Below are 57671 nucleotides of genomic sequence, written 5' to 3'. Positions count from 1 at the left end.
GCCGTTGCTGCGACCCGCCCCGGGACCCGCCCCGTTGCTCCCGCTGGCCGCCGGACCCGCCTGTCCCGCTGGACCTGCCCGCGCCGCCTGCCCCGCCGGACCTGCCCGCGCCGCCGGACCCGCCCGCGCCGCTACGCCGGCCGCCCGGCGCGTCACCGCGCCCGCCCTGGAGGGCACCGCGTTCGCGACGCTGCCCGTCGGCCGCCGGCCGGTCACCGCCGGTCGGCACCTCGTCGTCCAACCGCAGCGTCAACGAGATCCGCTTGCGCGGCACGTCCACGTCGAGCACCTTGACCCGCACCACGTCACCGGACTTCACCACGTCGCGCGGGTCCTTGACGAAAGTGTGCGACATCGCCGAGACGTGCACCAGGCCGTCCTGGTGCACGCCCACGTCGACGAACGCGCCGAACGCGGCCACGTTGGTGACCACACCCTCCAGCAGCATCCCGGGGGTCAGGTCGCCGATCTTCTCCACCCCCTCGACGAAGGTGGCGGTGCGGAACTCCGGTCGCGGGTCCCGGCCGGGCTTCTCCAGCTCGGCGAGGATGTCGGTGACGGTGGGCAGGCCGAAGGTGTTGTCGACGAAGTCGGTGGCCCGCAGCCCGCGCAGGATGGCCGACTTGCCGATCAGCGAGCGCAGGTCCTGCCCGGTGCTGGCCAGGATGCGGCGCACCACCGGGTACGCCTCCGGGTGCACGCTGGACGAGTCGAGCGGGTCGGTGCCGCCGGGGATGCGCAGGAAGCCGGCGCACTGCTCGAAGGCCTTCGGGCCGAGCCGGGCCACCTTCTTCAGCTCGGCGCGGGTGCGGAACGGCCCGTTGGCGTCCCGGTGCAGCACGATGTTCTCCGCCAGACCCGCGCCGATGCCGGAGACCCGGGTCAGCAGGGGAGCGGAGGCGGTGTTGACGTCCACCCCGACGCCGTTGACGCAGTCCTCCACCACCGCGTCCAGCGAGCGGGACAGCTTCACCTCGGACAGGTCGTGCTGGTACTGGCCGACGCCGATCGAGCGCGGGTCGATCTTGACCAGTTCGGCCAGCGGGTCCTGGAGCCGCCGGGCGATGGAGACCGCGCCACGCAGCGACACGTCCAGGGTGGGCAGCTCCTGTGAGGCGTACGCGGAGGCCGAGTAGACCGACGCGCCGGCCTCGGAGACCATCACCCTGGTCAGGCCGAGCTGCGGATACCGCGTGATCAGGTCGGCGGCGAGCTTGTCGGTCTCCCGGCTGGCGGTGCCGTTGCCGATCGCGACCAGCTCCACCTGGTGCGCCCCGGCCAGCTTCGCCAGCGTCTCGATCGAGGCGTCCCACTGCCGACGCGGCTCGTGCGGATAGATCGTGTCGGTGGCGACCACCTTGCCGGTGGCGTCCACCACCGCCACCTTCACCCCGGTGCGCAGGCCCGGGTCGAGACCCATGGTGGCCCGGCTGCCGGCGGGGGCGGCGAGCAGCAGGTCGCGCAGGTTGGTGGCGAAGACCCGGACGGCCTCCTCCTCGGCCGCCTGCCACAGCCGGGTGCGCAGGTCGGCCCCGAGGTGGATCAGGATCCGGGTACGCCACGCCCAGCGCACCGTGTCGGCCAGCCACCGGTCGGCGGGCCGCCCCGCGTCGGTGACACCGAACCGGCCGGCGATGGCCGCCTCGTAGCGGGTCGGGCCGGTCGGCGGGGCGTCCGGGTCCTCCTCGGCGTCGGGGGCCATGGTGAGGTCGAGCACGCCCTCCTTCTCGCCCCGGAACATCGCCAGGATGCGGTGCGAGGGCAGCTTCGGGTACGGCTCGGCGAAGTCGAAGTAGTCGGCGAACTTCGCGCCGGCGGCCTGCTGCCCGTCGCGTACCCGGGAGACCAGCCGGCCCCGCGACCACATCTGCTCACGCAGGGTGCCGATCAGGTCGGCGTCCTCGGCGAACCGCTCGATGAGGATGGCCCGCGCCCCGTCCAACGCAGCGGCGACGTCGGCCACCCCACGCCCGGCGTCGACGAACCCGGCGGCCGTCTCCTTCGGGTCCCGGGTGGGGTCGCCGAGCAGCGTGTCGGCCAGCGGCTCCAGCCCGGCCTCCCGGGCGATCTGCGCCCGGGTCCGCCGCTTCGGCTTGTAGGGCAGGTAGATGTCCTCCAGGCGGGACTTGGAGTCGGCCGCCATGATCTGCGCTTCCAGCGCCTCGTCCAGCTTGCCCTGGCTGCGGATCGACTCCAGCACCGCGGCCCGCCGCTCGTCCAGCTCCCGCAGGTAGCGCAGCCGCTCCTCCAGGGTGCGCAGCTGGGCGTCGTCGAGCAGGCCGGTGGCCTCCTTGCGGTAGCGGGCGATGAACGGCACGGTCGCGCCGCCGTCGAGCAGCTCCACGGCCGCCCGCACCTGGCGCTCGGCGACGCCGAGCTCGTCGGCGATCCGCTGATGGACTGACTGGGTCACGATGTTGATCCGCCTTCGTTTCGGGTTCCCTGCTGCATTCTGCCGCCCACCCCCGACGCCGTGCGCCACCCCCGCCGCCCACCCCGTCGCCGGGCCGGCCGCACTGCCGTCGCAGCCCCACCGTTCCCGGCCCCCGGGCCGGCCTGCCGCGCCCCGGTGGCCCGTCGCCCTGGTGGCCCGTCGCCCTGGTGGCCCGTCGGCCCGGGAACCCGTCGCGTGCCGCCGTGCCGGTCGGCCCGCTGCGCTAGCGTGGCGATCATGGAGCAACCTGCGGATCCGCGTGCCCGTCGCCTCTTCGGCGGCAGTGCCCGAGCCCTCGGTGACCTCGCCGCGAGCCCGTTCCGGGCCGACCGGGACCGGATCGTGGCCTCGCCCTTCTTCGCCCGCCTCGGTGGGGTGACCCAGGTGATCAGCCCGGTCGGCTCCGGACTGCTGGTGCACAACCGGCTCACCCACAGTCTCAAGGTGGCGCAGGTGGCCCGGGCGATCGCCGAGCGGCTGACCGCCGATCCGACCCAGCGGGACCTGCTGGAGAAACTGGGTGGCTGCGACCCGGACGTGGTGGAGGCCGCCGCCCTCGCCCACGACCTCGGTCACCCGCCGTTCGGGCACCTGGGGGAGCGGGTGCTGGACCGGTTGGCCCGGCAGCGGCTCGGGCTGGCCGACGGATTCGAGGGCAACGCCCAGTCGTACCGGATCGTCACCAGCACCGAGATCCGGGGGGCCGCCACCACCGGTCTCGACCTGACCGCCGCCGTGCGGGCGGCGATGCTGAAATACCCGTGGACCCGGCTGGACCACCCCGACCCGCACCCCCGGCACCTGCGTCCCGCCCCCCGGGGCGCCGCCGCCCCACCGGACGACCCGGACAGCGGCTCGGCGAAGTTCGGCGCGTACGGCACGGAACTGGCCGACCTGCGGCAGGCCCGCGCCCCGTTCACCGGGCGGATCGCGCAGTGGCAGCAGACCGTCGAGGCGTCGGTGATGGACACCGCCGACGACATCGCGTACGCCATCCACGACGTGGAGGACTTCTACCGGGTGGGGGTGCTCCAGCAGGGCACCGTCGCCGCCGAGCTGATGGCCTGGCAGCGGGAGGGCGGGCACCTGCGCGCGGTCACCGACCCGGCGTTGGCCGGTGCCGCCCGCCGGCCCGGCACGGCGATCGAGGCGCTGCGCCGGCAACTGCACCGCAAGGACGCCTGGATCGCCGACGACGACGCATTCGCCGCCGCCGTCGAGCACGTCCGCGAGGAACTGGTGGACGGGCTGCTGGCGTTGCCCTTCGACGGGTCGATCGAGGCGGAACAGTACGTGGCCCGGTTCTCCGTCCGGTGGACCACCCGGCTGGTCGACGCGATCACGGTGACCGCCACCCCGGACGTGCGCTCCGGCCACGTGCAACTGGCCCCGGCGCAGTGGCACGAGGTGCAGGTGCTCAAGTTCGTCCACCACCGCTTCGTGCTGGCCCGCCCCGACCTGGCCCTGCACCAGCGGGGCCAGGCCCGCCTGCTGGACACCCTGGTCGACGCGCTCTGGCAGTGGCTGCTCGACCCCGAGGAGGAGTCCCGGCTGCCCCGCCGGCTGCCCGACCTGGTCGAGCTGGCCGAGGCGGAGCTGCACCCGCGTACCCCCGACCGGATCGGCCGGGCCCGCGGCCGGGCCATCGTCGACTTCGTCGCCCAACTCACCGACGGTCAGGCCGTGGCGATGCTGGACGTCCTGTCGGGTCGCTCCGGGGCGCTGTGGACCGACGCCTTCGTGCTCTGAGCGGCGGGCGGTGGGCGCGCGGTCAGGCGATCGTCTGCCACCAGCCGTCGACCGGCGGCGGGTCGGCCACCACCACCCGCTCGCCGGGCCGGGGCACCGCCAGCCGCACGCCGTGCGCCTTGGCCTCGGCCCAGAGCCGGTCCACCGGCTCGGACCAGTCGTGCAGGGCCAGGTTGAAGGTGGCCCAGTGCACCGGGACGAGCAGGTCGCCGCGCAGGTCGAGGTGGGCGGCGACGGCCTCCTCGGGGAACATGTGGATGCCCGGCCAGGCCCGGTCGTACGCGCCGATCTGCATCAGCGTCACGTCGAACGGCCCGTGCTCCGCGCCGATCTCGGCGTACCCGTCGAAGTAGCCCGAGTCGCCGGTGTAGAAGACCTTCCGGTGCGCCCCGGCGACCACCCACGAACTCCACAGCGTGCCGTCACGCCGCAGCCCCCGGCCGGAGAAGTGCTGGGCGGCGGTCGCGGTGATCTCCAGGCCGCCGACCCGGTGCCCCTGCGACCAGTCCAGCTCGACGATCCGGTCCTCCGGCACCCCCCACCGGTCGAGGTGCGCGCCGACGCCCAGCGGCACCAGGAACGGCGCCGACTGCCGGCGCACCAGCTCCCGGACGGTTGCCATGTCGAGGTGGTCGTAGTGGTCGTGGGAGATCAGGATCGCGTCGACGGTGGGCACCTCGTCGAGGCGTACCGGGGGCTCGTGCAGCCGCTTCGGCCCCACCGCGGCCGACGGCGAGCAGCGGTCGCTCCACACCGGGTCGATCAGCACCCGGTGCCCCTCGATCTCGACCAGGGTCGAGGCGTGGCCGTACCAGACGATGCCCAGCTCACGGTCGACGTCGGTGGTCGGGGCCGGGGCGGGCCGCACCAGCGGGACCGGGGCGGTGGGGCGGCGACGCTGCTGGCCGAAGAGCAGCTCCCGGAGCAGGTTGCGACCGGGGTCACCGCCGGGCATGGTGCGGGTGGCCACCCGGTTGTGGAAGGTCCCGTCGCGGAACTGCGCCGACCGGGCGGCCCGTTGCGCGCGTGCGCCGGTCAGCCGGCCGCCCAGCGCCGCCGGCACGTCCCGCGCCGTCCAGGCCAGGCCGGCGACCGCCGCCAGCCCCGCCACCTGCCACAGCCGACCGCCGAGCCTCCGCTCGACCGCGCGTTGCGCTGGTTGCCCCATGTGTCGTCCCCCTCGCCGGTGTCCCGCACTACACGGTAGTCACCACCGGCGGCTCCCGCCCACGCCGACCCTCGGACCGCCCCCGCTTCCCCGGGCCGGTCGGTGGGGGACGGGGCCGGGGGCGGCCCGGACGCCGGGCCGTGGGAGGTCCGGGTGGCGGGACGGACGGCAGGGCCGGTCAGCCGCCGTTGCTGGGTCGTTGCCGGGCCACCCGGTGCCGGGGCGCGTCCGCGGTGCCCCTGAGCTGCGCGGTGGCGTCCAGGAGGAACCGGCCGAGCCGGGCCCGGGCCTGCACCACCGGGTGGGTGGCGCCGAAGTTGTCCCGGTCGGCCTGGCCGTCGGCGAAGAGGACGTAGGTCAGCACGGCCGCCCCGGTGGTGTCGAAGACCACACCGGCCTCGTGCCGGGCGTCGACGAACCAGCCCGCCTTGGTGGCCACCCGGGCCCGCTCCGCCGAGGACATGGTGCGCCGGATGCCGTCGGTGAAGGCGACCGGGGCGCGCAGCAGCTTGAGTACGAGGGCGGTCGACGACGGCGACAGCAGGGTGCCGGCGACCAGGGCGCGCAGCAGCGCGTGCGTCTCCCGGGCGGTGCTGGTGCCCAGATAGAACCGGTGCGGGTCGGACAGCGGCTGCACCTGGGTGTTGGGGAAACCCTTGGCGGCCAGGGTGCGGTTGATCTCGGCGGCCGGGCAGACCAGACCGCACAGCCGCGACGCGGTGTCGTCGGAGACGGTGAGCAGGTTGGCCAGCACGTGCCCGACCGTCACCGAACTGGGGTAGGCGGTGTCCAGGACGAAGATGCCGTCACCGCCGGGCACCACGGTCGAGGCGGCCACCTCGACCCGCTGGTCGAGGGTGAGCAGCCCTCGGTCGATCTTGTCGAGCACTGCGACGGCCACCGCGATCTTGTTGACGCTGTACGCCTCGACCCGCCGGTCGGCGGACTCGGAGACCGCGACCAGCGGGGTGACCCCGTTCTCCAGGCTGAGGTGGACCTGCCAGTTGCCGCCGGTCAGCGACTTCTCCCGCTGGAAGGCCGCAGCGATCCTCGGGGCGACGAGCTCGGGGCTCGCCGCGGGGGCAGCGGACTTGCCGGGGCGGCCGGCGGCCGATGCCGGTGTGCCGACGAGTACCGCCCCGGCCGTGGCGGCCGTGCCGAGACCCAGCGCCGTCCTGCGGTTCACCCTGCTGGTCACGTCTCTCCCGTCGAGCGGTGCCCGGAGCTGTCTCCGGGGCACCACTCTAGGTGGGCGGACCGGCCCGTGGGGGGCTGCTCACCGCCGCCGACGCCGGGCCGCCCCACCCGCCGCGAGTGCCGTCCCGACCGCCAGCGCCGTCCCGGCCGCGACCGCCGCCCCGGCCGCGACCGCCGTCACCGCCCGGCCGGTCGGGGCACCGGCCCGGCGCAGCAGGTCGGACAGCTCCGGCAGCCACCCGCCGCGGACGGCCGCGCCCGCCGGGTCCGGGGAGAAGACGACGCCGTCGTGCGGGGCGACCGGCTGCCCGGTCAGCCCGCCGCGCCGCATCAACGGCCCGACGAGCGCGTCGTAGACGCCCGGCAGGAGGGTGAAGCCACCCCGCATGAGCAGGTTGACCCGGCCCACCGACACCTCCCGGCGGGGCCGGTCGGCCAAGCACGCGACGGCCCGGGCCACCCGCTGCGGGGTGGTGATCGGCAGCGGTGGCCGGCCGGCCCGCCCCAGGTAGTTCGCCGCCCGTTGGTAGACCGGGGTGTCCACGCTGCCCGGGGTGACCAGGCAGACGTGCACCCCGGGCAGGTCCCGGGCCTCCTGCTGCACCGAACGGACCAGCCCCTGAAGGCCCCACTTGCTGGTCACGTAGCCGCTCATGTAGGGGGCGGTGACGTGCCCGAGGACCGAACCGGTGAGGATCAGGGTGCCCCCGCCGGCCGCCCGGAAGCGGCGCAGCGCCACCCGGACGACGCCGGCCGCGCCGAGCAGGTCGGTGCGGACCACCTGGTCGAAGACCTCCGCCGGGATCTCCTCGAACCGGCCGTACGCCATCACCGCCGCGGTGTGCACCCACACGTCGATCCGACCGAACTCGCGTACCGCCGTGTCGGCCAGGGCGTCGAGCGCGTCGGGGTCGGTCACGTCGGTGGGCACCGTGCGTACCCGGTCCGCGCCGGCCGTGCGGCACTCCCGGCGTACCTCGGCCAGGCTGGTGGGGGAGCGGGCGGCGAGGACCAGCCGGTCCCCGCGCCCGGCGAACTCCCGGGCCGCCGCGCGGCCGATGCCGCTGGTGGCACCGGTGACCACCACCACCCGACTCACGGAGCCAACACGACCTTGACGCAGCCGTCCTCCTTCTTCTGGAACATCTCGTACGCCTTCGGCGCGTCCACCAGCGGCACCCGGTGGGTCCGCAGGTCCTCCACGCCCAGCGGGTCGTCGTCGCCGGACAGCAGCGGCAGGATCTCGTCGGTCCACCGGCGTACGTGGCACTGACCCATCCGCAGTTGGATGCCCCGGTCGAACATCTCCATCAGCGGCATCGGGTCCCCCTCGCCGCCGTACACCCCGGAGATCGAGACGGTGCCGCCGCGCCGCACCGCCTTGAGGGCGGCCTTGAGCACGGTCAACCGGTCCACACCGACCTTGTCGATCATCTTCTCGGCCAGCTTGTCCGGCAGCAGCCCGGCGGCGTGCTGGGCCAGCTTGCCGCTGGTGGAGCCGTGCGACTCCATCCCGACCGCGTCGATCACCGCGTCCGGGCCGCGCCCGTCGACCAGGTCGACCAGCGCGCCGGGCACGTCGTCGAGCTGGCTGACGTCGAGCGTCTCGATGCCGTGCCGGCGGGCCATCTCCAGCCGCTCGGGCACCAGGTCCAGCCCGATCACCCGGCCCGCGCCGAGGTGCCGGCCGATCCGGGCGCAGAACTGCCCGACCGGGCCGAGGCCGAACACGGCCAGGGTGCCACCGGGCGGGGTGTCGGCGTACCTCACCGCCTGCCAGGCGGTGGGCAGGATGTCGCTGAGGTACAGGTAGCGCTCGTCGGCCCCGGTCTGCGGGATGACGATCGGGCCGAACTGCGCCTGCGGGACCCGCAGGTACTCGGCCTGCCCACCGGGGACCGAACCGTAGAGGGAGGTGTAGCCGAACAGCGACGCGCCCTTGCCCTCGGCGGTCACCTGGGTCGTCTCGCACTGGGCGAAAAGCTGCCGCTCGCACATCCAGCAGTGCCCGCAGGCGATGTTGAACGGGACGACCACCCGGTCGCCGGGCTTGAGTCGGGTCACCCCGGAGCCGACCTCCTCGACGACGCCCATCGGCTCGTGCCCGAGGATGTCACCGGGCTTCAGGTACGGCCCGAGCACCTCGTACAGGTGCAGGTCGGAGCCGCAGATCGCGGTCGAGGTGATCCGGACGATCGCGTCCGTCGGCTCCTCGATCCGGGGGTCCGGGACCTCGTCCACCCGGACGTCGCGCTTGCCGTGCCAGGTCAGTGCCTTCATCGCTGAGTCCCCTCGCCGTGCCGTCGAGGGGTCTGCTACCCGAGCGGGGACGCTTGAACCGGCCACCGGCCAGCCAAGGTCGGCGGCCCACCGAGCCGTGATCGTCCCCTGCCCCGGCCCCTGCCCTGATCGTCCCCTGCCCCGGCCCCTGCCGTGATCGTCCCCTGCCCCGGCCCCTGCCGTGATCGTCCTGGACCACCGCCGTGATCGTGCTCGGTCCTTGCCCGTGGTCGTCCCCGGTCTCCGTCGTGATCGCGCTCGATCCTGGATGTAGTGGCCTCATGGCGTGCGGAGGCCACTACATCCAGGATCGAGCCCGCAGCCCGCAGCCCGCAGCCCGCAGCCCGCAGCCCGCAGCGCGGGGCCCGGAGCGCGGGGCACGCTGGGTGTGGGGCGTGGGGCGTGGGGCGGAGGCGTGGGGGCGGGACGGAGCGACCGCCGCACCCCTCGGTCGGGGGTGCGGCGGTCGGAGGGTCCGGAGGCGGCCGGTCGGACCGTCGGTGGGGTCAGGAACCGGGGGTGTCGCCGCGCTTGGCGGTGGCGGTGAGGTAGTCCCGGTTGAGCCGGCCGATGGTGTTCAGCGGGATGCCCTTGGGGCAGACCGCGGTGCACTCGCCGGCGTTGGTGCAGCCGCCGAAGCCGGCCTCGTCGTGCGCGTCGACCATGCCGATCACCCGGGTGTAGCGCTCCGGTTGGCCCTGCGGCAGCAGCGACAGCTGGGTGACCTTGGCGGCGGTGAAGAGCATGCCGGAGCCGTTGGGGCAGGCCGCCACACAGGCCCCGCAGCCGATGCAGGCGGCGGATTCGAAAGCCGCGTCGGCGTTGGCCTTGGCCACCGGGGCGGCGTGCGCCTCGGGGGCGCTGCCGGTCGGCGCGGTGATGTAGCCACCGGCCGCGATGATCTTGTCGAAGGCGTTCCGGTTGACCACCAGGTCCTTGATCACCGGGAACGCGCGGGCCCGCCACGGCTCGATGTCGATCGTCTCGCCGTCTTTGAACTGCCGCATGTGCAGTTGGCAGGCGGTGGTGCCGCGCTGCGGGCCGTGCGCGTCCCCGTTGATCATCAGGCCGCACATGCCGCAGATGCCCTCGCGGCAGTCGTGGTCGAACGCGACCGGCTCCTCCCCGGAGAGGATCAGCCGCTCGTTGAGCACGTCGAGCATCTCCAGGAACGACATGTCGGGGGAGACGTCGTCGACCGGGTAGGTCACCATCCGCCCCTTGTCCTGGGGGCCGGACTGACGCCAGATGCGCAGGGTCAGGTTCACTTGTAGCTCCGCTGCGTGGGGTGGACGTACTCGAACTTCAGGTCTTCCTTGTGCAGCACGGCCGGCTCACCGGTGCCGGTGAACTCCCAGGCCGCCACGTAGGCGAACCGGTCGTCGTCGCGCTGCGCCTCACCGTCGGGGGTCTGGTGCTCGGCCCGGAAGTGGCCGCCGCAGGACTCCTCGCGGTGCAGGGCGTCGATGCACATCAGCTCGGCCAGCTCGAAGAAGTCGGCCACCCGACCGGCCTTCTCCAGCGACTGGTTGAGCCCTTCGCCGTCGCCCGGCACCCGGACCCGCTGCCAGAACTGCTCCCGCAGTGCCCGGATCTCGTCGATGGCCTTGCGCAGCCCGGCCTCGGAGCGCTCCATGCCGCAGTGCTCCCACATGATCTGACCCAGCTCCCGGTGGAACGAGTCCACCGTCCGGTCGCCGTTCACGGCCAGCAGCCGGGCGATCCGGTCCTCCACCTCGCGCCGGGCCTGCACCGCCGCCGGGTGGCTGGCGTCGACCTTCTCCCGGGGCCCGGACGCCAGGTAGTGGGCGATCGTGGTGGGCAGCACGAAGTACCCGTCGGCCAGGCCCTGCATCAGTGCCGACGCGCCGAGCCGGTTCGCGCCGTGGTCGGAGAAGTTGGCTTCACCGATGACGAACAGGCCGGGGATGGTCGACTGGAGGTCGTAGTCGACCCACAGCCCGCCCATCGTGTAGTGCACGGCCGGGTAGATCCGCATCGGCACCTGGTACGGGTCCTCGCCGGTGATCCGCTCGTACATCTCGAACAGGTTGCCGTACTTGGCCTCGATGGCCTTGCGGCCGAGCCGGTCGATCGCGTCGGAGAAGTCGAGGTAGACCCCGAGCTTGGTCGGCCCGACGCCCCGGCCCTCGTCGCAGACGTTCTTGGCGGCCCGGGAAGCGATGTCCCGGGGGACCAGGTTGCCGAACGACGGGTAGATCCGCTCCAGGTAGTAGTCCCGCTCGTTCTCGGGAATGTCCCGGGGGGCGCGGTCGTCGTCCTTGTTCTGCGGCACCCAGACCCGGCCGTCGTTGCGCAGCGACTCGCTCATCAGGGTCAGCTTGGACTGGTGGTCGCCGGAGACCGGGATGCAGGTCGGGTGGATCTGGGTGTAGCAGGGGTTGGCGAAGTACGCGCCCTTGCGGTGCGCCCGCCAGGAGGCGGTGACGTTGCAGCCCTTGGCGTTGGTGGAGAGGTAGAAGACGTTGCCGTAGCCGCCGGAGGCGAGCACCACCGCGTCGGCCATCTCGGTGCTGATCTCACCGGTGACCATGTCCCGCACCACGATGCCCCGTGCCCGGCCGTCCACGACGACCAGTTCCAGCATCTCGTGGCGGGTGTGCATCTCCACGTTGCCCAGGCCGATCTGCCGCTCCAGCGCCTGGTACGCGCCGAGCAGCAACTGCTGGCCCGTCTGGCCCCGGGCGTAGAAGGTGCGCTGCACCTGCGCGCCGCCGAAGGAGCGGGTGTCCAGCAGCCCGCCGTACTCGCGGGCGAACGGGACGCCCTGGGCGACGCACTGGTCGATGATGTTGACCGACACCTCGGCGAGCCGGTGCACGTTCGACTCGCGGGAGCGGAAGTCGCCGCCCTTGACCGTGTCGTAGAAGAGCCGGTGCACCGAGTCGCCGTCGTTGCGGTAGTTCTTGGCCGCGTTGATGCCGCCCTGGGCGGCGATCGAGTGTGCCCGGCGCGGGCTGTCCTGGTAGCAGTAGCTGCGGACCCGGTAGCCCTGCTCGGCGAGGGTGGCGGCGGCGGAGCCACCGGCCAGGCCGGTGCCGACCACGATCACCGTCATCTTGCGCCGGTTCGCCGGGTTGACCAGCTTGGCCTCGAAGCGGCGGGTCTCCCAGCGCTTTTCGACCGGGCCGTCGGGAGCCAACGTGTCGGCGATCGGCTCGCCCTCGGTGAAGAGTTCCATGTCAGGACACCAATCCGGTGAGTACGGCGAACGGGACCACCAGGTAGCCGGCGCAGAGCACGACGGCGAAGACCAGCGCGGCGGTACGGGCCCGGCGCTCGCCCCGGGGGGTCTGCTGGCCGAGGCTGCGCAACGCGGAGAACACCCCGTGCCGCAGGTGGAAGCCGACGGTGACGATCGCCAGCGTGTAGAACAGCGTCACGTACCAGCGGTCCGGGGCGAAGTCGGCGACCACGTTGCCGTACGGGTTGCTGGCGTCGCCGACCGGGTTGAGGGTGCCGGTGGTCAGGTCCAGGATGTGGTAGATCACGAAGAGCAGGATGATCACGCCGCCCCAGCGCATGGTGCGCGCGGCGTAGCTGCCCTGGACCTTCTTGCGGTGGGCGTAGCGCACCGGGCGGGCGGCGCGGGCCCGGACGGCCAGCACGGTCGCCGCCCAGATGTGCCCGAGTACGGCCACCACCAGCGCGGTGCGCAGGATCCACAGGAACCAGACCCCGGGCAGCAGCGGCTTGCCGATGTCGCGCAGCCAGTGGGCGTAGTGGTCGAACGAGGTCTCGCCGGTGAACACCTTGAGGTTGCCGAGCATGTGGGCGACGAGGAACAGCACGAGCATGATGCCCGTCACCGCCATGACGGCCTTGAGACCGACGTTCGAGCGGATGGGCGACCGAGTTTTCGTGATTACCACCTGACCGACGCTAGGAGCCCTGCAATCAGTCGTCCAATGCATCGACCTCGCAGTCTCGATAGCCATAAGCTATGAAGATGCAGCTCCATCAGCTGAGGTACTTCGTCGCGGTGGCTGAAGTACGACATTTCACCCAAGCCGCCGACCTCGTCGGCATAACCCAGCCGTCGTTGAGTAAGCAAGTTCACGCTCTGGAGACCGCCCTCGGCGCCCCCCTGTTCGAGCGGGTACGCGGCAACATCGCCCTCACCGCCGCCGGTGAGGTGCTGCTGCCGTTGGCCAAGCGCATCCTCGCCGACGTCGACACCGCCACCCGGGAGGTGCAGGAACTGGTCGGCCTGCGCCGGGGCCGGGTCCGGCTCGGGGCCACCCCCAGCCTGGCCACCTCGCTCGCCCCACCGGTGCTGCGCCGGTTCCGCGACGCCCACCCCGCCGTCGACCTGCGGGTCGAGGAGGGCGGCTCGCAGGACCTGGTCCGCGACCTGCTGCGCGGCGACCTCGACCTCGCCCTGATCATCATGCCCGCGCAGGGGGCCGACCCCGGGCTGCGGGTCGACCCGATCCTGCGGGAGAGCCTGGTGATCGCCTCGGTGGAGCCGCTGCCCGCCGCCCTGGTCAGCGGCGAGTTGCGGATCACCGACCTGCGCGACCAACCGCTGGTGATGTTCCGCGAGGGCTACGACCTGCGCGACGCCACCATCCAGGCGTGCCGGGAGGCCGGCTTCGAGCCCACCTTCTCGGTCGACGGCGGCGAGATGGACGCCGTGCTCAGCTTCGTCGAGGCCGGCCTGGGCATCGCCCTGGTGCCGGGCATCGTGGTCAGCCGCCGCCCCGGCATCCGGGTCACCCGGCTCGCCCCGCCCGGGGTGCGCCGGACCATCGCGGTGGCCCGCCGCCGCGACGTGGTGCCCACCCACGCCGGGCGGGAGCTGCGCCGCATCCTGCTCGACTACGTGCACGCGGCCACCAGCACCAGCGACCTGCCGCCGGGCGTGGAACCGCTGCCCTGATCAGCGCCCCTCGGCGTCGTCCATCGCGCGGTAGATGCGCTGCTCGGAGACCGGATAGGGGGTGCCGAGGGCCTGCGCGAAGACGTTCACCCGCAACTCCTCGATCATCCAGCGGATCTGCCGCACCGGGGCCGAGGCGCGGCGGGCCGGGGGCAGCCCGGCCACCAGGTCCCGGTACTCCTTCTGCACCGTGGCGATCCGGTCCTGCTGGGACTTGTCCCGCTGCGGGTTGGCGGTCAGCCGGTCCAGCCGGCGCTCCATCGCGGTCAGGTAGCGCAGCAGGTCGGGCAGGCGCGCGTAGCCGGTCTCGGTGATGAAGTCCTTGTGCACCAGGCCGGTGAGCTGCTGGCGCAGGTCGGCGAGGGCGGCCACCACGGCCAGGTTGCGGGTCGCGCCGAGGCGCTGCTCCACCGCGTACGCGGCGGCGAGCACCTGGCGGACCCGGCCCATCACCTCCACCACCGTGTCGACCAGGTCGGCGCGGACTCGGTCACGCAGCGCGGCGAAGCCGTCGGCGTCCCAGGCCGGCCCGCCCGCGTCGGCGATCAGCTTGTCGATGGCGGCCCCGGCGGCGTCGGCGATGAGCTGCTGCACCCCACCGTGCGGGTTGCGGCTCAGCGCCAGCTTCGCCTCGTTGCTCAGCCGCCCCTGGAGGAACTGCGCCGGTGACGGCACGGTCAGCCGCAACAACCGCCGGGTGCCCGCCCAGTGCGCGGCGGCCTGCTCCGCCTCGGAGTCGAAGACCTTCACCCCGACCGTCGTACCCTCGTCGACCAGCGCCGGGTAGGCGGTCACCGCGTAGCCGGCCCGGACCTGCTCGATGGTGCGGGGCAGGGTGCCGATGGTCCACCCGGTCAGCCCGGTCCGGGCCACCTCCGGTGCGGCGGCGGCCACCACCTGGCGTACCTCCTGGCGGAGCTGGCGTTGCAGGGCCGGCAGGTCCTTGCCCTCGGCGACCGGCTTGTCGGCGTCACCGATCACCCGGAACGTCACCCGCAGGTGCGGCGGCAGCTTCGCCGGCTCCCACGCCTCCCGGGGCACGGTCACCCCGGTCATCCGGCGCAGCTGCCGGCTGAGCGCGTCCAGCAGCGGCTCCGCACCGGGGGTGATCGCGGCGAGCGCCGCGCGGGCGTGGTCCGGCACCGGGACGAAGTTGCGTCGGATCGGCTTGGGCAGCGACCGGATCAACGCGATCACCAGCTCCTCGCGCAGCCCCGGCACCTGCCAGTCGAAACTCTCCGCCGGCACCTGGTTGAGCAGCGGCAGCGGGATGTCGACGGTGACGCCGTCGGTGGCGGCCGTCGGGTCGAAGGTGTACGTCAGCGGCAGGGTCACCCCGTCGGCCTGCCACTCGTCCGGGAAGTCGGCCTCGTCGACCCCGCCACGCCCGGCGTTGACCAGCACCTCCCGGGTGAGGGTGAGCAGGTCGGGCTGCTCGTGCCGGGCCTTCTTCCACCAGGCGTCGAAGTGTCGCCCGGAGACCACGTCGGCGGGGATGCGCTGGTCGTAGAAGGCGAAGATGCTCTCGTCGTCGACCAGGATGTCCCGGCGGCGGGCCCGGTTCTCCAGCTCCTCGATCTCGGTGCGGAGCTTCTCGTTGTCCCGCCAGAACGGGTGGTGGGTCTGCCAGTCCCCCTCGACCAGGGCGTGCCTGATGAACAGCTCCCGGCTCAGCGCCGGATCGATCCGCCCAAAGTTGACCTTGCGGGAGGTGACCAGCGGGACGCCGTACAGGGTGACCTTCTCGTAGGCCATCACGGCGGCCTGCTTCTTCTCCCAGTGTGGCTCGCTGTAGCTGCGCTTGACCAGGTGCTGGGCCAGCGGCTCCACCCACTCCGGCTCGACCCGCCCGGCGACCCGGCCCCACAGCCGGGAGGTCTCCACCAGCTCGGCGGCCATCACCCAGCGCGGCGGCTTCTTGAACAGCGCCGAGCCGGGGAAGACCGCGAACTTCGCCCCCCGCGCGCCCAGGTACTCGTGCTTCTGGGCGTCCTTGAGCCCGATGTGCGACAGCAGGCCGGGCAACAGCGACTGGTGCACCTTCGGGGTGTCGATCTCCTCCGGCAGGTCGGCGGCCGGACCGCGCCGGCCCCCGTCGGGCGGGGCCTGCGTCGCGCCCCGCCGCCCCCGCCGCCCGTCACCCTGTTCCGGGGTACGCAGCACCTGGCGCAACTGGGCGACGATGTCCTGCCACTCGCGTACCCGCAGGTAGTTGAGGTACTCCGCCCGGCACATCCGGCGGAACGCGCTGGACGACAGCTCCCGCTGCTGCTCCCGCAGGTAACGCCACAGGTTGAGGAACGACACGAAGTCGGACTCGGAGTCGGCGAACCGGGCGTGCGCCTGGTCGGCCTGGGCCTGCTTCTCCGCCGGCCGCTCCCGCGGGTCCTGGATCGACAGCGCGGCGGCGATCACCAGCACCTCGGTGGCGCAGCCGTTACGCTCGCCCTCGATCACCATCCGGGCCAGCCGGGGGTCGACCGGGAGCTGGGCCAGCCGCCGGCCCAACGGGGTGAGCCGCCTGGCCGGGTCGGCCTCGGTCGGGTCCAACGCGCCCAGCTCGTGCAGCAGGTTGACCCCGTCGGTGACGTTGCGCCGGTCCGGTGGGTCGATGAACGGGAACGCGGCGAGGTCACCGAGACCGATCGCGGTCATCTGGAGGATCACCGAGGCCAGGTTGGTGCGCAGGATCTCCGGGTCGGTGAACTCCGGCCGGGAGGCGAAGTCCTGCTCGTCGTAGAGCCGGATGCAGATACCGTCGGAGGTCCGGCCGCAGCGGCCCTTGCGCTGGTTGGCCGACGCCTGGGAAACCGGCTCGATGGGCAGCCGTTGCACCTTCAACCGGCTGGAGTAGCGGGAGATCCGGGCCGAACCCGGGTCCACCACGTACTTGATGCCGGGCACGGTCAGCGAGGTCTCCGCGACGTTCGTGGCGAGCACCACCCGGCGACCGGGGTGGGCGGCGAAGACCCGATGCTGCTCGGCCGCCGACAGCCGGGCGTACAGCGGCAGGATCTCGGTGCCCAGCAGCGAGCGTTTCGACTGGGTCAGCTTGCCCAACGCCTCGGCGGTGTCCCGGATCTCCCGCTCCCCACTGAGGAAGACCAGGATGTCGCCCGGCCCCTCGGCGGCCAGCTCCTGCACCGCGTCGCCGATCGCCTGGATCTGGTCGCGGACGTTCTCCTCGTCGTCGGCCCCGTCCTCGTCGCCCTCGGCGACCTCGACCAACGGCCGGTAGCGCACCTCCACCGGGTACGTCCGCCCGGACACCTCGACGATCGGCGCGGGCCGGCCGTCGGCGTCGGCGAAGTGCTCGGCGAACCGGGCGGTCTCGATCGTCGCCGAGGTGATGACCACCTTGAGGTCGGGCCGCTGGGGGAGCAGTTGCCGCAGGTAGCCGAGGATGAAGTCGATGTTGAGGCTGCGCTCGTGCGCCTCGTCGATGATCAGGGTGTCGTACTGGCGCAGCATCCGGTCGGTCTGCAACTCGGCCAGCAGGATGCCGTCGGTCATCAGCTTGACCAGGCTGCGGTCGCTCACCTGGTCGGTGAAGCGGACCTTGTAGCCGACCACGTCCCCCAGCTCGGTGCCGAGTTCCTCGGCGATCCGGTCGGCGACCGTCCGGGCGGCCAACCGGCGGGGCTGGGTGTGCCCGATCAGCCCGGTGATCCCACGCCCCAACTCCAGGCAGATCTTGGGCAGCTGGGTGGTCTTGCCGGAGCCGGTCTCACCGGCCACGATCACCACCTGGTGGTCACGGATTGCGGCGGCGATGTCGTCGCGGCGCTCGCTGACCGGCAACTGCGCCGGATAGGTGATGCTCGGCACGGCGGCCCGCCGGGTGGCCAGCCGGGCCTCCGCCCGGGACACCTCCCCGGCGATCTCGACCAGCGCCTCGTCGCGCCGCTGCGGGTCACGCAGCTTGCGTACCCCGTCCAGCCGACGCTGGAGGCGGCGCTGGTCGCGGAACATCAGCGGGGTGAGACGGCGGTGCAGCTCACGGGCGGACACGGCATCGGCGGGCGCGGCGGGGCCGGAGGCGGTTGGATTCTGCATGTCGTCGCCAAGGATAGGCAGCCCGCCGCCGGACCGCCCCCGGGTTACGCCTCCCGGGCTACGGCGCCGCCTCCGCCGTGTGGATGTGGTCCGGGTGGCGGTCTGTTGCGGGGCGGCCCCCGGGTAGCGGCTTTCGGGCGCGGCGCCGCGTCCACCGTCGGGTGCCTCCGGTCCGGGCAGGTCACGGTGTCGACGCGCCGACGGGTCACGGCGTTGCGGGCCGAGGGGGTCGAGACGCAGGTCACGGTGCTGCGGGCCGGGCGGTCCAGGTGTCGCCGCGTCCGTCGGAGCGCTGCCCGGGAAACCGGCCGTCGCCGGGCTACGCTGACCGCCGGACGACGCGACACGGGGGGCTGCCGGATGACGACGACGATGCTGGACACCGACCGCGCACTGGTCCAGGCGGCCACTGCGGTCGCCAAGCTGCGCTGCCGCAGCGACAACCACTCCGTCGCGGCGGCCGCCCGGACCGCCGACGGCCGGGTGTTCACCGGGGTGAACCTCGCCCACTTCACCGGCGGCCCCTGCGCCGAGCTGGTGGCCCTCGGCGCCGCCGCCACCCAGGGGGAGACGGAACTGGAGACCATCGTCGCCGTGGGCGACCGGGGGCGCGGGGTGCTCCCGCCGTGCGGACGATGCCGGCAGGTACTGCTCGACTACCACCCGGGCATCCAGGTCATCGTCGGGCCGATCGACGCGCTGCGGAAACTGCCGGTGACCGACCTGCTGCCGGACAGCTACGTCTGGGCCGACCAGCAGCTGGATGCGTCGGCGATCGTGCGGACCGGGCAGTGGCCGATGCCGACGGTCCCGGCCAGCCGGCCCGCCTCGGAGGACTGACCCGGCGTCGAGCCCCGATCCCTCCCGGTCCCGGCTTCTCGGTGTGGAGCCCCTGTTCTCTACTCCTCGGTCCTTGGCGTCAACCCGTGGGCCGATTCTTGGTGTCGAACCGTGGGCCGATCCTTGGCGTCGCTGGACTCGGTGGAGGCGTTCCTGCGCGGTCTTCTCGGCTGGCGCGAGTTCTTCCGGCAGCTACCCGTCGGCCGCTCCTTGGTGTCGAACCGTGGGTCCTCGGTGTCGACGTCGGGGTCTCGATCCGTCAGGGCAAGCGTGACGCATGACGTCTCCGGCGATGCCTGGAAGATCCGCGTCGGCATCGCCAACAAGATCCTCGATGCCCTGGCCAGCACCTGACGGACTGATCCACCTCGCCCGCCCTCCGAAGTAGGACGGGCCTCCTCCCCGGACCCGGGTCTCCTTCCTTGGCACCAGGGGCCCTGCCCCGAACCCTGGGGGTCCTTGCTCGGCACCGTGGCCCCTTCCCTGACACCTGGGCCCCTTCCCCGGCACCGGGTGCGTCTTTTCCGACCGCAGTTGGAGGCCACTACATCCTGGTTCGAGCACGATCTTGCGCCGCGCGGACCCGCATCCTCGGCCTCGCTACGCCGGTCCCCGTGGTACCGAGTCCAGGGGGCGTCCGCGCGGCGGGATGGGCGGGGTGGTGAAAGCCAGCAGCGTCCGAGCCTCGACGCTGCTGGGGGGTGCGCTGCTGGGTGGGCCGGGGGAGGGTGGTCGCGGTGGGTCGGTGGGCTGCCGGTGGGCGCTGGCCGGTCCGGGTGGGCTCTGCTCCTCCCGGACCGGCCGTTGCCCGGGATCAGGCGGCGGTGGACCAGATGGCGCGGAAGGCGGCGGCCTCGCCGGCCAACCACTGCTCCACCTGTGCCGACTTGACGTGCTCGGGTGTCCGGTGCGCCACCCCCCGCCGCACGTCGACCAGGACCGGCTCGGCGTGCGGCAGCACCGCGTCCATGTGCCGGGCCATCAGGTGCAGGGTGGCCAACGCCGCCTCCTCGCTCGGCGGGGTCTCGTCGAAGTGCAGCCGGACCGCCTCGGCGTGACCGTCGGCGTACCGGATGCCGAAGTGGGGGTTGATCTTGACGGGTAGGTCGCCGAGCATCGCGAGGGCGTCGCGGGTCTGCGCCAGGTCGATGCCGGCCGGCTCGCCCAGCGACTCCAGCCAGGCCGTCGCGCCGGGCACCAGTGCCTGGTAGAGCGGACGCCAGCGCGGCTTGACCACGTCGGCCACGCCGGCCAGGTGGGTGCCGCCGGTGTGGAAGGCGATGTCGGCCTTGAGCGCCTTGACGAACTGGCCGTGCGGGTTGAAGCCGTGCCGGCTGGCTCGCTGCTTGCGCAGCCCGCCGACGAAGCTTGCCTTGGTGGGCCCGGTGCGGTCGACGTACCGGGTGAAGCCGAGGAGGGTGGCGTACGGCGTGAGGGGGGCGTTGACGGGCGCGGTCACGAGCGTCCTCCCAGGTCAGGAACTCGATTAGTACATACATTCTAATCGACGGGTGTGACATCTCCCAGGGTCTGGAGGGGGGTTCTCTTGTCCTGTCCAGTCGAGCCTTGCGGTGTCCAGATCCACCTGGCGGGGGTTGACATGGAACGGTCCGTTCGTGGCGTACACGATGCAGGTCTGACGGACTCCGCGATGACCGTCCAGACCTACTTTCGGGGCGCTGGCCAGCGACCAGCCGACCGAGATCTTCGGCTGGACCGGCCAGCAGCCGTGTCCGCGCTGCTCAGGAGCCCTGGAACGCCCGCCAGAACGGCGGCTCGCCTTGACCGGCCGGTGCGGTGACGCCCGACTCCGGCAATCCCGGCGCCGGGTCCAACACCAGCGGCCGCAGCAGCCGCGCCACCACCAGGCCGACCACCACCGCGATCAGCGCTCCGATGGTGTCCTGGTCGGCGCTGTTGACCGGCGGGCTGCCGGCCATCGCGGTGAATAGGCTGCCGACCGGCAGGAGGATCGAGAGGTAGGTCAGCGGCACGATCAGCGCAGGGATGGCGACTGCAGCGACGGCGAGGGCCACCATGGGGCGCAGCCACTGCCGGGCCGTGCGCGGGCGGGACCCGGCCAGCATCACCACGGCGAACAGGGCCAGCGCGAGGGCCAGCAGGACCCCGTGGAACCGGCCGTCAACGGGCTGCGGATACCGCAGGCGCACCAGCCACGGGCCGGCGGCGGCGAGCAGGACGGCCGCAACCGTGGCGGCGGCCCGCCAGCGGCTGACCGTCCCGGCCGCGCGGACCGCGGCGAGCACGGCGACCGCCGCAAGCAGCGAACCAGCAGCCGCACTGCCCAGGTTCAATCCGGGCTCCCCGTCGGTCGGTGACTCGGTCTGGGTCGTGATGGCCGACAGCACGGCGGCGACGATCGCCACGGTCAGCAGCACCGGCGGGCGGGGCACGACCGCTGCGGCGCCGATGACTGCACAGGCCACCACGGCGACCGAGACCGCCGCGACAGCCAGCCCGGTGGTGGCCGAGGACGTCAGGTCCAGCTGGTCGAGCACGATGTCGGCGGCCAGCCCGGCGACCCCGCCGAACAGCACGCCGCGGGTGGCCCGGCGGTCCCCGCGTACCTGCACGACCAGGCTCAGGACGATCGCGATCAACGCGCTCCAGCGCAGTTCCCGGGCCCAGTACGTGTTGTTCTCGCCGATCGCGCCGTCGGTCGGCTCGCTCAACGGTTGCCACACCGTCATGCCGATCGCCCACACCAGCGCCGCGGCGGCGGCCAGCACCGTCAGCACAACCCGGACCACGGTGACCCGGGGACCGGCGGCCGGAACCGCAACGGCGGGTACGGCAGCCGAGGCCCGCGACGCGAGCCCGTCCTCGGCCGGTGCCGACCAGCGGCGCACCACGGCCCGGCCGAAGACGACCGCACACACCGTCCATGGCAGCAGGAACAGTCCGACGCCGGCCAGCTGGTCTGGTAGGAGGAACATCGGCACGCCCGGGACGCCCTGCGACAACAGCACGCCGACGACGGGCGGCAGGACCACGGCGACCGGCACGGCGACCACCGGCCAGATCCGGGCGCCGCGGATGCCGGTGACCACCAGCAACCCGGTGGTCACCGCCCACACCGCGGCCATCGCCACGGACACCACCAGCGGTTCGTAGGTCAGCTCGGCCAGAACGTACGGCATCGGCACGGCCAGCGGCACGACCACCGAGGCGGCGGCGCCCAGACTGCCTGCCGGGCCCGGCTCCGGCGCCACACGCCGACCGGCCCACCGACCCACCAGGACGGCGTAGACCATCACCACGGCGGCGGTCACGCCGGCATGGAACAGGCGGCCGATCAGGAACCCGGTGTCGTCGGCCGGCACGAGTTCCGGCAGTGACGTGACCATCTCCCGGACGACCAGGGCCAGCCCGTAGCCGAAAGCGCCGGCCATCGCTACCCGCGCCATGGTCCGCAGCGTCGCCCCAGCCCGCATCCACTCCCAGCTGCCGCGTGGCGCCCCACTCTCGTCGAAGGTCAGCGGCGTGACGGCGAGACTGGCCGCGAAGGCCATCCGGCGCCATCCGGTGCCGCGGCGCTGCCGCAGCATGGCGACCTCGGCGACCCATTCGCGGGCCATGTCGTCGCGCTGGCTGACCGGCCAACGCCGGGCGGCCGTCCGCAGGCAGGCCGCGATCAGCCGGTCTACGAAGCCCACGTCGGCTCCACCCGGACGGCCGCGCCGGGCGTGGCGGTGCGCTGCCGGTAGGCGGCGAGCCCGGCCCGGGCGGCCACGAGGCCGTCGGCGCTGAGCCGGTACCAGCGACGGGCCGGCCGGCCCGCCGCGGAGGGATCGATGTCCTCCCAGTGCGCGTCGAGCCAGCCGGCGTGCTGCAGCCGGCTGAGGATCGGGTAGACGGTACCGCTGGGATAGCCGGTCACCTGCATGATGTCGAGGCCGTACCGTTCGGCTGCCGGGTCGGTGAGAAACGCCGCCAGCACGCCGGCCACGGCGGCCGTCATACGAGGGGATGACGCCATGGGCCGTACGCTACATAGGGTCGGCGAGTTTGGCTACATAGGGTCTCAGAGATGGCCGGCGCCGCATCGTTGCGGTCCGAACATCACCGGGTCCCGGAGATCGTCGGCCCGGCGCGTCCGGTGGACGCGGCCCGCCCGCCGGAAGCTCCGGGGCGGGGGCGCGTGGCCCAGCCCCGTGTGGTCGACCCCCGGGCGGGGCTGTCACCTGGCACAACGTACGTGCCCGGTTCCGTTGCACCGTTTTCTCGAATGCCTACTCCCGACAGTCGCCCACAATTTCGGTGCTTTCGCTTGACCCGTCGTGCCGCCGGTGGCAACCATTGATTGTCGACATCCAATCCAGGATCGGGGCGTCGAATCGCCGACGTCTCCGCAGCTCAGATCCGGCGAGAATTGCACCCAACGGCATTGTTCCCGCAATGCGCGTCAAATTCTGGCCGCCCATCCGAATACGGTACGGGTGTCGAGAAACTGTCTGTCCACCACACCTCGGGGGAGCATCGTGGACCCAATCATGTACTGGAACGAGGTCGCTCTGGAAGCGGACCGGGTCACCCACACGACGGGTGATCCGACCGAGGCGGGGGCGCGGGGCCCGCTCGGCAGTTCGCGGGCGCTGGCCATCACCCACCTCGCCATGCACGACGCGTTCTTCGGCATCGTCGGCGGGCAGGAGCCGTACCTCGGCAACCGGCTGCCGACGCCGCCGACCGGGGGCGACGTGGCCGCCGCCGTCGCGGGCGCGGCCCGGACGACGCTGAGCGCGCTCTACCCGGCGCAGCGGGACCACTTCGCGGCCCGGCACCTCGCGGCCGGGCTGGTCGACGGCAAACACGCCGCCGAGAGCCACGACTACGGGCGGCGGGTGGCCGGGAAGCTGCTGGCGCTGCGCCGGGGCGACCCTGGTCACGGCGACGAGGGCTACGTGCCCTCGCTCGCCCCGGAACACCACCGGGAGGACCCGGACAACCCCGGGCAGGGTTTCTACGCGCCCTTCCACGGTGCCCGCTCAGCCTGCTTCGCGGTCAGCGTCCGCCACCGTCTGGACGGCCCGCCGCGTCCCGGCGACCGGGCCTACCGGCGGGCCCTGCGGCAGATCCGCGGCAAGGGCATCGCTGCGCACCTCACCGGTACGCTGCCCGACCGGTTCCCGCAGCGGACGCCCACCGAAACCGGCATCGGGCTGTTCTGGGCCTACGACGGTGCCAAGGGCCTCGGCACGCCACCACGACTGTTCAACCAGATCGTCCGGCGGGTCGCCCGGGCGCGGGACAACGACCCGGCCGCCAACGCCAGGCTGTTCGCACTGGTCAACACCGCGATGGCGGACGGTGGGATTCTCTGCTGGACCGAGAAGTACCGCCACGACCTGTGGCGTCCGGTGGTCGGGATCCGGGAGCACGACAGTGCGCTGGGGCCGACCGGACAGGGCGGTACGGAACTGGACCCGGACACTGACATCGGGTGGCTGCCGTCGGGTGCGCCGAACACCAACAACGTCGGGCAGAAGAACCGCACCCCGAACTTCCCCGCCTACCCGTCGGGTCACGCGACGTTCGGTGCGGCGGCACTGCAGACGGTGCGCCAGTTCTATGGCCGGGGCGGCCACGGCCCGGACGACCTCGCCGACGGGCTGGAGTTCGTGTCCGACGAACTGAACGGCATCAGCGTGGACAACACCGGCACGGTACGTCCACGCCTGGCACGCCGGTTCCCCGGCGGGCTGTGGCAGATGATCGAGGAGAACGGTCGTAGCCGGGTCTACCTCGGGGTGCACTGGGTGTTCGACGCGTTCGCCGTGGACGACGAGGACCGGATCGATCTCGGCCCCAACGTCGGCGGTGTGCGGCTCGGGCTGGCCGTGGCCGACGATCTCGCGACGCACGGTCTGCACGCCGCCACGGCGGCGGGACCGGCCGAGGAACCCGCCGGTTCCTGACCGATCCGGTCACCCGGGCGGTGCGGGCGCACCGTGGGCGAGGTGGCGGTGTCACCAACAGGTGATGCCGCCGCCTCGCCGGGGCCGGGTCGAGCACCGTGGCGGAGCGGGGCCGAGCACCGTGGCGGGGCCGGGTCGAGCACGGTCGGCGGGGCCGGGTCGACCACCGTCAGGTCGATCCGGCAGCCGACCGCACCCCGACCTCCGCGCTAGAGCTGCCCGACGTCCGTCACCCGGACGACGGCGGCCCCCACCTCGTCCGAGGCGGCCAGGTCGACCTCGGCGCTGATCCCCCAGTCGTGGTCGCCCTCCGGGTCGTCCAGGATCTGCCGGACGGCCCACTTCTCCCGCCCCTGTTCGATCATGAGCAGCGCCGGGCCGCGCGCGTCCGGCCCCACCCCGATCCCGTCGTACGCCTCGAAGTACGGCTCCAGCGCCTCCGCCCAGGCGTCGGCGTCCCAGCCCGATGCGCCGTCCAGCTCGCCGAGGTCCCACCAGCGGCGCAGGGCGGCCAGCTCGACCCGACGGAACAACGCGTTGCGGACCAGCACCCGGAAGGCGCGGGCGTTGCGGGTGACCGCCGGCACCCGCTCCTCAAGCGACGCGTGCGCCAATGCGGCGTCGGCGACGTCGGAGGGGTTGCGCAGCCGCTCCCACTCGTCGATCAGGCTGGAGTCGACCTGGCGGACCAGCTCGCCCAGCCACTCGATGAGGTCGATCAGCTCCTCGGTCTTGGCGTCCTCCGGGACGGTCTGCCGCAGCGTCTTGTACGCGTCGGCGAGGTAGCGCAGGACGAGGCCCTCGGAGCGGGTCAGCCCGTAGAACTGCACGTACTCGCCGAAGGTCATCGCGCGTTCGTACATGTCCCGCACGACGGACTTGGGGGAGAGCTGGTGGTCGGCCACCCAGGGGTGCCCCTGCCGGTACATCTCGTACGCGGCGTGCAGCAGCTCCGCCAGCGGCTTCGGCCAGGTCACCTCGTCGAGCAGCTCCATGCGGGCCTCGTACTCGATGCCGTCGGCCTTCATCGCGGCGACCGCCTCGCCGCGCGCCTTGAACTGCTGCGCGGAGAGCACCTGGCGGGGGTCGTCGAGGATCGACTCGATCACGCTCAACACGTCCAGGGCGTACGACGGGGACTCGACGTCGAGCAGTTCGATGGCGGCCAGCGCCAGCGGCGACAGCGGCTGGTTGAGCGCGAAGTCGAGCTGGAGGTCGACGGTGAGCCGGACCCGCCGGCCGGTCTCGTCGGGCGTGTCGAGCTGCTCGACCACCCCACCGGCGCGCAACGCCCGGTAGATGGCGATCGCCCGACGGATGTGTCGGCGCTGGGCAGCGGCGTCCTCGTGGTTGTCGGTGAGCAGGTGCCGCATCGAGGCGAACGCGTCACCCGGCCGGCCGATCACGTTGAGCAGCATCGAGTGGCTGACCTGGAAGCTGGAGGTGAGCGGCTCCGGCTCGGCCTCGACCAGGCGCTGGAAGGTCGGCTCGCCCCAGCCGATCGAGCCCTCCGGTGGTTTCTTCTTCACCACCTTGCGGCGTTTCTTCGGGTCGTCGCCGGCCTTGGCCAGCGCTTTCTCGTTGTCGATGACGTGTTCGGGGGCCTGCACCACGACCCGCCCGATGGTGTCGAAGCCGGCCCGTCCGGCCCGACCCGCGATCTGGTGGAACTCGCGGGCCTTGAGCAGCCGGGTGCGTACCCCGTCGTACTTGCTCAGGCCGGTGAACAGCACGGTGCGGATCGGCACGTTGATGCCCACGCCCAACGTGTCGGTGCCGCAGATGACCTTCAGCAGGCCGGCCTGGGCCAGGGTCTCCACGAGCCGGCGGTACTTGGGCAGCATCCCGGCGTGGTGCACGCCGATGCCGTGGCGCACCAGCCTCGACAGCGTCTTGCCGAAACCGGAGGTGAACCGGAAGTTCCCGATCGCGGTGGCGATCATGTCCTTCTCGGCCCGGGAGCAGACGTTGACGCTCATCAGCGCCTGGGCGCGTTCCAGCGCCGCGGCCTGGGTGAAGTGCACCACGTACACCGGGGCCTGCTTGGTCTCCAGCAGCTCTTCGAGCGTTTCGTGCAGCGGCGTCATCGCGTACGAGAAGATCAGCGGGACCGGCCGCTCGGCCGACCGGACGACGGCGGTGGACCGGCCGGTACGCCGGGTCAGGTCGTCGACGAACCGGGTGGTGTCCCCCAGGGTGGCCGACATCAGCACGAACTGCGCCTGCGGCAGCTCGATGATCGGCACCTGCCAGGCCCAACCCCGGTCGGGCTCGGCATAGAAGTGGAACTCGTCCATCACCACCTGGCCGACGTCGGCCCGTGCCCCCTCGCGTAGCGCCAGGTTGGCCAGGATCTCGGCGGTGCAGCAGATGATCGGGGCGTCGGCGTTGACGCTGGCGTCGCCGGTGAGCATGCCGACGTTCTCCGCGCCGAACACCTCGCACAGCGCGAAGAACTTCTCCGACACCAGGGCCTTGATCGGGGCGGTGTAGAAGCTCGTCCGGTCGTCGGCCAGGGCGGTGAAGTGCGCCGCGATCGCAACCAGGCTCTTGCCCGAACCGGTCGGCGTATTCATGATCACGTTGGCGCCGGAGACGATCTCGATGACCGCCTCCTCCTGGTGGGGGTAGAGGTTCAGCCCACGCTCGGACGCCCAGCCGGCGAACGCGTCGAAGAGGGTGTCGGGGTCGGCGCTTCGAGGCAGCGCGGCAGTCAGCGTCATAGCGTCCCCATCGTGCCCGCACCACCACCCCGCCCGCCAACCGGGCCACCCGCCCGCCCCGATCGGTCCCCGCCACCCGCCCGGTTTCCCGGATGGCCGAGGAGGCGGTGTCGCCGGCGGTCGGATGCCGCCGGGCGGGCGGTCCGACGGGCTCAGGGGCGGCGGCGGTGGATCAGGTCGAAGACGGGACGCCCGGCGGTCAGCGCGCGGCGTTCGAACTTGGTCACCGGGCGGTGGTCGGGGCGGGGCGCAAAGCCTGCGTACCCGTCGACCAGCTCCGGGTCGGCGGTCAGCGTCGAGCGCATCGACTCGGCGTACTCGGCCCAGTCGGTGGCGCAGTGCAGCGTCCCGCCGCCGGCCAGCCGGGACCGCAGCAACGCCACGTGCTCCGGCTGGATGATGCGCCGCTTGTGGTGCCGCGACTTGGGCCACGGGTCGGGAAAGAACACGTGCACCGCGTCCAGACAGCGCTCCGGCATGGCCCGGACCAGGTCCAGCGCGTCACCCTGGGCGACCCGGACGTTGCCCAGGCCGTCCCGCTGCACCAGGTCGAGCAGGTGGGCGATGCCCGGGGTGTGCACCTCGACCGCGAGGTAGTCCCGGTCCGGGTCGGCGGCGGCCATCGCCGCGGTGGCGTCACCCATCCCCGAGCCGATCTCCAGCACCACCGGCGCACCGCGACCGAAGAACCCGGCCGGATCGACCGGCCCGTCGAGGTCGGCGATCTCGATCCCGTACGCCGGCCAGAGCCGGGCCAGCGCGTCGGTCTGCCGGCTGCTCATCCGGCCCCGACGGGGATGGAAGGTGCGGATCCGGGTGGCCGACGGGGCCACCGGGACGGCGGGGTTCTGGTCGATGGAGGTCACAGCGACCCGAGCGTACGCGACGGTTCCGCCGTATCGGATGTGCCGTCGGTCGGGGGGTGAGACGATTCATCCCGTACGGCAGGTCGGCGTCCGGGTCGTCCGGCGCTGCCCTGGGCGCCGGGAGGGGGACATGGTGGCGATCGCGCTGTACCGCACCGCGCTGGCGGTCGCCGTCGGTGCCCTCGCCCCCGCGCTCTGGCACGCCGCCCCGGTCTCCGCTGCTCCGCCCATCTCGGCCGTCCCGGTCTCCGCTGTCCCGGTTGCGGCTGTCCCGCCGGCTGTGCCGTTGCTCGCTGGTCCGCCCCTGCTGTTGGCCGGGCCGGTCGTCGGCCCGGCGGTCGCTGCTGCGGCCCCCGGCCCGGGGCAACCCGCGCCGGACCAGGGCGGAGATCCGCAACCACCGCCCGGCGTGGTCTTCGTCGAGGTGACCCCGGGCACCGTCGAGCCTGGCTATCTGGTCGGCATCGAGGCGAGCTGTCACGACAACTCGATCCCGGCGACAGTCGTCTCGGACGCCTTCGGTCGGGTCCAGGTGCAGCCGCAGCACGGACGGCTCACCGCCGCCCCGATGGTCAGGGACCGGGTCCGGCCCGGCAACTACCGGATCAAGCTGGAATGTCCCGACGGGGCGACCGCCTCGACGGCGCTCCAGGTGGTCAAGAAGGTCAAGCCCAGCCCTGGTCCGCACACCGGCTTCGGCGGTGCGGCGGACGGCGGGTTGCCCGGCGGACTGCTGGTGCCCGGCGGGTTGGCGCTGACCATCGCCGGGGCCGTCGTCGGGATCGTGGCGGCCCGCCGGCCGCGTGGCGTCGCCGGGAGCTGACCATGCCCCCACCGCCCGTCCCCTCAGGCCCCCGTAACGGTCCGTTCCGACCGTCCCCCGGCCCGAACCCGCAGCACCACGACCCGGTCCGGCTACCCGGTGGCCAGGCGTCGCCGGGCGGCCCGGTGCCACCCCGCAGCGGTCCGTTCCCGCCACCCGGTGGGCTGATCCCGCCGGGTGTCGCTGCGTTCCCGCCGCGTGGTGGCCCGTTCCCACCGCCCGGTGGGCCGACGGCGCAGCCGGGCGTCCCCGGGCCGGCGGCGTCGCCCGGGGGCCCGGCGTCGACCCGCAGTCCCTGGTCGGTGCCGCTGGCCGTGCTGCTGGTGCTGCTGGGTGTCTTCGCCACCGGGGCCGGGCTGGGTCGTACGGTCGGGCCACTGGACCGGACCGACACGACGGCGCAGCGTCCGGCGGCCGGTGCCCGGCAGAGCCCCACGCCGGGCGGCCTGCCGGCCAGCCGACCGGTCCGGCTCACCGTTCCGACGATCAAGGTGGCCGCCCCGGTGGCCCCGGTCGGTCAGGCCCGGGACGGGTCGATCGACGTCCCGCCGCTGGACCGGCACCAGGAGACCGGCTGGTACGACCGGGGTCCGACCCCCGGCGAGCCGGGCCGGGCGATCATCGTCGGCCACGTCGACTCGAAGGACGGGCCGTCGGTCTTCTACGACCTGCGCAAACTCAAGCCAGGTGATCGGATCGAGGTGACCCGCGACGACCGCCGGGTGGTGGTGTTCCGGGTCGACTCGGTGGAGTTCTTCGACAAGTCGGCCCTGCCCGCCGACCGGGTCTACGGCGACAGCGGAGCGCCGGCCCTGCGGTTGATCACCTGTGGTGGCCAGTGGATCGGCGGGCGTACCGGCTACGCCGACAACGTCATCGCCTTCGCCTCGCTGGCCGAGACCCGCTCACCCTGACCCCCGCTCACCCTGACCCCCGCGCCCCGCCGCGCCGGCCGGGTCCGCCGCCTGACCGGGGCACGGCCGGGACCGCCCACCCCGACCGGTCGTGGCCGGGGTGTGCGCCCGATATTGCGGGGACGCCGTCGGGCGGCGGTGGCAGGATCGGCGCGGTGACGGCGGACGTGGTGCGGCAGGCGTTCAGGTGGATCGAGTCGGTGGCGGTGCCCGCCGAGGGCGGTCTGGGGTGGCAGGAGGCGGGTGAACGCTTCGACGACCTCTATGCCGGGACCGCCGGGGTGCTGCTCGGCTGTGCCGAGGCCACGGCCACCGGCCGCCACCCGGCCGATGGGCCCGTCGTCACCACGACCGACGGCGTCGCCACCGCAGCGGGGTCGGCGCTCGGCCGGGTCGCGGCCGGGGCCCGGGGTCGGCTGGTGCATCTTGCCCGGCACGAGCCGGACGCCGCGACGATGCCCGACGACGGGCTGTTCGGCGGCTGGGCCGGGGTGGCGGTCGCGTTGCGCGCCTGGGGCCGGGTCTCCGGCGACCGGGTGGCCCTCGACACCGCCGCATCGGTGACGGTCCGGATAGCCGAGCGGCTGCTGCGCCGTCCGGTGGACCCGGGCCGGTGTTCCGATGTCATCTCCGGCGACGCCGGCATCCTGCTGGCCCTCCTCGACGTCCTCGACGATGACGCCGATCCGGTGGTGGCGCAGGCGGCCCACGTCCTGGCCGACGGGCTGGTGGGGTTGGCCGAGGACCGGCCCGACGGCCTGCACTGGCGGATGCGGGCGGGCGACGAGCGCCTCATGCCCGGCTTCTCCCACGGCACGGCCGGCGTCGCCTACGTCCTGGCCACAGCCGGCGACTCCCTGCGTCGCGACGATCTGCGCGATATCGCCGTGCGCGCCGCCGACGGACTGTTGGCCCTGGGGCGCCGCCCCGGCGGGTGGGCGCTGCCGCTGCTGGTTCCGCCCCGCCCGGACCGTCCGGCGGTCACCTTCGGCTGGTGCCACGGCCCGACCGGCACGGTACGACTCTTCGCCCTCCTCGACGCCGTCGACCCGCAGCCCCGCTGGCGGCTGGCCGTCGAGGAATGCCTGGGGGCGCTGCGCGACAGCCGTCTCCCGCAGCGGCTCTACCCGGGGTACTGGGACAATCTCGCCCGCTGCTGCGGCACCGCCGGGGTCGGCCAGATGCTGGTCGACCGCTTCCAGGATGCCGGCGACCCCGCCCTGCTCACCTGGGCCGACACGCTCGCCGAGGACGTTCTCGCCCGTACCGTGTCCACCTCGGCGGGCGTCACCTGGTCGAACACCGAGCACACCAGGACCCCGCCGCAGCTGCCGCCGGAGCCCGGCTTCATGCAGGGTGCCGCCGGCATCGCCGGCTGGCTCGCCCGGCTGGCCGCCCCCGCCACCGCCCCCGTCCTGCCCTGGATCTGAGCCGCCCGCCGGCGACCGCCGCGGGCGGTATCGCCGGTCAGCCCTTGCCGGTCACCTGCTGGACCACCTCGAACTCCAGCAGCGTCGCGCCGGAGGCGACCGGCCGCCGCTGCTCGCCGTCCTCGCCGGCATGTGCGGCCCGGGACGACCCGGCGGCCCATGCCTGGTACGCCTCCTCCGTCTCCCACCGGGTGTAGACGAAGTAGCGGCTCTCCCCGGCGACCGGGCGCAGCAGCTCGAAGCCGAGGAAACCCGGGGAATTCTCCACCGCGCCGGCCCGAGCGGCGAACCGCTTCTCCAACTCCTCGCCGGCACCGGGCGGGACGTCGATCGCGTTGATCTTCACGACTGCCATCCCACCACCCTAACCCTGCCCCTGCGGCCGGACCGTCCGGCGGCCAGCCTGGCCGTACGCCGTCGGTGGTGCCCGCGCGACGCGGAGTTGCCGTGCAGGATGCGGCGGGCGGACCCGGGGCGGCGCGTGGCGCGCGGGCTGCGGGGCGTGGGCGCATGCCGAGCGCGGGGAGACGCGCCTCCGGCGGGGGGAGCGCGGAGCGCACGCGGCTTTGTGGAGAGTTGTTGTCGCCAGGGGCGCAACAACTCTCCACAATCCGCCTGCGTCGCCCGGTCGCCGGCCGGCCGGATGGCGGGCGGGGGCGGGCAGCCGCCGGCAGAGTGGTGGGGGAGAGGCGCGGCCGGCGCGGGACGGTCAGTCGGCGGGCGGGCGGGCCCAGGTCAGGAAGCAGTCGGTCAGGTCGGCCTGGCGACCGCTGTCGAGTCGCGTCAGGTGGTCGGTCGCCTCCACCGACAACCGGGACAGCAGGATCAACAGGCCCGGCCGGTCGCCGTCGTACCTCGCGAGGAGCGCGAGTTTCGCCTCGCCGCACGGCCAGGGCCGTGCGGCGACCCGGCGCCGGTGATCCGGCCCGGCCCCCGGTAGGCCTGGAGCGTGGCGTGGCTTCGTCGACCGCGCCAAGACGTCCCACCCCCGATAGGCGGCAGCGGCACGCAGGGACGCCCCGGGCGGGGCACGCCCTGACAGGAGGGGGCGCCCCCATAGGCGGGAGCCGGAACCGTTGGCGGCGCTGTCCCGGGGCGGGTCAGGGTGCGTCGACAGCTGGTTGGTCGGTGTCGACCACGATCGGGGCATGGTCGGAGGGGCCTTTGCCCTTGCGGGCCTCCCGGTCGACGTACGCGGCGTGGACCGTCGCGGCCAGCGGCGCGGACGCGTACACCAGATCGATGCGCATGCCCTTGTTCTGGTGGAACATGCCGGCCCGGTAGTCCCAGTAGGTGTATGGGTGCGGGCCCTTCATCGGGGTGGGCACCACGTCGCTGAGCCCGAGGTCGCGCAGGGCGGCCAGGGCGGCCCGCTCGGCGGGGGTGACATGCGTGGAGGTGACGAAGAGCGCCGGGTCCCAGACGTCGGCGTCGGTCGGGGCGACGTTGAAGTCCCCGCAGACGGCGACCGGCCCACCGGCGGCCACCTCCGGTTCCAGGGCGTCCCGCAGCGCCGCGAACCAGGCCAGCTTGTACGCGTAGTGCGGGTCGTCGACCGCCCGGCCGTTCGGGACGTACACCGACCAGATCCGGACCCCGGCGCAGGTGGCGGAGATGGCGCGGGCCTCGGGCTGCGGAAAGCCCGGTTCGCCGGGGAAGCCGACGGTGACGTCGGTCAGGCCGACGCGGGACAGGATCGCCACCCCGTTCCACCGGCCGTCGCTGTGGCTGGCCACCTCGTAGCCCAGCTCACCGACCTCGGCGACCGGGAAGGCCCCGTCCGGGCACTTGGTCTCCTGGAGGCAGACCACGTCGGGGGTGGTGCCGGCGAGCCAGTCCAGCAGCCGGGGGAGGCGGGCCTTCACCGAGTTCACGTTCCAGGTCGCCAGGCGCATGTGCCCAGCCTGCCGCATCCCGGCCCGCCCCGCCGGGCAGCGGAGTCGGCGTGGTCACCGGCTCCCCGCCGCTGCGGGCTCCGCGCACCGCCGATCCTGGCGGCGCAGGGGCTCGCCGATCCTGGCGGCGCGGGGGCTCGCCGGGCCGCCCTCGGCGTGCCGGTACCTCGGGGATGACCGGGCGGCGGCGTCCCGGGTCGGGTCGCCGCCGCCGTGGTACGGGTGGGTCAGGTGCCCGGGGTGTCGCCCGGTCGGGTCTGCTCGGCGAGGAAGCGTTCCAGCTCGGCGCCCAGCTCGTCGGCGGTGGGCAGCGGGCCGGTCTCGGCGGCCAGCAGGTTCTTCTCGCCCCGTCCCCGGGCGAACGCGTCGTACTGCTCCTCCAGGGCGGTGACCAGTGCGGCGGCCTCGTCGGTCTGGGCGACCTGCCGGTCGATCTCGACCCGGACCACCTCGGCGGCGGAGCGGAGGCTGTCGTTGGGCAGCAGCAGGCCGGTGCTGCGCGACACCGAGGAGAGCAGCACCTCGGCGGCGGCCGGGTACTCGGTCTGCGCGACGTAGTGCGGCACGTGGGCGGAGAACCCGAGGGCGTCCCGGCCGGCCTGGCCGAGCCGGTATTCCAGCAGGTGCCCGACGCTGCCCGGGACCTGCACCCGCTGCAACCACGGCTCGTAGCCGGAGATCAGTTCCCGGCGGGTGGCGTGTGCGGTGACCCCGGTGGGTCGGGTGTGCGGCACGGCCATCGGGATCGAGTTGAGCCCGACGGTGAGTCGGACGTCGAGTCGGGCGGCCACCGCGCTGACCGCCGCCACGAAACGCTCCCACTGCAGGTCCGGCTCCGGGCCGGTGAGCAGGAGGAACGGTGTCTCGTCGTCGTCGTGCAGCAGGTGCAGGGCAAGCTCGGGGGCGTCGTAGTCCTCCCAGTGGTCCTCGACGAAGGTCATCACCGGGCGGCGGGACCGGTAGTCGAAGAGCTGGTCGACGTCGAAGGTGGCGATCGTGCGGGCGTCCAGCGAGGTGAGCAGCTGCTCGCGGGCCAGCCGACTGGCGTTGCCGGCGTCGACGAAGCCGGTGAGCGCCTGGATCAGCACCGGCTGGCCGAGGTCGGGCAGATCGTCGGTGAGCTCGTAGAGCTCGTGTGGGTCGAGCACCGGTCGGACCTCCTGAGGAAACACGCGCGTACGGGCGACCGTGCGCGGACGGCACCCGGTTCGGGGAACGTACCTGTCGGCGTCATCCATTCCAGCACTGGGCGTGTCGTGACCGATCCGGCTATCAAACCCGGAGGAAGCCACCAATTCGCCGATAGTGCCGGGGCGACTCGGTCGGATGGTTCCGGCCTGTCACCCGAAAGGCGGACATAGTGGATCATGCGGCCGGCCGCGGCGCTCTGGGCGGTTGACCACGCGGGACGACGTTGCCCGGATTTCCTGACCGTAATGCCTGTTGCGGGAGGTCTGTCACCCTGGCCGCGCGTCCACGACGGGTGTCCCACCCGTAGGTGCGCGATTGTGATGAGGGCCACCCTGTGACGGTGGGTCACCGGATAGGAGCGTGTCTAGCCTCGGCGGATGCGTGACGACGACACCATCGACGACCAGGTCGCCCCCAAGGGCATGACTGGCCGTTCGGACGACACCCCCTCGTCCGTTCAGGTCGGCGTTCTCGATGAACCCCGCTCCTTCCGTACCCGCCTCGGCGGGCTCCTTAACCTCCGACGCCGCCCGGTGCGTACCCGGGTGGCCCTCGCCGCCGGGGTGCTCTGCTGCCTCGGCGCGACCGCCGTCGCCGGCGCACAGGCCCTGCCGGACGAGCCGACCGCCGACCGGGCCGGCACCGAGGCGGCGCTCGCCGAGCGCAGCCGGCAGGCCGCCTCCCGCGCCGAGATCCGTACCCCGGTCACCATCGTTCCCGGCACCCCCACCGCCAGCCCGACCGTCGCCAGCCCGACGGCCGCCGCCCCGACGCCGACCGCGACCAGGACCATCAGGCCCAAGCCCCGCCCCAAGCCCACGCCGAAGCCGAAACCGAAGCGGATCGTCCCGGTGGCCGGTCTCGACCAGGCCCAGATGGACAACGCCAAGGAGATCGTCAAGGCCGGGCGGGCGATGGGTGTGCCCCGCCGGGCCCTGATCATCGCGGTGGCCACCGCGATGCAGGAGAGCAACCTCTACAACTACGCCAGCGGCGTGCTGCCCGAGTCGCAGAACTACCCGCACCAGGCGATCGGCTGGGACCACGACTCGGTCGGGCTGTTCCAGCAGCGGCCCAGCAGCGGCTGGGGCGAGGTCGGTCAGCTGATGGACCCGGCGTTCGCCACCCGGGCGTTCCTCACCGCGCTGCTGGCGATTCCCGGCTGGGAGGACCTGCCGTTGACCGTCGCCGCGCAGGCCGTGCAGATCTCGGCCTACCCGGACCTCTACGCCCAGCACGAGTGGCGGGCCACCGAGGTGGTCGGCGCCATCCTGGTCTGAGCCACCCCCGTCCGGCCGGAGCGGAATCCGCCCCGGTGACCCGGCCCGCCCGAGCCCGGCTCGGGCGGGCCGGTCCCGTTCGTCCCGTCCTGCGGGCCCGGGCCGTGCGGGGCGGTCGGGTCCGTTCGGGGCGAAACCGGTCGGTGGTTATCCTCGACCGGACACAGTGGACGGTTGGCGGTTGCTCGAATCGGGTACACATGACGCAGGACACCCGATCGGAGGACGACATGTCAGCACTGATGCAGCGGATCAGCGCCTTCCTGCGCTCGCCCAAGGGGCAGCAGTTGGTCGACCGGGGTCGGCGCGAGCTGGCCAAGCCGGAGAACCAGGCGCGGCTCAAGCAGGCTGCCAGCAAGCTGTCGGGTCGCCGCCGCTGACCGCCCCTGAACCGATTCCACCCCCGGGAGCCTTTGTGACCGACGCCGTGCCTGTCGACGACGAACCGACCGTCCCCACGCCGCCGGTCCGGGCCGACACACCGGCGGTCCCCGCGCCGCCGCCCGCCGCCCCGACGGCCGCGCCACCACCGGCGGCCCCGGGAACGGCTGTCGCAGCGGTGCCGGGGGTGGCTGTCACGGCGGTGCCGGGAGCACCGGCGGGTGACCCGGGTGACGCCCCCGAGGCGCCGCCGGCCCGGCTCTGGGACCGGATGCGGGAAGATCCGCAGTACGCCCCGGAGCACCTGGCCCTGGAGGCGGTCCGCCGGCTCGGCCCGGAGGCGGCGCAGTGGCTCGCCAGGGCGCGGGCGGGACGACCCGACGCGACCGCCGACCAGTTGGCCGAGCAGGCGATCCGGCGCTTCGTCAACCGGGCCCGGCTCTCCGGGGCGGTCTCCGGCGCGGCGGGGCTACCGGGTGCCGTCATCGACGTCGGGGTGCTGGCCTGGACCCAGGCCCGCCTGGTGTTGCACGTCGCCGCCGCGTACGGGGTGGACCCTGAGCACCCGGACCGGGCCACCGACCTGCTCGTCCTGCAGAAGGTGCACAAGGCGGCCGAGACGGCCCGGCTGGCGCTGGGCGTCGCGGCCGGTCGGGAGCGGGCCGGTGCGCTGTTCGGCCACGCGGCCCAGAACCCGCTGGGGCGGGTGATGCTGCAACTGGGCGTCCGGCTGGCCCGGATGGCCGGGGTGCGGGCGGCGAAGCGGGTCTTCGCCAAGGTCGTCCCCGGGGCCGCGATCATCCTCGGCACCTGGGCCAACTCGTCGGCCACCAAGGATCTCGCCGAGCGCGCCCAGACGCTCTACCGGGAACACCGGGGCGGGGTGCCCCAACCGCGTCGCCCCTGATCAGTGGGCATACCGGGTCCGGCCCGGCGGCTGCCCGGGTGGCTCACAGTCGCCAGCCGGCCGCCGGGAAGGTCGCGTCGGCGAGCCGGTTCTGCCCGGCGACGTTGGGGTGGAACCAGTCCAGCGCGTTGACCTCGTCCAGGCTGAACCGCACCCGGTGCACCGCGCCGCCGTCGTAGCGGCACCGCGACCCGTACGCCCGGCAGGCCGCCTTGAGTTGGCTGTTGTACGCGTCGATCCGTTCGGCGAAGCGGGTCCGGCGGTCCCGGTCGGCCTTGGCGTCCGAGGTGGGGTTGGCCAGCAGGGCCGGGCAGATGCCGGTCTTCCAGATCCGCACCGCGCGGGACTCGGTGTGCCCGATCTCCCAGAGCCGGTTCAGGTCGGGGACGCTGGCCACCAGCACCCGGGCCTTGGGGCGGCCCTCGCGCAGCACCCGCAGCGCCCGGTCGACCTGGCTGCGGAAGGTGGCCGTGGAGGTCATCGCGTCGATGTCGTCGCGGCAGGCGTCGTTGGCGCCGATCAGCACCGTCACGTAGTCGGCCTTGTCCTTGACGGCGGCGCCGGCCTGCCCGGCGAGGGCCTCGGCACGGGCACCCGGCACGGCGTGGTTGCGGGCCCGGTTGCGGATCGACGCGTCGGCGTCGAGCAGCCGCCGGTAGTGGCTCTCCACCCGGATGCCGTCCCCGGTGGACCAGGAGTTGCGTTGGCACGAGGTGAGCACCAGGCAGGAACCGAAACCGGTGGTGATCGAGTCACCGAGAGCGGCCATCGTGGTGGGCAGGCCGGTCGGTGTCGACCCGCTCTTCGTCGGGCGGGGCGACGCCCCGCCACCCTCCTCGCAGGCGAGCGCGACCAGCGCGAACAGGCAGGCCACGGCGGCGACCCAGCGTCGAGGCATGCGTCTTCCCCCGGTCAGACAGCGCAGAGCGACAGCCCGGTCACTCTACGGGCCAGGTGCGGTGCTACGGCCCGGTCGTGTCGACTTCCGGGCAGATTAAATAGCTGGAAACATGAATCTGGTACGAGTGTGTAAGACACCCGTCGTGATCCGGGCGTCGGGGCCGGTTAACGGTGTCCGTGCCGGGGTAGCCCCAGACGATGACGAGATCGCAGCCCCGGCGTGCCCGTGGCACGGTCGGCCACGCCTACAGCGCGTTGAACCTCCGACTGACGCTTGCCCTGTTCGGCCTGGTGAGCATGGCCGTCTTCGCGGTCGGCGCGTTCTGGGCCGGGCTGGCCTGGCTGGGTGTGCTCTGCGCGCTGTTCGCCGTCGTGGCGGTCGTCGACCTGGTCGTCATCCAGCGCCGCCGTGCCGCCCGCCGCCAAGAGCAGCCGGGCGCGCGGCACTCACTCTTCGAGTGACAGGAGTACGAGATGCCCATCGCCACCACCAACCCCGCCACCGGGCAGGTGCTCAAGTCGTACGAGCCGATGTCGGCCGAGCAGATCGACGCCGCCATCGACCGGGCCGACCTGGCGTTCCGGGACCTGCGCCGCACCACGGTCGCCCAGCGGGCGCAGTGGATGAACACCGCCGCGGACCTGCTCGACGCCGAACGCGACGACACCGCCCGGCTGATGACCACCGAGATGGGCAAGACCTACACGGCAGCGAAGGCCGAGGTCACCAAGTGCGCGACCGCCTGCCGGTTCTATGCCGCGCACGCGGAACGGATGCTCGCCGACGAGCCCGCCGACGCCGCCGCGGTGAAGGCCAGGCGGGCGTACGTCCGCTACCAGCCGATCGGGGCGGTGCTCGCGGTGATGCCGTGGAACTTCCCGCTCTGGCAGGTGCTGCGGTTCGCCGCGCCGGCCCTGATGGCCGGGAACACCGGCCTGCTCAAGCACGCCTCCAACGTGCCGCAGACCGCGCTCTACCTGGAGGACGTGTTCCGCCGGGCCGGCTTCCCCGAGGGCGCGTTCACCACCCTGCTGGTCGGCTCCGACGCCGTCGACCGGATCCTCGCCGACCCCCGGGTCCGGGCGGCGACGCTGACCGGCAGCGAGGGCGCGGGCCGCTCGATCGCCCAGATCGCCGGCCGGGAGCTGAAGAAGACCGTGCTGGAGCTGGGCGGCAGCGACCCGTTCGTGGTGATGCCCTCGGCCGACCTGGACCGGGCCGCCGAGGTGGCCACCACCGCCCGCTGCCAGAACAACGGCCAGTCCTGCATCGCCGCCAAGCGGTTCATCGTGCACACCGACGTCTTCGACGCCTTCGCCGGGAAGTTCGCCGCGAACATGGCCGCGCTGCGGGTCGGCGACCCGATGGACGCCGACACCGACGTCGGCCCGCTGGCCAGCGAGAGCGGCCGGGACGAGATCCACGCCCAGGTGCAGGACGCGGTGGCGCACGGCGCGACGGTGCTCTGCGGCGGCGAGAAGCCGACCGGCGACGGCTGGTTCTATCCGCCGACCGTGGTCACCGACCTGAACCCGCAGATGCGGATGTGGGCCGAGGAGGTCTTCGGGCCGGTCGCCGGGCTCTACCGGGTGTCGTCGTACGACGAGGCGGTCGAGGTGGCCAACGGCACGCCCTTCGGGTTGGGCGCGAACGCCTGGACCACCGACCCGGCCGAGCAGGAGCGGTTCGCCACCGACCTGGACGCCGGCAACGTCTTCGTCAACGGCATGACCACCTCGTACCCGGAGCTGCCCTTCGGCGGGGTGAAGAACTCCGGCTACGGCCGGGAGCTGTCGGCGCTGGGGATGCGGGAGTTCTGCAACACCAAGACCGTCTGGGTGGGGGAGGGTGCCGCCACCGCCGGGGCCGGCGCGCACGCCGAGTGACCCCGCGTCGCCGCCACCCGGGCCGGGCGGCGGAAGCCTGCGCCGGCCAAGTCGGCGGGGGTGAGCTTTAACCGGGCACCGTCATGGGTACGGAAGGACGCCATGACGGTGTTCGGCTTCCACGCCTCCCACGAGCAGATCCATCCGAGTCGCCTGCTGGAGGCGGTGGTGCACGCCGAACGCGCCGGATTCGACGCCGCGATGTCGTCGGACCACTTCTCGCCGTGGAGCACCCGGCAGGGCCAGTCCGGGTTCGCCTGGTCCTGGCTGGGGGCCGCGCTGCAGGCCACCGGGCTGCCGTTCGGGGTGGTCAACGCCCCCGGCCAGCGCTACCACCCGGCGATCATCGCGCAGGCCATCGGCACCCTCGGCGCGATGTACCCGGGCCGGTTCTGGGCGGCGCTGGGCACCGGCGAGGCGAGCAACGAGCACATCACCGGCGACGGCTGGCCGCGTAAGGACGTGCGTACCGCCCGGCTGCGGGAGTGCGTCGAGGTGATCCGGGCGCTGCTGGCCGGCGAGGAGGTCAGCCACGACGGCCTGGTCCGGGTGGACCGGGCGAAGCTGTGGACCCGGCCCGAGGAACCCCCGGCGCTGATCGGGGCGGCGGTCAGCGTGGCCACCGCCCGGTGGTGCGCCGAGTGGGCGGACGGGCTGATCACCGTGAACGCGCCGACCGCGCACCTGCGCGAGATGATCGACGCCTACCGGGACGCCGGTGGGCGGGGACCGGTGCACCTGCAGGTGCACGTGAGCTGGGCGCCGGAGCAGGCCGAGGCGGAGGCGATCGCGTACGAGCAGTGGCGCAGCAACATCTTCCCGCCGCCGGTCTGCTGGGACCTGGACACCGCAGAGCACTTCGACGCGGTCAGTGAGCGGGTGCCGCTGGAGCAGGTCACCGAGGTGGTGAACGTGTCGTCGGATCTGGGCCGGCACGTGGGCTGGCTCGAGGAGTACCTGTCGCTGGGCGTCGACCAGATCGCCCTGCACCACGTCGGGCAGGAGCAGCGCGCCTTCATCGACACGTTCGGCGCGGAGGTGCTGCCGAAGCTGCGCGCCGCCGGGTGATCACCCCGGCCGGGTCGTACCCCTAGGCTCGTACCCCATGGAAGCTCTGTTCGAGGTCGTGGTCTTCCTGGCCATCGCGACCTTCGGTGCCGCGCTGGCCCGCAAGCTGGGCCTGCTCGCGCCGATCCTGCTGGTGGTGCTGGGCCTCGGGCTGTCCTTCCTGCCGGGGTTCCCGCACGTCCGGCTCGACCCCGACCTGGTGCTGGTGGGCATCCTGCCGCCGCTGCTCTACGTGGCGGCGTTGGGCACGTCGGTGCCGGCGTTCCGGCTCAGCCTGCGGCCGATCCTGCTGCTCGCGGTGGGTCTGGTCATCTTCACCGCCTTCGTGGTGGGCACGGTGGTGCACCTGTTCCTGCCCGACCTGCCGTACGCGATCTGTGTGGCGTTGGGTGCGGTGGTGGCCCCGCCGGACGCGATCGCCGCGACCGCGGTGGCCCGGCGGGTGGGTCTGCCCCGGCGGGTGGTGACCATCCTGGAGGGGGAGAGCCTGGTCAACGACGCCACCGCGCTGGTGCTGCTGCGGGTGGCGATCGTCGCGGCCACCGCCAGCGCCGGCTCGGTGAGCTTCGGGTACGTCGCGCAGGAGGTGGTGGTCGCCACCGGCGGCGGGGTGCTGGTCGGGTTGCTGGGCGTGGTGGTCTTCGGCTACCTGCACAAGCGGACCACCGACCCGCTGCTGGACAACGCGCTGTCGCTGATCGTGCCGTTCGCGGTGGTCTTCGCCGCCGAGGAGATCCACGCCTCCGGGGTGGTGGCGGTGGTGGTCACCGGGTTGGGGATCGGCCACAAGATGCCGCTGCTGCTGTCGGCCGCCTCCCGGTTGCAGACCGGCGCGTTCTGGCGGCTGGTGCAGTTCCTGCTGGAAGGGCTGGTCTTCCTGCTGGTCGGCCTGCAACTGCCCGAGGTGCTGCGGGATCTCGACGAGCCGACCGGGCGGCTGGTGGGGATCACCGCGGCGGTGCTGGCGGCGGTCTTCCTGACCCGGTTCGTCTGGGTCTTCCCCGCCACCTACCTGGCCCGGCTGGTGCCCCGGGTCCGGCAGCGCGACCCGGGCCCGCCGGTGCAGTTTCCGATCGTCATCGGCTGGGCCGGGATGCGCGGGGTGGTGACCCTGGCCGCCGCGCTGGGTCTGCCGCTGACCCTGGCCGGGGAACAGCCCTACCAGCGGGCACTGTTCATCTGGCTGGCCTTCGCGGTGATCATGGCGACCCTGCTCGGCCAGGGCGCGACCCTGCCGTGGCTGGCCCGCCGGTTGAAACTGCCCCCGGACGACCCGGTGGCCGACGCGCTCTCCGCCGCGACGGTGCAGCAGCAGGCCGGGCGGGCGGCCCGGGAGAAGCTGGACGCGTTGGCCGACGGTGCGCCGCCGGCCGTGGTGGAGCGGTTACGCGGGCTGGTGCAGAGCCGCACCAACCTGGCCTGGGAACGGCTCGGTGGCAGCGACCGGGAGACCCCGTCGCAGGCGTACGGTCGGCTGCGGCAGGAGATGATCGACGCCGAGCGGGAGGTCTTCCGGGCCGCCCGCGACGAGGGACGGATTCCCGAGGAGGTGCTGGTGCGGGCCTACCGTGACCTTGACCTGGAGGAGTCGTTGTTGCGACGGGAGAGCGACTGATGAGCTGTGCGCACCTGACCGGGGCGGGGACCGCCGAGCCGACCGTCACCGACGCCTGCCCGGAGTGCGTGGCCGTCGGCAACGACAACTGGGTGCACCTGCGGTCGTGTGTGGAGTGTGGGCAGGTGGGGTGCTGTGACTCGTCGCCGTACCAGCACGCGACCAAGCACTTCGAGTCGACCGGGCACCCAGTGATGCGCTCGATCCAGCCGGGGGAGTCCTGGCGCTGGTGCTTCCTCGACGAGGAGATCGGCTGACCGGGTGGCTGAAGCGGGAGCGGCTGGGCGGGTGGTCGCGGCGGTATGACGTAACCGCTATTCGACCCGGGTCCGACCGACCACATAACATCGGTGAACTTCTATCGATGGAGGTCGGATGATTCGACGACGACAGTTCTCGCGTACCGCCGGGACCCTGTTGGCGCTGGTGCTCGCGGCGACCGGCGCGGTCACCTCCGTCGGCACCACCGCGTCGGCGGCCGTCCGGACGGTCTACTACGACGCGAGCCGGGCCGGCGAGTTCCGCACCAACTTCGACCAGGCCGCGACGATCTGGAACAGCTCGGTGGGCAACGTCCGGCTGGTCGCCCGCACGCCCGGCAACATCACCATCTACGTCGACACGGGCTGGCCCCGGGCGCAGACCACCAGCCTCGGCAACGGTCGGGTCTGGATGGGCACCCAGGCCGTCGACCAGGGCTACGACCGGACCCGGATCGCCACCCACGAGATCGGCCACATCCTCGGCCTGCCGGACAACCGGACCGGCCTGTGCACCGACCTCATGTCGGGCAGCAGCGCCCCGGTCTCCTGCCGCAACGCCAAGCCCAGCGCCGCCGAGGCGTCCCGGGTCAACTCGCTGTTCGCCGGAGGGTTCGCCGCACCGGACGTGGACGCCAGCTACGTCTGGACCGGCGGCGACGTCGCCGTGCCCGCCGCCGTCAGCGGCCTGCCCGGCTGAGTCCGGCCGGGTTCGAGCGCCCGCCTGTCGTGCCGTGACAGCGGGCGCTCGGCCCTGCTCGGCCCTGCTCGCCGCCGCGGCGGTGGGCCAGCAGGAGCGAATCCCGCAGACGAGAAATCGTGCCGAGGTTGCCGCGCTACCCAAGCGGGACGTCCTGGAGTTTCTGGTCCGACCTCTACGCGACGGCCTGCCGCTGGTGGTCGTTGCTGCTGGTCGCTGTCCTCGACGAGGCCAGGCTGAGCCACTCGGGCGTAGCGCTGATCGTCACCCTGCGTGAGCTTTAGGTGAGTATGACTGTCCTGGAACACGTATGCCTGTCGGTCATAAATATGACGGACAGGCATATACGTCTCGGGCCAAGGTGTGGGTGGAGGAGACGTGCATGCCCGGCCCGTAGCAGTCAGGTCTCGGTTGACCGCACGCTGTCCCGCCCGACTTGCCCGCACCAGACGGAACCGCTCGGACGGCAGTCCACCGCTCGGATCGCACTGCACTGCGCGGCTGGCTGGGGTAGGGCGCGAGGGGATGGTCAGGGTGCGGGGTGCTGGCGCAGCGCGGCGATGAACCAGTCCACGACGGGGGTCAGTGTGGGGGGTGGGGTCCAGCCGTTGACCGTGGCGAGGAGTTGGAAGTAGCGCTCGGTCCGGGGGTCGTTCGCGACCTCCAGGCGGGCCAGTAGCGCGCTGCGGTAACCGGCGTCGTCGACCCGGTCGAAGACCTCGCCGTACGCGGCGACCAGCGCGGCCACCACGTGGCCGGCGCGGGGCGACTCGGGGGTGATGCCGGCGGCGCGGGCCAGCTCGACGGTGTCGCGGACCCGGAAGGTGAGGTCACGGACCATCGCCACGACCTCGGGGTGGGCGTCGCCGACGGTCTCGTCGACGAATTCGTGGACGATGCGCCGACGTTCGGCGTCGGAGATCGTGGTCAGCTCGGGCATGGAACTCGTCTCCACTACTGGACCGGAGGGACGTCACGGGTGGGGCGTGGTGAGGGCTTGAGGGGGAGCGCCGGGCGGTCGGGGGACGACCGCCCGGCGCGCTCGGGCCCCGGGTGGCAGCCCGGGGCCCGAGGGTGGGAGTGCCGGTCAGGACACCGTGCAGGCGACGCCGTTGACGGTGATCAGGTCCGGCGACGGGTTGGCCAGCGTGCCGGTCTTGGCGAGCAGACCGAAGGTGATGCCGGCGCCCGGCGCGATCTTCGCGTTGTACGACTCGTTCTTAGCCGTCACGGTGGCCCCGGACTGGGTCACCTTGGCCGTCCACGCCTGGGTGACCTTCTGGTCGCCGTTGTAGGCGTACCGCAGGGTCCAGCCGTTGATCGCGGTGTCACCGGTGTTGCGCAGGACGACCTGGGTGTTGGAGCCGTCCGGCCAGGTGCCGTGCACCTGGTAGCTGACCGCGCAGGTGCGCGGGGCCACCGCCTTGGCCTCCCCCTGGTCGGCGAGGAACGACGCGAGCCAGGCCAGCGCCGAGTTCCAGTTGACCGCCACCTCGTTGGTCGAGTACGAGTTGATGTCGTCGACATAGCAGAACATCGGCGCGCAGTCCTTGAGCAGCTGGGCGACGAACGGGTCCTGCAGGGCGGCGTTCGGGCCACCGGCGAGCGAGCCGACCGGCGGGTTCGGCATGGCCGGGTTGAGCTGGTTGCCGAAGATCCGGCTGTGCTGGTTGCGCGCGTTCTGCTCGCCCCAGCCGGTCACGTACGACATGTTCAGCGCGTTGCGGCCGAGCAGGTAGTCGGTCGCCTGCACGGCGCCGTCCCGGTACTTCGCGTCCCGGGTCAGGTCGAACGCGGTGGCCAGCACGACCATGTTGTTGATGATGTTGCTGTTGCTGCCCCAGACGTAGCTTGCCGCCTCGCCCGGCACCGGCAGGCCGTACGCCTGGGCGTGCAGGGTGGTCAGGTAGTTGTCGGCGGCGGCGGTCACCGAGTCGCGGACCCGGGTCTTGTCGGCGGCCGGCAGGCCGTTCGGCACGGTGGCCAGGTCGAGCCGGCCGACCGCGCCCACGCTCTGCCAGCTGAACGCGCCGCCCGTGGCGAACACGTCGCCGGTGTGCTGGGGCGAGGCGGTCAGGTCGTCCAGGTACGCCTTCTTGCCGGTGGTCAGGTACAGCTCCACGGCCGCCCAGTAGAACTCGTCGGTGACGTTGGTGTCGTCGTACGCGCCGCCGCCGATGCCGTCGTTCGGGTCGGCGTAGACCGCCGGGTGCGCCTTCGCGGCGGCGTACGCGCTCGACGCGGCGGTGCCGCAGCGGGCGGCGAACGCCGCGTCGTACGGGGCGAACAGGCGCTGGCACTGCGCGGCGACGGCAGCCAGGTTCAGGGTGGCGGCGGTCGTCGGCGGGTGCAGCTCACGCGGCTGGGCGTCGTCCTGCGGGGCGAGCGGCAGGCCGGTCCACGCCTTGTCGTGGATCTTGTGGTGGACCATCCCGGACAGCGGCTTGCCGTCCGGCACCTGCATCCGGAGCAGGAACTCGATCTCCCAGCGGGCCTCGTCGAGGATGTCCGGCACCGCGTTGCCCCGCTCGGGCACCCGCAGCGTCGAGTCACCCAGTGCGGCGCCACCGGCGGCGGTCTCCGCCGTCTTGGTCCGCTCGAAGGCGCTCAGCAGCTGGTAGGCGGCGATACCGCCGTTGACCACGTACTTGCCGTGGTCGCCCGCGTCGTACCAGCCACCGCGCACGTCCAGCGAGTAGTCGCAGACGCCGGGCTGGCAGGGCACCTGCGTGTCGCCCTGGTTGGGGGCCACGCCGAGGTGGCCGGCCGGGCGGGCGTACTCCTCGCCGATCAGGTCACCGTCGATCTCGATGCCGCTGCGCTGGGCGTAGAAGAACTGCATCGCGTCGGCCCGCAGCCGGTCGTAGAGGTCGCCGGAGATGTCGAACGGGTGACTGGTCTCGCCGTCGGCGACCAGCGTGTAGCCGGTGCCGGGCGTGCGGAAGGACGAGAAGTCGACGGTCTGCACGTTCTGCCCGGAAGCGGCGTCGACCCCGCGCGGGGTGCTCTGGCCGCTGGCGACGACCGTGCCGGCGGCCGACTTGAGCTGCCAGGGCAGCGCCCCGGTCGACTCGGTCACCACGGTGGCGTTCTTCGGGCCGCCGGGCAGGTAGCCGACCTGGTTGACCCGGACCCGGGGGCCGGTGTCCGGCACGTACGGCGGGGCGGCCTCGCCACCGCGCAGCGAGACGTTGTCCAGGCAGATCCGCTGCTCGGCGGCGGCCCCGCCGACCTGGAAGATGAGCTGGGCGTTGGGGTTGTCGTCCGGGACGGTGAACGTCTGCTCGACCCGCTTGCTCGTCGGGGCGGCCACCGCCGGCACGCTCGCGTACGACGTGTAGGGGGCGCTGCCGAGCTGGAGCACGGCGTTGACGCTCAACCCGGGGGTGGCGGAGATGTCGAAGCTGAGCTTGTATTCGGCCCCGGCGTTGAGCCGGACCCCGTCGTGGCCGATGCCGGCGTCCCACGGGTTGGCCAGGCCGGCGGGGACGGTGACGCAGAGCCGGCCGTCGACGACGTCGAGCGGGCCGGTGCCGTAGGAGAACCAGGGCGAGACGCCCTCGCTGAAGTCGCCGTTGCTGATCTGCTCGGGCGCGTCCGGCGGGACTTCGGCGTGGGCCACGCCGGTGCCGGCGCCGGTGAGGATCAGGGTCGTCGCTGCCAATACCGCGAGATGCCGCCGACGTCGTCGGGTCAGGATCACGGGATTCCTTTCCGGGCGGAAGGACAGTGGTGGGGTGTGCCGTAGATGGTCATCACTGGGAGCGCTCCCAGCTATCAGCCAGATGTTTCCAGCGCGTCTCGTCCCTGTCAATCGATTCGACTGGATGACCTTCGGGCTGGTCGCAGCCGTCCGGATCGACGCCTGCGGTAGTGAGATTCGCCGCGCCACGCGCAGTCGTCCTGATCTCCTAGAGACAACAACGCCCTCCGCCTGGCAGGCTGCCACCCATGACCCTGAAGCTTCGTTCCGTCGGGACGAGCGACCGTGGGCTGATCCGCAGCGGAAACCAGGACGCCCTGCACTCCGGTGCCTGGCTCGTCGCCGTCGCCGACGGCATGGGCGGGATGGCGGCCGGCGACCTGGCCAGCCGGATCGCCATCGACGCGGTCGCCCCACTGGACGTGGAGACCCCCGAGGACGCCCTGGTGGCGGCGTTGCAGACCGGCATCGAGCTGGCCACCGCGCGGATCCACCAGGCGGTCGAGGAGGACCGGGAGCGGCAGGGCATGGGCACCACACTGACCGCCCTGCTCTTCTCCCGCACGGGCAGCTGCCTGGCGCTCGCGCACGTCGGTGACTCCCGGGCCTACCTGTTCCGCGAGGGCACCCTCAAGCAGGTCACCCGGGACGACACCTTCGTCCAGATGCTGGTCGACCAGGGCGTGATCAGCCCCGAGGAGGCGTCCAGCCACCCCCGGCGGGCCGTGGTCACCCAGGCGTTGCAGGGCGAGCAGGTCTCCCCGTCGTACGCGACGATGGTGCCCCGGGCCGGTGACCGCTGGCTGCTGTGCAGCGACGGCCTCTCCAACGTCGTCCGCCTGGAGACCCTCACCGAGGTGCTCCGGGAGACCCCCGACCGGGAGGCGTGCGCCCGCCGCCTGATCGACCTGGCGCTGCGGGCCGGCGGCCCCGACAACATCACCGTGCTCATCGCCGACGTCGTCGACGAGTGACAGCTCCGCCGCCCTGCGGCGTCGGCTCGGCGTCGTCCGGCGGTGCGTCGGCCCGGCGTCGTCCGGCGGTGCGTCGGCTCAGCGTCGGCGGTGCGTGGTGTGCCGGGTCGGGGTGGCCGTGGTCGGGTCCTCCGGCCAGGGATGGCGCGGATAGCGCCCGCGTAGTTCCCCGCGCACCTGCGGGTAGCCGGTGCGCCAGAACGACGCCAGGTCGGCGGTGACCGCGACCGGCCGGCCCGCAGGGGAGAGCAGGTGCAGCAGCACCGGCACCCGACCGTCGGCCAGCCGGGGCGCGTCCGCCCAGCCGAACGTCTCCTGGAGTTTCACCGCCAGCACCGGCGCCGCCGGATCGGCGTAGTCGACCCGGACCCGGGAGCCGCTGGGCACCTCGATGCGTTCCGGGGCCAGCTCGTCCAGCCGGCCCGCCTGCGGCCAGGGCAGCAGCCGACGCAGCGCCCCGGTCACGTCGATCCGGGCCAGGTCGGCACGGCGACGGGCGGCGGCCAGCTCCGGCCCGAGCCACCGGTCGGCGGCGGCGAGCAGCGCGGCGTCGGAGACCTCCGGCCAGTCCGCCCCCAACGCCTGCCGGCAGAACGCCAGCCGCTGGCGCAGCGTCCGGGCCGCCGGGGTCCAGGTCAGCAGGTCCAGGCCCACCTGGCGCAGCCCGTCGGCGAGGGCGGCGGCCAGCAGCTCCGACGCCGGCCGGGCCAGTGGGCGGCTGACCAGCTCGATCGCCCCGAGCCGGGTCACCTGCCGGGCCAGCACGTCGCCGTCGACCCAGCCGACCTCGCGTACCTCGGTCAGCAGCGGACCGCCGACCTCCCGGGCGGTCGCCTCGTCGACCGGGGCGGCCAACCGGACCCGGGCGGTCGGTGCGCCCGGCGACCGGTCGGCGACGGCGACGGCCAGCCAGTCCGTCCCGGCCAGCGCCGACCCGGCCGCCAGCTCCGCCCCGGTCCCACCCGCCATCAGGTACGACGTCCCGCCGGCCCGGCGCAGCCGGGCCAGCCGCTCCGGATAGGCCAGCCCCACCAGCAGCCCCGCCGCCAGGTCGTCCGGCAGCCGTGCGCCGATGTCGCCCCGCTCGGTGGTGGCGGGCAGGGCGGCGCGCAGCCGGCGTACCTCCGCACGCCAGCGGGCGGTGGCACCGGGATCGGTGTCGTCGCGCAGCCGCCGCCACCCGGCGGTGAGGTCGTCGTGCCGCCCGGCCAGTCCGTCCTCGGCGAGCAGGGCGACCAGTTCGGCGGCCCGGTCCCGGCCGACCCGGGCGGCGCCGTCGAGCAGGGCGCGACCCAGCCGGGGGTGGGTGCCGGTGGCGGCGATGGCCCGTCCCCGGGCGGTCACCCGACCGTCGGCGTCGATCGCGCCGAGGCTGGTCAACGTCTCCCGGGCGACGGTCAGCGCGGCGGGCGGCGGTGCGTCGGGCAGTGCCAGGCCGACGCCGTCGGGGCTGCCCCAGGCGGCCAGGTCCAGGGCGAAGCCGGTCAGGTCGGCGGTGGCGATCTCCGGCTCGGGCTGGGCGGCGAGCCGGCCGTGGGCGGCCTCGGACCAGCAACGGTAGACCACCCCCGGGGCCTGCCTGCCGGCCCGCCCGGCCCGCTGGGTCGCCGCGGCCCGGGACACCGCCACGGTGACCAGTGCGCCCAGCCCCCGGGACAGGTCGGTGCGGGCCACCCGGGCCAGGCCCGCGTCGACCACCACCCGGACCCCGGGCACGGTCAGGCTGCTCTCCGCGACGGAGGTGGCGAGCACCACCCGACGTCGTGCGGCCGGGCGCAACGCGGCGTCCTGTGCGGCGGCGGGCAGCCGCCCGTGTAGTGGCAGGACGGCCACCCGGTCGGTCAGGTCGGCCAACCGGCGGGCCACCGCCCCGATCTCGCCCGCCCCGGGCAGGAAGACCAGCAGGTCGCCGTCCTGCTCGTGCAGGGCCCGCCGGACGGTGGCGGCGACGTGGTCGAGCAGCAGCGGATCGACCCGTCCCGCGCCCGGCGGCGCGACCGGGCGCGGCGGCGGCGTCCAGACCCGGGCGACCGGGTGCAGGGCGGCGTCGGCGCGGACCACCGGGGCCGGCGTGTCGCCGCCGAGCAACGCGGCGAACCGGTCCGCCTCCGGGGTCGCCGACATGGCCACCAGCCACAGCTCGGGCCGCAGCGCCGCGCGGGCCTCCACGGTGAAGGCCAACGCGAGATCCGCGTCGAGCTGCCGCTCGTGACACTCGTCGAGCAGCACCGCGTCCACCCCGGGCAGCTCGGGGTCGCGCAGCAACCGGCGGACCAGCAGGCCGGTGGTGACCACCTCGATCCGGGTGGCCGGGCCGACCCGGCGGTCGCCGCGCACGGCGTACCCGACCCGGTCGCCGACCCGCTCGCCGAGCAGGTCGGCGATCCGTCGGGCCGCCGCGCGGGCGGCCACCCGGCGGGGCTGGGCGACCAGCACCCGACCGGGCACCCCGTCGGCCACCGCGAGCGGCGCGAGGGTGGTCTTGCCGGTGCCGGGCGGGGCCACCAGGACCGCGCTGCCGGTGCCGGTCAGCGCCCGCAGCAGCGGTGGCAGCGCCGGCCGGACCGGCAGGTCGAGTGGTACGTCACGGAGCACGGCTGCCACTGTGGCACGCCGGGGGTCAGCCCGGTCGTACCGCCTCCATGCCGGTGACGAAGGCTGTCCAGGCGTGGGCGGAGAAGACCAGCGCGGGACCGCACCGGTCCTTGCTGTCGCGCACCGCGATCCGGTCGTCGGTGGTGGCGATCTCCACACAGTTACCGTTGCCGCTGCTGCGGCTGCTGGTCCGCCAGTCCATCATGGACAGAGGCAGCGCCTGCATTCCCATACCTTCCGTTCCCCCCGGGCGTGCCGCAATGCGATCACGCAAAGTGACGAGCAGCCTCCTCCAGGCGGGCCAAAGACGCCGCCGGATCCAGTGCCATCCGGCACAGCTCCTCGTGCACAAGGGTATACCCGCGCACGTGTCCCGCTTCCTCCAGCGCCAGACCCAGCGTGAGATTGTCCAGGTAAACCACGGAATTGTCGGCCGCGTCGGCAAACGTGATGATCACGTACGGAGTGCTCATCGCCGGGTGCCCGCCGGACGCGAACGGAAGTACGTGGCATGTCACGTTCGGTGACTGGGCGATCCGGGCCATGTGGGTCAGCTGCTCCGCCATGACGGCCGGTCCGCCCACCGGGCGCAACAGCACCGCCTCGTTGAGCACCACCGACAGCTCGACCGGAGGAGACTCCCGGTGCAGCACCTCCTGCCGGCGCAGCCGGGCGGCCACCTTGCGTTCCAACCCCTCCTCGCCGGCCGTACGGCGGAACATCTCCCGGGCGTACGCCTCGGTCTGCAACAGGCCGGGGACGGACTCCGCCTCGTAGGTGCGCAGGCTCTCCGCCTCCGCCTCGAGGCCGACGTAGAACTCGAACCACTCCGGCAGCACGTCGCTGTAGTTCTGCCACCAGCCGCGCTGCTGCGCGCCCCGGGCGATCTCGATGAGCGCCTCGGCATCGACGCCGGTCACCTCGTAGAGGGCCAGGGCGGCGCGGACGTCACGGGGTTTGATCCCGATCTGCGCGTTCTCGATCCGGGACAGGTTGCTCTTGGACATGTCGAGTTGGCGGGCGGCCACGTCGAGCGTCATGCCCGCGCGTTCCCGCAGTTGGCGGAGTTCACGGGCGATGCGGCGGCGGCGAACGGTGGGGCTGGCAGTCACCCTCCGAGTCTGTCACGACAAGATCCGCAGGTCGCATGAGTACGGAGTGCAACCATCGAATCTGGGAGTTGCAAAGCTGGAGGTCTGGGGGCATCCTGTCACCCGGCGTGGATCACCTGTGGACAATGCGTTGGAGGCTCGTTTGCTGATCGCCGACGAGTTTTTTCTGATTGCGCACAACGACAGCCGGGGCAAGGCCAAGCTGCATCCGAGCGCCACCGGCCTCGGTCTCGCCGCCGGTCTGCTGGCCGAGTTAATCCTCTTCGGACAGATCACCGTCTCGGGTGGACTGGTCAGCGTGATCGACCGGCGTCCCCCGGCCGACGCGCTGGCCCACACCGTGCTCGACCAACTGATCGGTGAGTCGCAGCACCAGGCGGTGCGCACCTGGCTCGCCTTCCTGGCCCAGTCGTCCACCACCTCGGTGGGGGAGCGGCTGGCCCGTGCCGGGGTGCTGCGCCGGCAGGAGAACCGCCGGCTGCTGCGGACCACGGTCAGCTACCTGCCGATCGACCTCAACGCCGCAGCCTGGCCGGCGACCCGGCTGCGGGCCCTGGTCGAGCGGCCGGAGCAGCCCCTGGTGTCGGACACCACGCTGCTCGGGCTGGTGGCCGCCGCCGGGCTGACCCGCGAGGTGCTGTGGAGCGCCGGCCCGCGCGCCCACCACCGACTGGCCACCCTCGTCCAGTCGCTGCCTCCGCCGCTGAAGGAACTCGTCGTGCACACCGAGGCCGCGGTCGGCGCCGCGGTGCTGCGCGGCATCCCCTGATCTCGCCGCGCCACCACCTTCCCCCTCATCTCCCCCTCTTCCGGAGCAGCCCCATGCCCCCCCATCCGACAGTCGTACGACCAAGCAACGTCAGTGACGCCCTGGCCCGTGGCCGCCTCGGCGTGCCGTCGGTCATCTTCTTCGTGCTCTCCGCCGCCGCCCCGCTGACCGTGGTGGCCGGCGTGGTCACCACCGGTTACGCGGTCACCGGCATCACCGGGATGCCGCTGGCCTTCCTCGCCGTCGGCGCCGTGCTGGCGCTCTTCTCCGTCGGCTACGTGGCGATGGCCCGCCGGGTGGAGAACGCCGGCGCGTTCTACGCCTACGTCGCGCGTGGCATCGGCCGGCCGGCCGGCGTCGGCGCGGCCTGGGTCGCCCTCATCGCGTACAACGCGCTCCAGGTCGGTCTGTACGGCGCCATCGGCGCCGCCGCCGCGCCGGTGCTCGGCACCCTCTTGGGCGTCGAGCCGCACTGGGCCGTGGTGGCCCTGGTGGCCTGGGCGCTGGTCGCCTTCCTCGGCCTGCTGCGGGTGGACGTCAACGGCAAGGTCCTGGCGGTGCTGCTGATCGCCGAGATCGTGGTGATCGTCGTGTTCGACCTGGGTCAGCTCAGCAACCCGGCGGGCGGCACGACCAGCTTCGCCGCGCTGGCCCCGTCCAACCTGCTGGTGCCGGGGGCGGGTGCGCTGCTGGTGCTCGCCATGACCGGCTTCGTGGGGTTCGAGTCCTCGGTGGTGTTCAGCGAGGAGAGCAAGGACCCCAAGCGGACGGTGCCGCTGGCGACGTACCTCTCGGTGGCGATCATCGCTGGGCTCTACGCCCTCTCCTCCTGGTCGATGACCGTGGCCGTGGGGCCGGAGAACATCTCCGCCGCCGCCGGTGAGCAGAGCATCGAACTGATCTTCAACCTGGCTGCCGCGCACCTCGGCGACACCGCCGTCACCATCGGCCAGGCGCTCTTCATGACCTCGGTGCTGGCCGCGATGATCTCGTTCCACAACACCACCGCCCGGTACGCCTTCGCGCTGGGCCGGGAGCGGGTGCTGCCGGCCGCCTTCGGGCAGACCTCGCCCCGAACCGGGGCACCCCGGGTGGCGTCGCTGGCGCAGAGCCTGCTCGGCCTGCTGGTGATCGTGCTGTACGCGGTCAACGGCTGGGACCCGGTGGTGCAGCTCTTCTACTACGCCGGCACCGGCGGTGGCTTCGGCGTACTGCTGCTGATCGCCACCACCAGCGTCGCCGTGATCGTCTACTTCGCCCGGTCCGACACCTCGGAGTCGCTCTGGCGGCGGGCGATCGCCCCGGCACTGGCCACCGTCGCGCTGGCGGCCGTCGTCGCGGTGGCGGTGACGAACTTCGCCACCCTGCTCGGCGTCGCGCCGGACTCGCCGCTGCGCTGGATCATCCCGGGGGTCTACCCGGTGGCCGCGCTGATCGGCTTCCTCTGGGGCATGGTGCTGCGGTCCAACCGTCCCGATGTCTACGCCCGGATCGGGCGCGGCGCGGAGAGCGCGGCGACCTCACTGTTCGACCCGCCGGTGGACGGCCCGGTGCCGGTGGAGGCCCGGCGGTGAACACGGTCACCGTCGAGCGACTCGACGCCGCCGACACCCGGCTCGTCGCCGAGCGGATCGCCGAGGCGTTCCTGGTGCTCCCGGCGACCCGGTGGCTGGTGCCGGACGAGGCGAAGCGGGAGGCCGTCTTCGCCGACAACTTCGAGATCCTGGTCGACCACGCGATGCGGCACGGCCTGGTCTTCGGCACCGCGGACCGGGACGGGGTGGCGGTCTGGCTGCCGCAGGTCGGTGGCGATTCGCCGGCCCCGGTGGACTACGACGACCGGCTGGCCGCCGCCTGTGGTGAGTGGACCCCCCGGTTCCAGCACCTCGACGAGCTGTTCGCGGCCAACCATCCGCATCCCGACCACCACCACCTGGCGCTGCTGGCCGTCCGGCCGGGGCGGCAGGGCCAGGGGCTGGGTACCGCGCTGCTGCGGCACCACCACGCCTGGCTGGACGACCATGGGGTGCCCGGCTACCTGGAGGCGAGCAGTGAGGCCGGGCGGGACCTCTACGCCCGGCACGGCTACCGGTTGCGGGAGGTCTTCCGACTGCCGGACGGCACGCCGTTCTATCCGATGTGGCGGGACCCGGCGGCCGGCTGACCGGACCGACGAGACCGTGGCCCCGACGCACGCGCGTCGGGGCCACGGCTTTTCCGCTTCGGAGCCACGCCGCGCGGAGTCGGGCGCGGCACTTCCTACGTCGGGTACGGCGGTTGCGGAGCCGGGCACGGCGCTTCCTACGTCGGGTACGGCGGTTGCGGGTCGGGCCACGGGGTTGCGGGGTCGGGCACGGCGGCTCCGGACATGGGGAAGGCCCGGCCGGCGAACCGCCGGCCGGGCCTCGTGGTCGTGGCCGTCACCGACCCGCCGGGTCGGTGACCGCCGCCACCCCCTAGTAGGTGCCGTCGAGCTGACCGCGCAGCTTGGTCAGGGCCCGGGCGAGCAGCCGCGACACGTGCATCTGCGAGACGCCGATCTGGTCGGCGATCTGCGACTGGGTCAGGTTGCCGTAGAAGCGCAGGGTGAGGATCTTCTGCTCGCGCTCGTCGAGGGTGGCCAGCGCGGGGCCGAGGGCGACCCGCAGCTCGGCCAGCTCGAACTCGTTGTCCTCGCCGCCGAGCATGTCGCCCAGTTCGGTGGCCCGGTCGCCGTCGCCGGTCGGGGTGGACAGCGACACCGCGTTGTAGGCGCGGGCACCCTCCAGGCCCTCCAGGACCTCCTCCTCGGTGATCTTGAGGTGGGCGGCGATGTCGGCGACCGTCGGCGAGCGGCCGAGGGTCTGCAGCAGCGAGCTGTTGGCGTCGGAGATGGCCAGCCGCAGCTCCTGGAGCCGGCGGGGCACCCGGATGTCCCAGGTGCGGTCGCGGAAGTGCCGCTTCAGCTCACCGATGATGGTCGGGATGGCGTAGCCGGCGAAGTCGACACCGCGCGTCGGGTCGAACTTGTCGATCGCCTTGATCAGGCCGACGGCGGCGGTCTGGGCCAGGTCGTCGGTGGGCTCGCCCCGGCCGCTGTAGCGGTGGGCCAGGTGGTTGGCCAGCGGCAGCCAGGCCTCGATCGCCCGGTCCCGCAGCGCGGCCCGCGACGGGTGGTTGGCGGGCAGTGCGGCCATCGCGTTCAGCAGGTCGGCGGCGCTGTCGGTGAGGGCGCGCGGGTCGAGCTTCTCGGTGGTGGTCGGCGTGGTGGTCGCCTGCTCGCTCATGGTTGACGCGGTCATTGGTGGTCCTCCCTGCACCTCGTCCGCGGAAAAAGGCGTGACGCTTTGGTTTAGCTTCAGATGGGCCGTTCGGAAGCCACCATAGCCTGATCGGTGAAGGGAAATCTAGCCGAAAGGCTGATGTACTTAAGTGATTTTGCTTCACCAAAGCCCCGAAACGGTCATAGATTACCGATGACGGTGATCCCCACCACGCAACGTCGTCCGATCCGGGGACCGGAGCCGGCACGGCCCCGCCGGGTCGCCCCGCCCGGCCCACCGGTGGACCGGTCCGTCGACCGGGAGCCCGACACCACGGTGCCGTGTCGGGTTTCCGTCCTTGTCCCGCCGCCGAGCCCGCCCGTACCGTCGCGGGGACCACCCCGTACGGAGGAAACACCGTGCTCGACCCCGCGGACCCGCAACTCGTCGTCGACAGCCGGACGCTGCACTTCAGCTGGCTGCCGGCCGACCCGGACGCGGTCGCCGCCCTGGTCCCCCCGGGCCTGCGCCCCCGGCCCGACCGCCAGGTCTTCATGAACCAACAGGTCGTCGAGGACGCCGCCCAGACCTCCGGCTTCGGCGCTTACACGCTCACCTACCTCGGGGTGGCCCTCGCCGGGGTCGACGCGCCCGACGGGGTGACCCCCGGCGGCTGGTGGACCCACTACGTCACCTGCAGCCCCCGGGTGCGTGACTACGCCGCCGCCCGGGGCGCCCCCGCCGTGCTGGGGCGCACCACCCTGCGGGTACGCGGTGACGTGCTGGTCGCCGACACCGAGATCGGCGGCGCCCCGTTGATCCGGACCCGGGCCCGGGTCGGCCAGACCGGCCACGAGATACGCGCCGGACACCACCGCTACTTCACCCTCCGCGACGGCGACCTGGTCAGCGGCGTCTACCCGTACGTGTCGGAGCCGGTCAGCCCCTTCGAGATCGAGTCGGTCGAGTTCTTCGACCCGGTGCACCCGAGCTACGCGCTGCGCCCGGAGAACCCCCTGCTCATCGTCGGTGGCTGCTACGCCCCGCGTACCTCGTTCGCCTACCCGGGCGGACTGACCCGGTATTCCCCGCCGCCCCCGGCGACGTCAGCCACCGCACCCGCCCGGCCCGCGTCGGAGGCTCACCAGGTGCCCTTGCGCCGGGCGTGCAGCGGCCTGCCGTCGGGGTCGTAGACCAGCCGGTAGGCCGGCAACGCCCAGAGCCGGGTGTACCAGGGCAACCGCTCGGGCCGGTGCGGACGCAACCGGCCCGGTGGCCGGGGACCCTGCCGACCGGTGTCGTACCACCGTTGCAGGGCGTCGGCGGTCGAGGTGATCGCCGCCACCGCGTCGGCCGGATTCAGCAGGTCGACGTCGTCGGCCCCGTCCGGATCGCGGTCCAGGTGCTCACGCCACAACCGCAGCCGCAGGTCCCGGGCGAACACCCGGGCACCGTCACCCTGACCCGCCGGGTCGGCGGGGGCCCTCGGGTCGCGGGTGTCGTCGAGCACCGCGCAGGACAGCTCGCTGTCGTGCGTCCAGGACCGGCGGTTGAAGTTGTCGCTGCCCACGCTCGCCCAGACGTCGTCGACCACGCAGATCTTGGCGTGTACGTAGACCGGCTCGCCCGCCCGGTTCTCCACGTCGAAGACGTGCACCCGTTCCGGGGCGGCCCGCTCACACAGCGACAGCGCCTGCTCCCGGCCCACCATGTTCGGCGGCAGCGCCAACGCGCCGTCGACGTCCGGATGACGCGGCACCACGGCGACCAGGTGCAGGTCCGGATTGGCCCGCAGCGCCTCGGCGAACAGCTCCGCCACCTCGGTCGACCAGAGGTACTGGTCCTCCAGGTAGATCAGCCGGCGGGCCCG

The 57671-nt window shown here is 73.0% G+C and carries 47 protein-coding genes and 1 pseudogene (2 of these 48 cut by a window edge); 23 read left to right on the top strand and 25 right to left on the bottom strand.

Annotated features, from left to right (window positions below):
• Positions 1-2413, bottom strand: the 5' portion of a protein-coding gene (locus AB0C22_RS18165; protein ID WP_357535994.1) for a Tex family protein. It extends 77 nt beyond the left edge of the window; the window shows 2413 of its 2490 coding nt (coding positions 1-2413); the start codon lies at positions 2411-2413; its stop codon lies beyond the left edge, outside the window.
• 258 nt (positions 2414-2671) lie between these two features.
• Between AB0C22_RS18165 and dgt the strand changes: the two genes are divergently transcribed.
• Positions 2672-4183: a dGTP triphosphohydrolase gene (gene dgt / locus AB0C22_RS18160; RefSeq protein WP_357535992.1), complete on the top strand. Its 1512-nt coding sequence runs from the start codon at positions 2672-2674 to the stop codon at positions 4181-4183.
• 22 nt (positions 4184-4205) lie between these two features.
• On the opposite strand, the gene AB0C22_RS18155 is transcribed toward dgt, so the two are convergent.
• The 7 genes from AB0C22_RS18155 to AB0C22_RS18125 all read right to left on the bottom strand — a co-directional run bounded on the left by AB0C22_RS18155 (position 4206) and on the right by AB0C22_RS18125 (position 12763).
• Complete coding sequence (locus tag AB0C22_RS18155; RefSeq protein ID WP_357535990.1) at positions 4206-5351, bottom strand: MBL fold metallo-hydrolase; 1146 nt, start codon at positions 5349-5351, stop codon at positions 4206-4208.
• 178 nt (positions 5352-5529) lie between these two features.
• Positions 5530-6549, bottom strand: coding sequence for a serine hydrolase (locus AB0C22_RS18150; RefSeq protein WP_219469364.1), 1020 nt, complete (start codon positions 6547-6549; stop codon positions 5530-5532).
• Between the two features lie 78 nt (positions 6550-6627).
• Positions 6628-7647 carry an SDR family NAD(P)-dependent oxidoreductase gene (locus tag AB0C22_RS18145; protein ID WP_357535987.1) on the bottom strand — a complete coding sequence of 340 codons (1020 nt, stop codon included), beginning with the start codon at positions 7645-7647 and terminating at the stop codon, positions 6628-6630.
• Positions 7644-8828: a zinc-dependent alcohol dehydrogenase gene (locus tag AB0C22_RS18140; protein ID WP_357535985.1), complete on the bottom strand. Its 1185-nt coding sequence runs from the start codon at positions 8826-8828 to the stop codon at positions 7644-7646. Before AB0C22_RS18140 ends, AB0C22_RS18145 begins: the two co-directional genes overlap by 4 nt.
• Positions 8829-9334: 506 nt before the next feature.
• Positions 9335-10096, bottom strand: coding sequence for a succinate dehydrogenase/fumarate reductase iron-sulfur subunit (locus tag AB0C22_RS18135; RefSeq protein ID WP_208568989.1), 762 nt, complete (start codon positions 10094-10096; stop codon positions 9335-9337).
• Positions 10093-12030 carry a fumarate reductase/succinate dehydrogenase flavoprotein subunit gene (locus tag AB0C22_RS18130; RefSeq protein WP_219469374.1) on the bottom strand — a complete coding sequence of 646 codons (1938 nt, stop codon included), beginning with the start codon at positions 12028-12030 and terminating at the stop codon, positions 10093-10095. Before AB0C22_RS18130 ends, AB0C22_RS18135 begins: the two co-directional genes overlap by 4 nt.
• A 1-nt stretch (position 12031) precedes the next feature.
• Entirely contained in the window at positions 12032-12763 is a 732-nt protein-coding gene (locus AB0C22_RS18125) for a succinate dehydrogenase cytochrome b subunit (protein WP_208569079.1), read from the bottom strand.
• 29 nt (positions 12764-12792) lie between these two features.
• Here AB0C22_RS18125 and AB0C22_RS18120 point away from each other — a divergent pair, with 29 nt between their 5' ends.
• The gene (locus tag AB0C22_RS18120; RefSeq protein ID WP_208568987.1) at positions 12793-13731 is read left to right on the top strand and encodes a LysR family transcriptional regulator; all 939 of its coding nucleotides are present in this window, start codon (positions 12793-12795) and stop codon (positions 13729-13731) included.
• On the opposite strand, the gene hrpA is transcribed toward AB0C22_RS18120, so the two are convergent.
• On the bottom strand, positions 13732-17787 hold the full coding sequence (hrpA, locus tag AB0C22_RS18115) for an ATP-dependent RNA helicase HrpA (protein ID WP_357535982.1): 4056 nt from the start codon (positions 17785-17787) through the stop codon (positions 13732-13734). It lies immediately after the preceding gene.
• Between the two features lie 360 nt (positions 17788-18147).
• On the opposite strand from hrpA, the gene AB0C22_RS18110 reads away from it, so the two are divergent.
• Together AB0C22_RS18110 and AB0C22_RS18105 are read left to right on the top strand one after the other, a co-directional pair.
• On the top strand, positions 18148-18627 hold the full coding sequence (locus AB0C22_RS18110; protein WP_208568985.1) for a cytidine deaminase: 480 nt from the start codon (positions 18148-18150) through the stop codon (positions 18625-18627).
• 141 nt (positions 18628-18768) lie between these two features.
• A complete protein-coding gene (locus AB0C22_RS18105) occupies positions 18769-18981 on the top strand; it encodes a hypothetical protein (RefSeq protein WP_357535980.1) in 213 nt (70 codons plus the stop codon).
• 460 nt (positions 18982-19441) lie between these two features.
• On the opposite strand, the gene AB0C22_RS18100 is transcribed toward AB0C22_RS18105, so the two are convergent.
• The 3 genes from AB0C22_RS18100 to AB0C22_RS18090 all read right to left on the bottom strand — a co-directional run bounded on the left by AB0C22_RS18100 (position 19442) and on the right by AB0C22_RS18090 (position 22627).
• Positions 19442-20086, bottom strand: coding sequence for a hypothetical protein (locus AB0C22_RS18100; RefSeq protein ID WP_208568983.1), 645 nt, complete (start codon positions 20084-20086; stop codon positions 19442-19444).
• Positions 20087-20369: 283 nt separating this feature from the next.
• Positions 20370-22304, bottom strand: coding sequence for a hypothetical protein (locus tag AB0C22_RS18095; RefSeq protein ID WP_357535978.1), 1935 nt, complete (start codon positions 22302-22304; stop codon positions 20370-20372).
• On the bottom strand, positions 22292-22627 hold the full coding sequence (locus tag AB0C22_RS18090; protein ID WP_219469388.1) for a helix-turn-helix transcriptional regulator: 336 nt from the start codon (positions 22625-22627) through the stop codon (positions 22292-22294). The genes AB0C22_RS18095 and AB0C22_RS18090 overlap by 13 nt, the downstream gene beginning before the upstream one ends.
• A gap of 502 nt (positions 22628-23129) precedes the next feature.
• Here AB0C22_RS18090 and AB0C22_RS18085 point away from each other — a divergent pair.
• Complete coding sequence (locus AB0C22_RS18085; protein WP_219469393.1) at positions 23130-24566, top strand: vanadium-dependent haloperoxidase; 1437 nt, start codon at positions 23130-23132, stop codon at positions 24564-24566.
• Positions 24567-24775: 209 nt separating this feature from the next.
• On the opposite strand, the gene AB0C22_RS18080 is transcribed toward AB0C22_RS18085, so the two are convergent.
• Together AB0C22_RS18080 and trmB are read right to left on the bottom strand one after the other, a co-directional pair.
• Positions 24776-27289 carry a DEAD/DEAH box helicase gene (locus AB0C22_RS18080; RefSeq protein ID WP_208568981.1) on the bottom strand — a complete coding sequence of 838 codons (2514 nt, stop codon included), beginning with the start codon at positions 27287-27289 and terminating at the stop codon, positions 24776-24778.
• A gap of 152 nt (positions 27290-27441) precedes the next feature.
• Positions 27442-28071: a tRNA (guanosine(46)-N7)-methyltransferase TrmB gene (trmB, locus tag AB0C22_RS18075; protein ID WP_219470850.1), complete on the bottom strand. Its 630-nt coding sequence runs from the start codon at positions 28069-28071 to the stop codon at positions 27442-27444.
• A gap of 214 nt (positions 28072-28285) precedes the next feature.
• Here trmB and AB0C22_RS18070 point away from each other — a divergent pair, with 214 nt between their 5' ends.
• The 3 genes from AB0C22_RS18070 to AB0C22_RS18060 all read left to right on the top strand — a co-directional run bounded on the left by AB0C22_RS18070 (position 28286) and on the right by AB0C22_RS18060 (position 31322).
• A complete protein-coding gene (locus AB0C22_RS18070) occupies positions 28286-28978 on the top strand; it encodes a hypothetical protein (RefSeq protein WP_357535975.1) in 693 nt (230 codons plus the stop codon).
• 302 nt (positions 28979-29280) lie between these two features.
• On the top strand, positions 29281-29892 hold the full coding sequence (locus AB0C22_RS18065) for a class F sortase (RefSeq protein WP_219469397.1): 612 nt from the start codon (positions 29281-29283) through the stop codon (positions 29890-29892).
• 155 nt (positions 29893-30047) lie between these two features.
• Complete coding sequence (locus AB0C22_RS18060) at positions 30048-31322, top strand: lanthionine synthetase LanC family protein (protein ID WP_357535973.1); 1275 nt, start codon at positions 30048-30050, stop codon at positions 31320-31322.
• 37 nt (positions 31323-31359) lie between these two features.
• Here AB0C22_RS18060 and AB0C22_RS18055 read toward each other — a convergent pair whose 3' ends face one another.
• The 3 genes from AB0C22_RS18055 to AB0C22_RS18045 all read right to left on the bottom strand — a co-directional run bounded on the left by AB0C22_RS18055 (position 31360) and on the right by AB0C22_RS18045 (position 34365).
• Positions 31360-31677 (bottom strand): antibiotic biosynthesis monooxygenase, encoded by a 318-nt coding sequence (locus tag AB0C22_RS18055; protein WP_357535971.1) that lies wholly within the window; start codon positions 31675-31677, stop codon positions 31360-31362.
• Between the two features lie 745 nt (positions 31678-32422).
• A complete protein-coding gene (locus AB0C22_RS18050) occupies positions 32423-33217 on the bottom strand; it encodes an exodeoxyribonuclease III (protein WP_357535969.1) in 795 nt (264 codons plus the stop codon).
• A gap of 227 nt (positions 33218-33444) precedes the next feature.
• Positions 33445-34365 (bottom strand): PAC2 family protein, encoded by a 921-nt coding sequence (locus tag AB0C22_RS18045; protein ID WP_208568975.1) that lies wholly within the window; start codon positions 34363-34365, stop codon positions 33445-33447.
• Positions 34366-34785: 420 nt separating this feature from the next.
• Between AB0C22_RS18045 and AB0C22_RS18040 the strand changes: the two genes are divergently transcribed.
• The 3 genes from AB0C22_RS18040 to AB0C22_RS18030 all read left to right on the top strand — a co-directional run bounded on the left by AB0C22_RS18040 (position 34786) and on the right by AB0C22_RS18030 (position 36976).
• A complete protein-coding gene (locus AB0C22_RS18040) occupies positions 34786-35688 on the top strand; it encodes a peptidase M23 (protein ID WP_357535967.1) in 903 nt (300 codons plus the stop codon).
• Positions 35689-35918: 230 nt separating this feature from the next.
• The gene (locus AB0C22_RS18035; protein WP_172898379.1) at positions 35919-36068 is read left to right on the top strand and encodes a hypothetical protein; all 150 of its coding nucleotides are present in this window, start codon (positions 35919-35921) and stop codon (positions 36066-36068) included.
• Between the two features lie 188 nt (positions 36069-36256).
• The gene (locus AB0C22_RS18030) at positions 36257-36976 is read left to right on the top strand and encodes an EcsC family protein (protein WP_357536115.1); all 720 of its coding nucleotides are present in this window, start codon (positions 36257-36259) and stop codon (positions 36974-36976) included.
• Between the two features lie 43 nt (positions 36977-37019).
• On the opposite strand, the gene AB0C22_RS18025 is transcribed toward AB0C22_RS18030, so the two are convergent.
• Positions 37020-37874, bottom strand: a complete 855-nt coding sequence (locus tag AB0C22_RS18025) for a GDSL-type esterase/lipase family protein (protein ID WP_357535965.1) — start codon at positions 37872-37874, stop codon at positions 37020-37022.
• Positions 37875-38074: 200 nt separating this feature from the next.
• On the opposite strand from AB0C22_RS18025, the gene AB0C22_RS18020 reads away from it, so the two are divergent.
• The 7 genes and pseudogenes from AB0C22_RS18020 to AB0C22_RS17990 all read left to right on the top strand — a co-directional run bounded on the left by AB0C22_RS18020 (position 38075) and on the right by AB0C22_RS17990 (position 43690).
• Entirely contained in the window at positions 38075-38338 is a 264-nt protein-coding gene (locus AB0C22_RS18020) for a DUF6343 family protein (RefSeq protein ID WP_357535963.1), read from the top strand.
• A 12-nt stretch (positions 38339-38350) separates the two neighbouring features.
• Positions 38351-39763, top strand: a complete 1413-nt coding sequence (locus tag AB0C22_RS18015; RefSeq protein ID WP_357535961.1) for an NADP-dependent succinic semialdehyde dehydrogenase — start codon at positions 38351-38353, stop codon at positions 39761-39763.
• Positions 39764-39865: 102 nt separating this feature from the next.
• Positions 39866-40831, top strand: a complete 966-nt coding sequence (locus AB0C22_RS18010; protein WP_219469416.1) for a TIGR03885 family FMN-dependent LLM class oxidoreductase — start codon at positions 39866-39868, stop codon at positions 40829-40831.
• Between the two features lie 37 nt (positions 40832-40868).
• Complete coding sequence (locus AB0C22_RS18005) at positions 40869-42446, top strand: Na+/H+ antiporter (protein ID WP_357535959.1); 1578 nt, start codon at positions 40869-40871, stop codon at positions 42444-42446.
• Positions 42446-42703 carry a UBP-type zinc finger domain-containing protein gene (locus AB0C22_RS18000; protein ID WP_357535957.1) on the top strand — a complete coding sequence of 86 codons (258 nt, stop codon included), beginning with the start codon at positions 42446-42448 and terminating at the stop codon, positions 42701-42703. Before AB0C22_RS18005 ends, AB0C22_RS18000 begins: the two co-directional genes overlap by 1 nt.
• A 121-nt stretch (positions 42704-42824) precedes the next feature.
• A pseudogene (locus AB0C22_RS17995) lies at positions 42825-43316 on the top strand (snapalysin family zinc-dependent metalloprotease); the annotation flags it as partial.
• Between the two features lie 218 nt (positions 43317-43534).
• Entirely contained in the window at positions 43535-43690 is a 156-nt protein-coding gene (locus AB0C22_RS17990; protein ID WP_357535955.1) for a hypothetical protein, read from the top strand.
• Positions 43691-43935: 245 nt separating this feature from the next.
• Here AB0C22_RS17990 and AB0C22_RS17985 read toward each other — a convergent pair whose 3' ends face one another.
• Positions 43936-44361 (bottom strand): hypothetical protein, encoded by a 426-nt coding sequence (locus tag AB0C22_RS17985; protein WP_357535954.1) that lies wholly within the window; start codon positions 44359-44361, stop codon positions 43936-43938.
• 132 nt (positions 44362-44493) lie between these two features.
• Positions 44494-47103, bottom strand: a complete 2610-nt coding sequence (locus AB0C22_RS17980) for a glycoside hydrolase family 9 protein (protein WP_357536113.1) — start codon at positions 47101-47103, stop codon at positions 44494-44496.
• Between the two features lie 254 nt (positions 47104-47357).
• Here AB0C22_RS17980 and AB0C22_RS17975 point away from each other — a divergent pair, with 254 nt between their 5' ends.
• A complete protein-coding gene (locus AB0C22_RS17975; protein WP_208568967.1) occupies positions 47358-48083 on the top strand; it encodes a protein phosphatase 2C domain-containing protein in 726 nt (241 codons plus the stop codon).
• Positions 48084-48161: 78 nt separating this feature from the next.
• Here the strand turns inward: AB0C22_RS17975 and hrpB are convergent, their stop codons facing one another.
• From hrpB to AB0C22_RS17960, 3 genes are read right to left on the bottom strand one after another with little or no spacing between them, the layout of a single operon-like run.
• Entirely contained in the window at positions 48162-50678 is a 2517-nt protein-coding gene (hrpB, locus tag AB0C22_RS17970; RefSeq protein ID WP_357535952.1) for an ATP-dependent helicase HrpB, read from the bottom strand.
• Between the two features lie 25 nt (positions 50679-50703).
• Entirely contained in the window at positions 50704-50904 is a 201-nt protein-coding gene (locus AB0C22_RS17965) for a DUF397 domain-containing protein (protein WP_208568965.1), read from the bottom strand.
• Positions 50905-50944: 40 nt separating this feature from the next.
• Positions 50945-51790, bottom strand: a complete 846-nt coding sequence (locus AB0C22_RS17960) for a helix-turn-helix transcriptional regulator (protein WP_208568964.1) — start codon at positions 51788-51790, stop codon at positions 50945-50947.
• Between the two features lie 142 nt (positions 51791-51932).
• On the opposite strand from AB0C22_RS17960, the gene AB0C22_RS17955 reads away from it, so the two are divergent.
• The 3 genes from AB0C22_RS17955 to AB0C22_RS17945 are packed head-to-tail and all read left to right on the top strand — an operon-like array spanning position 51933 to position 54723.
• Positions 51933-52559 carry a GPP34 family phosphoprotein gene (locus AB0C22_RS17955; protein WP_208569071.1) on the top strand — a complete coding sequence of 209 codons (627 nt, stop codon included), beginning with the start codon at positions 51933-51935 and terminating at the stop codon, positions 52557-52559.
• A 53-nt stretch (positions 52560-52612) separates the two neighbouring features.
• Positions 52613-54133, top strand: coding sequence for an APC family permease (locus AB0C22_RS17950; protein WP_357535950.1), 1521 nt, complete (start codon positions 52613-52615; stop codon positions 54131-54133).
• Positions 54130-54723, top strand: a complete 594-nt coding sequence (locus tag AB0C22_RS17945; protein ID WP_219469434.1) for a GNAT family N-acetyltransferase — start codon at positions 54130-54132, stop codon at positions 54721-54723. Before AB0C22_RS17950 ends, AB0C22_RS17945 begins: the two co-directional genes overlap by 4 nt.
• 292 nt (positions 54724-55015) lie before the next feature.
• Here AB0C22_RS17945 and AB0C22_RS17940 read toward each other — a convergent pair whose 3' ends face one another.
• Positions 55016-55840, bottom strand: coding sequence for a SigB/SigF/SigG family RNA polymerase sigma factor (locus tag AB0C22_RS17940; RefSeq protein ID WP_208568961.1), 825 nt, complete (start codon positions 55838-55840; stop codon positions 55016-55018).
• 380 nt (positions 55841-56220) lie between these two features.
• Here AB0C22_RS17940 and AB0C22_RS17935 point away from each other — a divergent pair, with 380 nt between their 5' ends.
• Positions 56221-56994 carry a hypothetical protein gene (locus AB0C22_RS17935; RefSeq protein WP_357535947.1) on the top strand — a complete coding sequence of 258 codons (774 nt, stop codon included), beginning with the start codon at positions 56221-56223 and terminating at the stop codon, positions 56992-56994.
• Here AB0C22_RS17935 and AB0C22_RS17930 read toward each other — a convergent pair.
• On the bottom strand, positions 56943-57671 hold the 3' end of the coding sequence (locus AB0C22_RS17930) for a phospholipase D-like domain-containing protein (protein WP_357535945.1). Its footprint extends 861 nt past the window's final position; the window shows 729 of its 1590 coding nt (coding positions 862-1590); its start codon lies off the right edge, out of view; it ends in the stop codon at positions 56943-56945. The two genes, AB0C22_RS17935 and AB0C22_RS17930, sit on opposite strands and share 52 nt — an antisense overlap.

This window comes from Micromonospora sp. NPDC048894, from assembly GCF_040649765.1.
GTDB classification, from domain to species: Bacteria; Actinomycetota; Actinomycetes; order Mycobacteriales; family Micromonosporaceae; genus Micromonospora; species Micromonospora antibiotica.
Note: the sequence above shows the minus strand (reverse complement) of the source record. Positions and strands in the feature narration are given on the sequence as shown.

What these genes read in the sequence shown, in the direction of transcription:
- AB0C22_RS18155 (WP_357535990.1), bottom strand. Translation starts at nt 5,351, where the DNA reads ATGGGGCAACCAGCGCAACGCGCGGTCGAGCGGAGGCTCGGCGGTCGG.
- AB0C22_RS18080 (WP_208568981.1), bottom strand. Translation starts at nt 27,289, where the DNA reads ATGACGCTGACTGCCGCGCTGCCTCGAAGCGCCGACCCCGACACCCTC.
- AB0C22_RS17950 (WP_357535950.1), top strand. Translation starts at nt 52,613, where the DNA reads ATGCCCCCCCATCCGACAGTCGTACGACCAAGCAACGTCAGTGACGCC.
- AB0C22_RS18140 (WP_357535985.1), bottom strand. Translation starts at nt 8,828, where the DNA reads ATGAAGGCACTGACCTGGCACGGCAAGCGCGACGTCCGGGTGGACGAG.
- AB0C22_RS18010 (WP_219469416.1), top strand. Translation starts at nt 39,866, where the DNA reads ATGACGGTGTTCGGCTTCCACGCCTCCCACGAGCAGATCCATCCGAGT.
- AB0C22_RS18055 (WP_357535971.1), bottom strand. Translation starts at nt 31,677, where the DNA reads ATGGCAGTCGTGAAGATCAACGCGATCGACGTCCCGCCCGGTGCCGGC.
- hrpA (WP_357535982.1), bottom strand. Translation starts at nt 17,787, where the DNA reads ATGCAGAATCCAACCGCCTCCGGCCCCGCCGCGCCCGCCGATGCCGTG.
- AB0C22_RS17975 (WP_208568967.1), top strand. Translation starts at nt 47,358, where the DNA reads ATGACCCTGAAGCTTCGTTCCGTCGGGACGAGCGACCGTGGGCTGATC.
- AB0C22_RS18090 (WP_219469388.1), bottom strand. Translation starts at nt 22,627, where the DNA reads ATGGCGTCATCCCCTCGTATGACGGCCGCCGTGGCCGGCGTGCTGGCG.
- AB0C22_RS18120 (WP_208568987.1), top strand. Translation starts at nt 12,793, where the DNA reads ATGAAGATGCAGCTCCATCAGCTGAGGTACTTCGTCGCGGTGGCTGAA.
- AB0C22_RS17965 (WP_208568965.1), bottom strand. Translation starts at nt 50,904, where the DNA reads ATGCAGGCGCTGCCTCTGTCCATGATGGACTGGCGGACCAGCAGCCGC.
- AB0C22_RS18035 (WP_172898379.1), top strand. Translation starts at nt 35,919, where the DNA reads ATGTCAGCACTGATGCAGCGGATCAGCGCCTTCCTGCGCTCGCCCAAG.
- AB0C22_RS18015 (WP_357535961.1), top strand. Translation starts at nt 38,351, where the DNA reads ATGCCCATCGCCACCACCAACCCCGCCACCGGGCAGGTGCTCAAGTCG.
- AB0C22_RS18130 (WP_219469374.1), bottom strand. Translation starts at nt 12,030, where the DNA reads ATGGAACTCTTCACCGAGGGCGAGCCGATCGCCGACACGTTGGCTCCC.
- AB0C22_RS18040 (WP_357535967.1), top strand. Translation starts at nt 34,786, where the DNA reads ATGCGTGACGACGACACCATCGACGACCAGGTCGCCCCCAAGGGCATG.
- AB0C22_RS18070 (WP_357535975.1), top strand. Translation starts at nt 28,286, where the DNA reads ATGGTGGCGATCGCGCTGTACCGCACCGCGCTGGCGGTCGCCGTCGGT.
- AB0C22_RS18125 (WP_208569079.1), bottom strand. Translation starts at nt 12,763, where the DNA reads ATGCATTGGACGACTGATTGCAGGGCTCCTAGCGTCGGTCAGGTGGTA.
- AB0C22_RS18020 (WP_357535963.1), top strand. Translation starts at nt 38,075, where the DNA reads ATGACGAGATCGCAGCCCCGGCGTGCCCGTGGCACGGTCGGCCACGCC.
- trmB (WP_219470850.1), bottom strand. Translation starts at nt 28,071, where the DNA reads ATGAGCAGCCGGCAGACCGACGCGCTGGCCCGGCTCTGGCCGGCGTAC.
- AB0C22_RS18110 (WP_208568985.1), top strand. Translation starts at nt 18,148, where the DNA reads ATGACGACGACGATGCTGGACACCGACCGCGCACTGGTCCAGGCGGCC.
- AB0C22_RS17940 (WP_208568961.1), bottom strand. Translation starts at nt 55,840, where the DNA reads ATGACCGCGTCAACCATGAGCGAGCAGGCGACCACCACGCCGACCACC.
- AB0C22_RS18025 (WP_357535965.1), bottom strand. Translation starts at nt 37,874, where the DNA reads ATGCCTCGACGCTGGGTCGCCGCCGTGGCCTGCCTGTTCGCGCTGGTC.
- AB0C22_RS18000 (WP_357535957.1), top strand. Translation starts at nt 42,446, where the DNA reads ATGAGCTGTGCGCACCTGACCGGGGCGGGGACCGCCGAGCCGACCGTC.
- AB0C22_RS18005 (WP_357535959.1), top strand. Translation starts at nt 40,869, where the DNA reads ATGGAAGCTCTGTTCGAGGTCGTGGTCTTCCTGGCCATCGCGACCTTC.
- AB0C22_RS18050 (WP_357535969.1), bottom strand. Translation starts at nt 33,217, where the DNA reads ATGCGCCTGGCGACCTGGAACGTGAACTCGGTGAAGGCCCGCCTCCCC.
- dgt (WP_357535992.1), top strand. Translation starts at nt 2,672, where the DNA reads ATGGAGCAACCTGCGGATCCGCGTGCCCGTCGCCTCTTCGGCGGCAGT.